This is a genomic window from Kitasatospora sp. NPDC056651 (genome assembly GCF_042792155.1).
Lineage (GTDB): Bacteria > Actinomycetota > Actinomycetes > Streptomycetales > Streptomycetaceae > Kitasatospora.
Genome location: NZ_JBHTWX010000026.1, coordinates 1 through 54912 on the forward strand (window position 1 = coordinate 1; position 54912 = coordinate 54912).

Annotated in this window: 52 protein-coding genes, 1 other RNA gene, 2 pseudogenes and 1 riboswitch (1 of these 56 only partly in view); of the genes and pseudogenes, 29 read left to right on the forward strand and 26 right to left on the reverse strand. The window is 74.5% G+C overall.

The features are described 5' to 3' along the window. Window positions 1-125 precede the first annotated feature (125 nt). Entirely contained in the window at window positions 126-1154 is a 1029-nt protein-coding gene (locus ACFRAR_RS13035) for an ATP-binding cassette domain-containing protein (RefSeq protein ID WP_380697787.1), read from the forward strand. Beyond that, entirely contained in the window at window positions 1151-1966 is an 816-nt protein-coding gene (locus tag ACFRAR_RS13040; RefSeq protein WP_380697789.1) for an ABC transporter permease, read from the forward strand. The genes ACFRAR_RS13035 and ACFRAR_RS13040 overlap by 4 nt, the downstream gene beginning before the upstream one ends. A 172-nt stretch (window positions 1967-2138) precedes the next feature. Here ACFRAR_RS13040 and ACFRAR_RS13045 read toward each other — a convergent pair whose 3' ends face one another. After that, the gene (locus tag ACFRAR_RS13045) at window positions 2139-5606 is read right to left on the reverse strand and encodes a BTAD domain-containing putative transcriptional regulator (protein WP_380697791.1); all 3468 of its coding nucleotides are present in this window, start codon (window positions 5604-5606) and stop codon (window positions 2139-2141) included. 179 nt (window positions 5607-5785) lie between these two features. Between ACFRAR_RS13045 and ACFRAR_RS13050 the strand changes: the two genes are divergently transcribed. Next, window positions 5786-6601, forward strand: coding sequence for a site-2 protease family protein (locus ACFRAR_RS13050; protein WP_380697793.1), 816 nt, complete (start codon window positions 5786-5788; stop codon window positions 6599-6601). An 18-nt stretch (window positions 6602-6619) separates the two neighbouring features. On the opposite strand, the gene ACFRAR_RS13055 is transcribed toward ACFRAR_RS13050, so the two are convergent. Continuing rightward, window positions 6620-6811, reverse strand: coding sequence for a hypothetical protein (locus ACFRAR_RS13055; RefSeq protein WP_380697795.1), 192 nt, complete (start codon window positions 6809-6811; stop codon window positions 6620-6622). Window positions 6812-6924: 113 nt separating this feature from the next. After that, window positions 6925-7617, reverse strand: coding sequence for an NADPH-dependent F420 reductase (gene npdG, locus ACFRAR_RS13060; RefSeq protein WP_380697797.1), 693 nt, complete (start codon window positions 7615-7617; stop codon window positions 6925-6927). 47 nt (window positions 7618-7664) lie between these two features. Here npdG and ACFRAR_RS13065 point away from each other — a divergent pair, with 47 nt between their 5' ends. Together ACFRAR_RS13065 and ACFRAR_RS13070 are read left to right on the forward strand one after the other, a co-directional pair. Further along, complete coding sequence (locus tag ACFRAR_RS13065) at window positions 7665-8294, forward strand: hypothetical protein (protein ID WP_380697799.1); 630 nt, start codon at window positions 7665-7667, stop codon at window positions 8292-8294. A gap of 97 nt (window positions 8295-8391) precedes the next feature. Further along, window positions 8392-9729, forward strand: a complete 1338-nt coding sequence (locus ACFRAR_RS13070) for an MFS transporter (RefSeq protein ID WP_380697801.1) — start codon at window positions 8392-8394, stop codon at window positions 9727-9729. Window positions 9730-9747: 18 nt separating this feature from the next. Here the strand turns inward: ACFRAR_RS13070 and ACFRAR_RS13075 are convergent, their stop codons facing one another. Beyond that, on the reverse strand, window positions 9748-9978 hold the full coding sequence (locus tag ACFRAR_RS13075) for a hypothetical protein (RefSeq protein ID WP_380697803.1): 231 nt from the start codon (window positions 9976-9978) through the stop codon (window positions 9748-9750). Between the two features lie 105 nt (window positions 9979-10083). Between ACFRAR_RS13075 and map the strand changes: the two genes are divergently transcribed. Beyond that, the gene (gene map, locus ACFRAR_RS13080; protein WP_380697805.1) at window positions 10084-10929 is read left to right on the forward strand and encodes a type I methionyl aminopeptidase; all 846 of its coding nucleotides are present in this window, start codon (window positions 10084-10086) and stop codon (window positions 10927-10929) included. Window positions 10930-11010: 81 nt separating this feature from the next. Here the strand turns inward: map and ACFRAR_RS13085 are convergent, their stop codons facing one another. After that, window positions 11011-11706: a bifunctional DNA primase/polymerase gene (locus tag ACFRAR_RS13085; protein WP_380697807.1), complete on the reverse strand. Its 696-nt coding sequence runs from the start codon at window positions 11704-11706 to the stop codon at window positions 11011-11013. Window positions 11707-12106: 400 nt separating this feature from the next. On the opposite strand from ACFRAR_RS13085, the gene ACFRAR_RS13090 reads away from it, so the two are divergent. Together ACFRAR_RS13090 and ACFRAR_RS13095 are read left to right on the forward strand one after the other, a co-directional pair. After that, window positions 12107-12325, forward strand: a complete 219-nt coding sequence (locus ACFRAR_RS13090; RefSeq protein ID WP_380697809.1) for a hypothetical protein — start codon at window positions 12107-12109, stop codon at window positions 12323-12325. A gap of 39 nt (window positions 12326-12364) precedes the next feature. After that, entirely contained in the window at window positions 12365-12562 is a 198-nt protein-coding gene (locus tag ACFRAR_RS13095; protein WP_380697811.1) for a hypothetical protein, read from the forward strand. Window positions 12563-12588: 26 nt separating this feature from the next. Here the strand turns inward: ACFRAR_RS13095 and ACFRAR_RS13100 are convergent, their stop codons facing one another. Continuing rightward, window positions 12589-13281, reverse strand: a complete 693-nt coding sequence (locus ACFRAR_RS13100) for a PadR family transcriptional regulator (protein WP_380697813.1) — start codon at window positions 13279-13281, stop codon at window positions 12589-12591. Window positions 13282-13442: 161 nt separating this feature from the next. On the opposite strand from ACFRAR_RS13100, the gene ACFRAR_RS13105 reads away from it, so the two are divergent. Together ACFRAR_RS13105 and ACFRAR_RS13110 are read left to right on the forward strand one after the other, a co-directional pair. Then, window positions 13443-13841, forward strand: a complete 399-nt coding sequence (locus ACFRAR_RS13105) for an ACT domain-containing protein (protein ID WP_380697815.1) — start codon at window positions 13443-13445, stop codon at window positions 13839-13841. A gap of 95 nt (window positions 13842-13936) precedes the next feature. After that, window positions 13937-14194, forward strand: coding sequence for a Prokaryotic metallothionein (locus tag ACFRAR_RS13110; RefSeq protein ID WP_380697817.1), 258 nt, complete (start codon window positions 13937-13939; stop codon window positions 14192-14194). A gap of 42 nt (window positions 14195-14236) precedes the next feature. Here ACFRAR_RS13110 and rnpB read toward each other — a convergent pair. Then, window positions 14237-14634: RNase P RNA component class A (gene rnpB / locus ACFRAR_RS13115), an RNA gene on the reverse strand. A gap of 13 nt (window positions 14635-14647) precedes the next feature. Next, on the reverse strand, window positions 14648-16132 hold the full coding sequence (locus ACFRAR_RS13120) for an MFS transporter (protein ID WP_380697819.1): 1485 nt from the start codon (window positions 16130-16132) through the stop codon (window positions 14648-14650). A 183-nt stretch (window positions 16133-16315) separates the two neighbouring features. Here ACFRAR_RS13120 and ACFRAR_RS13125 point away from each other — a divergent pair, with 183 nt between their 5' ends. Both ACFRAR_RS13125 and yaaA read left to right on the forward strand, forming a co-directional pair. Then, window positions 16316-16768 carry a DUF3995 domain-containing protein gene (locus tag ACFRAR_RS13125; protein ID WP_380697821.1) on the forward strand — a complete coding sequence of 151 codons (453 nt, stop codon included), beginning with the start codon at window positions 16316-16318 and terminating at the stop codon, window positions 16766-16768. Window positions 16769-16811: 43 nt separating this feature from the next. Beyond that, entirely contained in the window at window positions 16812-17597 is a 786-nt protein-coding gene (yaaA, locus tag ACFRAR_RS13130; protein ID WP_380697823.1) for a peroxide stress protein YaaA, read from the forward strand. Between the two features lie 54 nt (window positions 17598-17651). On the opposite strand, the gene ACFRAR_RS13135 is transcribed toward yaaA, so the two are convergent. Genes ACFRAR_RS13135 through ACFRAR_RS13145 form a run of 3 tightly spaced genes read right to left on the reverse strand, consistent with a single transcriptional unit; the run spans window position 17652 to window position 20402 of the window. Beyond that, window positions 17652-18794, reverse strand: a complete 1143-nt coding sequence (locus tag ACFRAR_RS13135) for a bifunctional RNase H/acid phosphatase (RefSeq protein WP_380697825.1) — start codon at window positions 18792-18794, stop codon at window positions 17652-17654. A gap of 4 nt (window positions 18795-18798) precedes the next feature. Further along, entirely contained in the window at window positions 18799-19542 is a 744-nt protein-coding gene (locus tag ACFRAR_RS13140; protein WP_380697827.1) for a zinc ribbon domain-containing protein, read from the reverse strand. A 23-nt stretch (window positions 19543-19565) separates the two neighbouring features. Continuing rightward, the gene (locus tag ACFRAR_RS13145; RefSeq protein WP_380697829.1) at window positions 19566-20402 is read right to left on the reverse strand and encodes a Nif3-like dinuclear metal center hexameric protein; all 837 of its coding nucleotides are present in this window, start codon (window positions 20400-20402) and stop codon (window positions 19566-19568) included. Between the two features lie 862 nt (window positions 20403-21264). Between ACFRAR_RS13145 and ACFRAR_RS13150 the strand changes: the two genes are divergently transcribed. Together ACFRAR_RS13150 and ACFRAR_RS13155 are read left to right on the forward strand one after the other, a co-directional pair. Continuing rightward, a complete protein-coding gene (locus ACFRAR_RS13150; protein ID WP_380697831.1) occupies window positions 21265-23259 on the forward strand; it encodes an alpha/beta hydrolase family protein in 1995 nt (664 codons plus the stop codon). A gap of 447 nt (window positions 23260-23706) precedes the next feature. Further along, entirely contained in the window at window positions 23707-23880 is a 174-nt protein-coding gene (locus ACFRAR_RS13155) for a hypothetical protein (RefSeq protein ID WP_380697833.1), read from the forward strand. Between the two features lie 112 nt (window positions 23881-23992). Here ACFRAR_RS13155 and ACFRAR_RS13160 read toward each other — a convergent pair whose 3' ends face one another. Continuing rightward, a complete protein-coding gene (locus ACFRAR_RS13160) occupies window positions 23993-25075 on the reverse strand; it encodes an alcohol dehydrogenase catalytic domain-containing protein (RefSeq protein WP_380697835.1) in 1083 nt (360 codons plus the stop codon). 196 nt (window positions 25076-25271) lie between these two features. Between ACFRAR_RS13160 and ACFRAR_RS13165 the strand changes: the two genes are divergently transcribed. From ACFRAR_RS13165 to ACFRAR_RS13180, 4 genes are all read left to right on the forward strand, one after another. Next, complete coding sequence (locus ACFRAR_RS13165) at window positions 25272-25928, forward strand: class I SAM-dependent methyltransferase (protein WP_380697837.1); 657 nt, start codon at window positions 25272-25274, stop codon at window positions 25926-25928. A gap of 132 nt (window positions 25929-26060) precedes the next feature. Beyond that, window positions 26061-27239: a hypothetical protein gene (locus ACFRAR_RS13170; RefSeq protein WP_380697839.1), complete on the forward strand. Its 1179-nt coding sequence runs from the start codon at window positions 26061-26063 to the stop codon at window positions 27237-27239. A 7-nt stretch (window positions 27240-27246) separates the two neighbouring features. Next, on the forward strand, window positions 27247-28290 hold the full coding sequence (locus tag ACFRAR_RS13175) for an N-acetylmuramoyl-L-alanine amidase (protein WP_380697841.1): 1044 nt from the start codon (window positions 27247-27249) through the stop codon (window positions 28288-28290). Between the two features lie 214 nt (window positions 28291-28504). Then, on the forward strand, window positions 28505-29395 hold the full coding sequence (locus ACFRAR_RS13180) for a hypothetical protein (RefSeq protein ID WP_380697843.1): 891 nt from the start codon (window positions 28505-28507) through the stop codon (window positions 29393-29395). An 85-nt stretch (window positions 29396-29480) separates the two neighbouring features. Here ACFRAR_RS13180 and ACFRAR_RS13185 read toward each other — a convergent pair whose 3' ends face one another. The 3 genes from ACFRAR_RS13185 to ACFRAR_RS13195 all read right to left on the reverse strand — a co-directional run bounded on the left by ACFRAR_RS13185 (window position 29481) and on the right by ACFRAR_RS13195 (window position 32660). Beyond that, window positions 29481-30542 carry a prenyltransferase gene (locus ACFRAR_RS13185; RefSeq protein WP_380697845.1) on the reverse strand — a complete coding sequence of 354 codons (1062 nt, stop codon included), beginning with the start codon at window positions 30540-30542 and terminating at the stop codon, window positions 29481-29483. After that, window positions 30539-31282: a class I SAM-dependent methyltransferase gene (locus ACFRAR_RS13190; protein WP_380697847.1), complete on the reverse strand. Its 744-nt coding sequence runs from the start codon at window positions 31280-31282 to the stop codon at window positions 30539-30541. Before ACFRAR_RS13190 ends, ACFRAR_RS13185 begins: the two co-directional genes overlap by 4 nt. Before the next feature lie 67 nt (window positions 31283-31349). Next, on the reverse strand, window positions 31350-32660 hold the full coding sequence (locus ACFRAR_RS13195; RefSeq protein WP_380697849.1) for a glycosyltransferase family 4 protein: 1311 nt from the start codon (window positions 32658-32660) through the stop codon (window positions 31350-31352). A 233-nt stretch (window positions 32661-32893) separates the two neighbouring features. Here ACFRAR_RS13195 and ACFRAR_RS13200 point away from each other — a divergent pair, with 233 nt between their 5' ends. The 6 genes from ACFRAR_RS13200 to ACFRAR_RS13225 all read left to right on the forward strand — a co-directional run bounded on the left by ACFRAR_RS13200 (window position 32894) and on the right by ACFRAR_RS13225 (window position 39492). After that, on the forward strand, window positions 32894-33526 hold the full coding sequence (locus ACFRAR_RS13200; RefSeq protein ID WP_380697851.1) for a TetR family transcriptional regulator: 633 nt from the start codon (window positions 32894-32896) through the stop codon (window positions 33524-33526). Between the two features lie 136 nt (window positions 33527-33662). Next, a riboswitch (cobalamin riboswitch) is annotated at window positions 33663-33746 on the forward strand. A 109-nt stretch (window positions 33747-33855) separates the two neighbouring features. Beyond that, complete coding sequence (locus ACFRAR_RS13205; protein ID WP_380697853.1) at window positions 33856-35091, forward strand: prenyltransferase/squalene oxidase repeat-containing protein; 1236 nt, start codon at window positions 33856-33858, stop codon at window positions 35089-35091. 158 nt (window positions 35092-35249) lie between these two features. Continuing rightward, window positions 35250-35891: an SCO2322 family protein gene (locus tag ACFRAR_RS13210; protein WP_380697855.1), complete on the forward strand. Its 642-nt coding sequence runs from the start codon at window positions 35250-35252 to the stop codon at window positions 35889-35891. A 60-nt stretch (window positions 35892-35951) separates the two neighbouring features. Further along, the gene (locus ACFRAR_RS13215) at window positions 35952-37061 is read left to right on the forward strand and encodes an energy-coupling factor transporter transmembrane protein EcfT (protein WP_380697857.1); all 1110 of its coding nucleotides are present in this window, start codon (window positions 35952-35954) and stop codon (window positions 37059-37061) included. Then, window positions 37058-38659, forward strand: a complete 1602-nt coding sequence (locus ACFRAR_RS13220) for an ABC transporter ATP-binding protein (protein ID WP_380697859.1) — start codon at window positions 37058-37060, stop codon at window positions 38657-38659. The genes ACFRAR_RS13215 and ACFRAR_RS13220 overlap by 4 nt, the downstream gene beginning before the upstream one ends. Further along, window positions 38656-39492, forward strand: coding sequence for an ECF transporter S component (locus ACFRAR_RS13225; protein WP_380697861.1), 837 nt, complete (start codon window positions 38656-38658; stop codon window positions 39490-39492). The genes ACFRAR_RS13220 and ACFRAR_RS13225 overlap by 4 nt, the downstream gene beginning before the upstream one ends. On the opposite strand, the gene ACFRAR_RS13230 is transcribed toward ACFRAR_RS13225, so the two are convergent. From ACFRAR_RS13230 to ACFRAR_RS13250, 5 genes are all read right to left on the reverse strand, one after another. After that, window positions 39467-41257, reverse strand: a complete 1791-nt coding sequence (locus ACFRAR_RS13230; protein ID WP_380697863.1) for an ABC transporter ATP-binding protein — start codon at window positions 41255-41257, stop codon at window positions 39467-39469. The genes ACFRAR_RS13225 and ACFRAR_RS13230 overlap by 26 nt on opposite strands. 144 nt (window positions 41258-41401) lie before the next feature. Continuing rightward, the gene (locus tag ACFRAR_RS13235; RefSeq protein ID WP_380697865.1) at window positions 41402-42565 is read right to left on the reverse strand and encodes a cupin domain-containing protein; all 1164 of its coding nucleotides are present in this window, start codon (window positions 42563-42565) and stop codon (window positions 41402-41404) included. Window positions 42566-42697: 132 nt separating this feature from the next. Next, window positions 42698-42856: a hypothetical protein gene (locus ACFRAR_RS13240; protein WP_380697867.1), complete on the reverse strand. Its 159-nt coding sequence runs from the start codon at window positions 42854-42856 to the stop codon at window positions 42698-42700. 204 nt (window positions 42857-43060) lie between these two features. After that, complete coding sequence (locus tag ACFRAR_RS13245; RefSeq protein WP_380697869.1) at window positions 43061-43969, reverse strand: hypothetical protein; 909 nt, start codon at window positions 43967-43969, stop codon at window positions 43061-43063. Between the two features lie 4 nt (window positions 43970-43973). After that, window positions 43974-44906 (reverse strand): ATP-binding cassette domain-containing protein, encoded by a 933-nt coding sequence (locus ACFRAR_RS13250; RefSeq protein ID WP_380697871.1) that lies wholly within the window; start codon window positions 44904-44906, stop codon window positions 43974-43976. Window positions 44907-45127: 221 nt separating this feature from the next. Between ACFRAR_RS13250 and ACFRAR_RS13255 the strand changes: the two genes are divergently transcribed. Beyond that, on the forward strand, window positions 45128-46240 hold the full coding sequence (locus ACFRAR_RS13255) for a helix-turn-helix domain-containing protein (protein ID WP_380697873.1): 1113 nt from the start codon (window positions 45128-45130) through the stop codon (window positions 46238-46240). Between the two features lie 49 nt (window positions 46241-46289). Here the strand turns inward: ACFRAR_RS13255 and ACFRAR_RS13260 are convergent, their stop codons facing one another. The 5 genes and pseudogenes from ACFRAR_RS13260 to ACFRAR_RS13280 all read right to left on the reverse strand — a co-directional run bounded on the left by ACFRAR_RS13260 (window position 46290) and on the right by ACFRAR_RS13280 (window position 51591). Then, entirely contained in the window at window positions 46290-47099 is an 810-nt protein-coding gene (locus ACFRAR_RS13260; protein ID WP_380697875.1) for a helix-turn-helix domain-containing protein, read from the reverse strand. 406 nt (window positions 47100-47505) lie between these two features. Then, a complete protein-coding gene (locus tag ACFRAR_RS13265; RefSeq protein ID WP_380697877.1) occupies window positions 47506-48720 on the reverse strand; it encodes a helix-turn-helix domain-containing protein in 1215 nt (404 codons plus the stop codon). A gap of 224 nt (window positions 48721-48944) precedes the next feature. Beyond that, window positions 48945-50002: pseudogene (locus ACFRAR_RS13270) on the reverse strand (glycosyltransferase). A 333-nt stretch (window positions 50003-50335) separates the two neighbouring features. Further along, window positions 50336-51424: a methyltransferase domain-containing protein gene (locus ACFRAR_RS13275; RefSeq protein ID WP_380697879.1), complete on the reverse strand. Its 1089-nt coding sequence runs from the start codon at window positions 51422-51424 to the stop codon at window positions 50336-50338. Window positions 51425-51438: 14 nt separating this feature from the next. Beyond that, on the reverse strand, window positions 51439-51591 hold the full coding sequence (locus ACFRAR_RS13280) for a hypothetical protein (RefSeq protein WP_380697881.1): 153 nt from the start codon (window positions 51589-51591) through the stop codon (window positions 51439-51441). A gap of 232 nt (window positions 51592-51823) precedes the next feature. On the opposite strand from ACFRAR_RS13280, the gene ACFRAR_RS13285 reads away from it, so the two are divergent. Then, window positions 51824-53137: an XRE family transcriptional regulator gene (locus ACFRAR_RS13285; RefSeq protein WP_380697883.1), complete on the forward strand. Its 1314-nt coding sequence runs from the start codon at window positions 51824-51826 to the stop codon at window positions 53135-53137. Window positions 53138-53279: 142 nt separating this feature from the next. Continuing rightward, window positions 53280-53714, forward strand: a complete 435-nt coding sequence (locus ACFRAR_RS13290; protein WP_380697885.1) for an NUDIX hydrolase — start codon at window positions 53280-53282, stop codon at window positions 53712-53714. On the opposite strand, the gene ACFRAR_RS13295 is transcribed toward ACFRAR_RS13290, so the two are convergent. After that, window positions 53711-54214, reverse strand: coding sequence for a hypothetical protein (locus ACFRAR_RS13295; protein ID WP_380697887.1), 504 nt, complete (start codon window positions 54212-54214; stop codon window positions 53711-53713). The two genes, ACFRAR_RS13290 and ACFRAR_RS13295, sit on opposite strands and share 4 nt — an antisense overlap. 87 nt (window positions 54215-54301) lie before the next feature. Here ACFRAR_RS13295 and ACFRAR_RS13300 point away from each other — a divergent pair. Continuing rightward, a pseudogene (locus ACFRAR_RS13300) lies at window positions 54302-54415 on the forward strand (RNA polymerase subunit sigma-24); the annotation flags it as partial. Between the two features lie 157 nt (window positions 54416-54572). Then, window positions 54573-54912, forward strand: the start of a protein-coding gene (locus ACFRAR_RS13305; RefSeq protein ID WP_380697889.1) for a LysR family transcriptional regulator. It continues 530 nt past the right edge of the window; the window shows 340 of its 870 coding nt (coding positions 1-340); its start codon is at window positions 54573-54575; its stop codon lies off the right edge, out of view.

Consider the following 54912-nt stretch of genomic DNA (forward strand, 5'->3'; position numbering starts at 1 on the left):
GGGAGCGGGGCCGCCGCCGTGTGTCCGGACGCCCCGGCCCGTGCTGACAGCCGGGTGACAGCGGGCTGACAGCGCACCGCCCCGGCCGACAGGGAGCTGACAGCCGGGGCGGGCAGCCTGGGGGCATGACAGGAATCGCGACGGCCCGGAACGACCGGGCGACCACCTCCGCGAACGCCGTGGAGGTCCAGGGGATCGTCAAGCACTTCGGCGAGACCAAGGCCCTCGACGGGGTCGACCTCACCGTCCGGGAAGGAACCGTCCTCGGTGTGCTCGGCCCCAACGGCGCCGGCAAGACCACCCTGGTGCGCATCCTCTCCACGCTGATCAAGCCGGACGCCGGCACCGCGTACGTCGGCGGCTACGACGTGCTGCGCCAGCCCAAGCAGCTGCGCCGCGTCATCGGCCTCACCGGCCAGTACGCCTCCGTCGACGCGCTGCTCTCCGGGTACGAGAACCTCTACCTGATCGGCCGGCTGCTCGACCTCTCCCGCCGGGACGCCAAGGCGCGGGCCACCGAGCTGCTGGAGCGCTTCTCGCTCACCGAGGCCGCCAAGCGCACCGCCCAGACCTACTCCGGCGGCATGCGCCGCCGCCTCGACCTGGCCGCCAGCATGATCGGCCGCCCCCGGGTGCTCTACCTGGACGAGCCCACCACCGGCCTGGACCCGCGCACCCGCAACGAGGTCTGGGACGAGGTGCAGCGGATGGTCGCCGAGGGCAGCACCGTGCTGCTGACCACCCAGTACATGGAGGAGGCGGAGCAGCTCGCGAACGAGCTGACCGTCATCGACCGCGGCCGGGTGATCGCCAACGGCGGCGTCGCCGAGCTCAAGGCGAGGGTCGGCGGCCAGACCCTCCAGGTGCGCCCGGCGAACCCGGCCGAGCTGCCGGACATGGCCCGCTGCCTGCGCGACATCGGCATCGCCAACGCCACCGTGTCGGCCGACACCGGACTGCTCGCGGTGCCGATCACCGACGACGGGCAGCTGACGGCGGTGATCGGGGTGCTCGGCACCCGAGGCTTCGCGATCGCCGGCATCGACACCAAGGTGCCCAGCCTGGACGAGGTCTTCCTCGCCATCACCGGCAAGCCCGCGGCCGCCGCGGACACCGCCCCCGCCGCCAGCCTCGCCAAGGAGCCCGTCGCATGACCACCGCCACGCTCGTCCCCGCCCGCGCGGAGGACAGCCGGATCGGCCTGGCCGGCACGATGCGCCACGTCGGCGCGCTGACCAGGCGCAACCTGATGCGGATCAAGGCCGACCCGGAGTCGATGTTCGACGCCGTGCTGATGCCGATCATCTTCACCGTGCTGTTCGTCTACGTCTTCGGCGGCGCCATGTTCGCCGGGGACCAGGACGCCTACAAGCAGTACATGATCCCCGGCCTGCTCGGGCAGACCGGCATGACGCTGGCGCTGGCCGTCGGCACCGGGCTGAACAGCGACTTCCAGACCGGGGTGATGGACCGCTTCCGCACCCTGCCGATCGGCCGGGCCTCGGTGCTGCTGTCCAAGATCGTCGCCGAGGCGCTGCGCGCGCTGATCTCCTCCGCGATCCTGCTGACCTTCGCCTTCCTGCTCGGCTTCGAGCTGAAGACCGGCGTGCCGGAGCTGCTGGCCGCGGTCGGCCTGTCGATGGTGTTCGGCATGTCGATCGTCTGGATCTCGATGCTGCTGGGCATGTCCCTGAAGAGCGCCCAGGCCGTGCAGGGCGTCTCCATGCTGGTCCTGATGCCGCTCCAGTTCGGCAGCTCGATCTTCGCGCCGACCGACACCATGCCTGGCTGGCTCCAGTCCTTCACCAAGGTCAACCCGCTGTCCGCGCTGGCCGACGCCTCCCGGGCGCTGCTCAACGGCCAGGGGGCGGTGGCCCACCCCGTGATGATCGTGCTGATCTGGTCGGCGGCCGCCACCGCGATCTTCGCCCCGCTGGCGGTGGCCCGCTTCCGCAAGCGGGTCTGAGCGAGCCGGGGCGTGGAACCGGCCGGCGCCCGGGGACAGGGCGCCGGCCGGTGGACGGGCGGTCGGCCGGGTGACCAGGGGACGGGGACCCGGCCGGCCGCTCGACCGATCGGGTCCGGCCGATGAAGTCCGGTCGATGGAGTCCGGTCGAGCGGGGCCGACCGATGGGGGCTCAGCCGAGCAGCCCGTCCAGCAGCCGCTGGGTCTGCTCCTGGGTCATCCCGTCACCGGTGCGGTACGCCGCCCCGTACCCGGCCTCGCCCAGCAGTCCGCGCAGCACGGCGGCCGACCGCTCGCGCTCGGTGCGGTCCAGGTAGCCGCCCTTCGGACCGTTCAGCCCGCCGTGCGCGCCGAGCAGCACGGCCGCCGTACGGGCCCGCTCCAGGTCCCCGTCCCGTTCGGCGAAGGCACGCAGCACCCCGGCCGCGGCGGGCACCACCATGATCGTCATCTGCTCGGCGAACCCGGACGCGGCCGTCACCGAGAGCAGCGTCCGCCGCCCCTCACGGAGCAGGGCGAGCCCCCGGTCCGGATCGCCGGACCGGGCGACGATCCAGCCCCGGGAGGCGGTGAGCATCCCGGAGACGATGCTCGGCGCGACGTTTCCCACGACGCCCGGCGCGACGCTTCCCGGCCTGCCCCGCTCCAGCAGGTCCAGTTCGGCCAGGGCCTGCGGGTACTCCTCGCGCTGGGCGTGCAGGCCGGCCAGCGTCAGCCGCCCGAACAGCACCGCACCGGACTCGGCGTGGTCCGCGACCACCGGCCCGAGGCCCTCCACCGTCTCCCGGATGAGCCGCTCCCCGCGATCCGTGTCCAGCTCCATCAGGGCGCTGCCGAGGTTCACCCGCAGGATCGGCACCTCCTGCGACGCCCCCAGCCGCTCGACCAGTTCGATCGCCCGCCGGTACGCGGCGACCGCGGCCTCGGCCTCGCCCCGGATGGCCAGCGACTCGCCGCGGGCCGACAGCGCCTGGGAGACGCCCCACAGGTTGCCGGCCTGCTCGAACAGCTCCAGGGAGCGTTCGCCGTCCCGCATGCCCTGTTCCCCGCCGCCCGGCCAGTCGTTCATCATCTTGGCCCGGATCTGCAGGATGAAGGCCAGGTCGTTCGCGCTGCCGTGCTCCTCGCAGCCGCGGACCGCGTCCTCCATCAGGTCGATCATCAGCTCCATGCGGCCGGTCAGGAAGGCGCCGAAGACCCGCATGATCGCCGGGAAGCGGTAGGACTGCGGCAGCTCGGGGGTGTAGACGTCCATCAGCCGCTGGGCGGTCTCGACCGCCTTCGGATCGCCGAGGACCTCCAGGTTCCCCTCGAACATCCCGATCAGCCGGTACATCGTGAGCAGCCGGCGGGCCTCCTCGACGACGCCCTCGGGCATCGGGACGCCGTACTCCAGCACGTCGCGCTCCAGCGGCACCGCCGGCGGGGCGCCCGGCGCGAACGCGTCCCGGCCCAGGGCCGCGACCGCGCTGTACCAGCCACGGGCCTCCAGGCCGTAGCCGCGCAGCGACCAGTACCAGCTCATGCCGGTGGTCAGCACCAGGCCCTGCTGCTCGTCCCCGAGGTCGATCGCCCGGCGCAGCGCGGCCCGGATGTTGTCCTGCTCGCGGTCCAGCACCGCCAGCCAGTGCAGCTGCCGGGGCCCGTGGACGTCCCGGCCGGCGGTGCCGACCATGGCGCGGAAGTGCGCCAGGTGGCGGGACTCCGTGCCGGCGCGGTCGGCGGCGGACTCGGCGAGGCGCTCGGTCGTGTACTCGTGGATGGTCTCCAGCATCCGGTAGCGCGGCAGGCTGGCCCCGTCCAGGTCGGCGACCAGCAGGGACTTGTCGACGAGCGACAGCAGCAGGTCGGCGACCTCGCCGGAGGCCACGTCGGTGCCGTCGGCGCAGACCGCCTCGGCGTCCTCCAGCTGCCAGCCGCCCGCGAACACCGACAGCCGGCGCAGCACCGCCCGCTCCCGCTTGCCCAGCAGGTCCCAGCTCCAGTCGACCACCGCGCGCAGGGTCTGCTGGCGCGGCAGCAGGGTGCGGCTGCCCGCCGTGAGCAGCGCGAACCGGCCGTCCAGCCGGTCGGCTATCTGGCGCGCGGTCATCACCCGCAGCCGGGCGGCGGCCAGTTCGATGGCCAGCGGCAGCCCGTCCAGCCGGCGGCAGATCTCGGCGCAGGCCTCCGGGTCGCCCTGCGGGTCGAAGCCCGGACGGGCGGTGGCGGCACGCTCGGCGAACAGCCGCAGCGCGACGGGGTCGGGCAGCGGCTCGACCGGCAGCACCGTCTCGCCGGGCACGCCCAGCGGCTCGCGGCTGGTGGCGAGCACGGTGAGCCCGGGGCACTCGGCGAGCAGGACGTCGGCGAGGTCGGCGGCGGCCTGGATCAGGTGCTCGCAGTTGTCCAGGACGAGCAGCATCCGGCGGTGGCCGCAGTGCTCGACCAGCCGGCGCACCGGGTCCTCGGCGCGCTTCTCGATCACCTCGGCGACCATGCTGTTGGTGTGCAGCACGATCTCGCGCAGGCCGAGCGCCGAGACCACGGCGGCGGGCACCGCGCCCGGACTCTCCAGTGGGGCGAGCTCGGCCACCCAGACGCCGTCCGGCCAGTTCCCGGCGGACTGCTCGGCGCGGCCGGCCTCGGTCGACAGACTGGTCTTGCCGGAGCCGCCGGGGCCGATGAGCGTCACCAGTCGACGATCCGTCAGCATTCCACGCAGGGTGGCGAGTTCGCCCTCCCGGCCGACGAAGCTGGTCAGCCGGCCGCGCACGTTGCCGCCGGGGCGCGGGGGCAGCGGCGCGTCCGGGGCGGGGGCGGCGGGGGCGGGCTCCGGCTTCGGCGCCGCCGGGGCGGTCAGGACTGTCGGGGCAGACAGGGCTTCCGGGACCGTCGGGGCGGTCAGGACCGTCGAGGCCGTCGAGGCCGCCGGGGCTTCCGGGGCCGTCGGGGCGAGCAGCTCGGCGTACAGGGACCGGAGTCGGTGGCCCGGGTCGACGCCGAGCTCCTCGGCCAGCGCGCGCCTGGTCCGCTCGTAGTGGCGCAGCGCCTCGGCCGTCCGGCCGCTCTCGTGCAGCGCCCTGAGCATCAGCAGCTGCAACGACTCGTCCAGCGGCTGCCGTTCGCACAGTTCGGCGAGCTCGGCGACCAGCTCGGCGGCCCGGCCGAGGCCGAGGTCGGCGGTGATCCGGTGGCGGCGGGCCTCCTCGCGCTGGGCCTCCAGCCGGGTGGCCGGGCCGGTGCGGTCCGGCAGGTCGGCCAGGGCGGGGCCGCGCCACAGCGCCAGGGCGGCGAGCAGCTTCTCGGCGGCGAGCGGGTGGTCCCCGGTGTCCAGGGCGCGACGGCCCTCGACGGCCAGCCGCTGGAAGTCGGCGAGGTCGCCGGACGGGCCGGTCAGCCAGTACCCGGCCGGGCCGGAGCCAACCTCGCCCCGGCCGATGGTGCGGCGCAGCCGGCCGACCAGGGTCTGGAGCGCGGCGGAGGAGTCCTGCGGCGGCTCGGCCTCCCACACCTCGGCCACCAGCACGTCGGCCGGCACCGGCCGGCCCTGCCGCAGGGCCAGTGCGGCGAGCAGGGCCCGCAGCCGGGCGCCGCCGATGGGCACCGGGGTGCCGTCGTCGTGGTGGGCCGTCGTCGTCCCGAGGATGCCGTAGTACACCGGACCATTCTGGTCGATCTCCGGGGCAAGGGCCTCACCTTTGTGCCGGGCCCCGGTCGGGGCGCGGAACGCGACCGCGCGCCCGGACGTTCACCGGGAGCGGCTTGTCCGGTCACCGGCCCGCCCGGCATGATCGGACCCCTGCCCGCCTTCCTCGGACCCCTCGGAGCTCTCCCGCCATGACCTTCGCCGCCACGCCGCGCTCCCGCAGCGAGGACCGCCGGATCAGCCCGGTGTTCTGGGTGCTCCTCGCCGCCCTCGGCACCTCCGGGTGGGCGCTCTACTCCGGCTACGGCAACATGCGGTTCGGGATCTTCCTCTTCGTGGTGACGGGCTGGATGGTCTCCCTCTGCCTCCACGAGTACGCCCACGCGCGCACCGCGCTGCACGGCGGCGACATCAGCGTCGGCGCCAAGGGCTACCTGACCCTCAACCCGCTGAAGTACGCGAACGCGCTGCTCAGCTTCGTGCTGCCGATCGTGTTCATGCTGCTCGGCGGCATCGGCCTGCCCGGCGGCGCGGTCTGGATCGAGCGGCACCGCATCCAGGGGCGGCTCAAGCACAGCCTGGTCTCGGCGGCCGGGCCGCTGGTGAACCTGGTCGCCGCGGTGTTGATCCTGGTGCCCGTCAGCGCGGGCTGGCTGGACGACCCCGAGGTGCACACGACCTGGAACGGCTACGAGCTCATGGTCTCGCCGCTCGCCCTGGCGCTGGGCTTCCTCGGCATGCTGCAGCTGAGCGCGGCCCTGCTGAACCTGCTGCCGGTGCCGGGCCTGGACGGCTACGGGATCGTCGAGCCCTGGCTGTCGCACAAGACCCGGCGCGCGGTCGAGCCGTTCGCGCCGTACGGGATGCTCGCGGTGTTCGCCCTGCTCTGGCAGCCCCAGGTGAACGGGCTGTTCTTCGACGCCGTCTACGGCCTGATGGAGCTGCTCGGCGTCGACCGGGTCTACGCCCAGATCGGCCACGAGCTGTTCAGGTTCTGGACGGGCTGACCCCGGCCCCCGGTCGGGTCAGCCCTGCTGGGCCGGCGCGGCGGCCTCGGCGATCTTCGCCCGGCGGCGGTTCATCCACAGCACGTTGCTGGCCACACCGGCCATCGGCAGCCAGATCAGGCCCAGCCAGAAGCCCTGGGTCAGCGAGAAGACGGCGGCGGCCAGCGCGAGGACGACGACGATCAGGGCGAGCACGGACGTGCGGGGCATGGCGGCGGACTCCTAGGACCGGGTACGGACGGCCGGGTTGCGGCCGGGACCCATTGTCGCCGACCTCACCTCCGGAGCGGGCCCAGGGGTGAGGTCGACACGGCGGCCGGTGCTCAGACGTCGGTGATCCGCAGGCCCGCGTGGGCCTTGTAGCGGCGGTTGACCGAGATCAGGTTCGCCACCAGCGCCTCCACCTGGTGGGCGTTGCGCAGCCTGCCCGCGAAGACGCCGCGCATCCCGGGGATGCGGCCGGCCAGGCCGCGCACGACGTCGGTGGCCTCCCGGTCGTCGCCGAGCACCATGACGTCGGTGTCGATGGTCTCCACCGACTCGTCCTGGAGCAGCACCGCCGAGAGGTGGTGGAAGGCGGCGGTGACCCGGGAGTCCGGCAGCAGCGCGGCGGCCTGCTCGGCGGCGCTGCCCTCCTCCGGCTTCAGCGCGTAGGCGCCCTGCTTGTCGAAGCCGAGCGGGTTGACGCAGTCCACGACGATCTTGCCGGCGAGGTCCTCGCGCAGCGCCGTCAGGGTCGCGGCATGGCCGTCCCACGGGACGGCGATGATCACCACGTCGCTCTCCCGGGCGACGGTGGCGTTGTCCGAGCCGCGCACGCCGAGGCCCAGGTCGGCGGCCGAGGCCTCGGCCCGGGCGGCGTCGCGGGAGCCGATGATCACCTGCTGGCCGGCCTTGGCCAGCCGCAGGGCCAGTCCCCGCCCCTGGTCGCCGGTGCCGCCGAGGACACCGACCACCAACTGCGAGACGTCCGGCACCGCGTGGGCCGGGTTTGTCGCTGAATCGAGGGAAGTCATGGGCCGATCTTGCCAAATCCCCGGCCCCGCGGGACATCCTGGCCCGCATGGACGCGCTGAGAGTTGCGGCACTCCGGGACCGGCTGACCGGAACGGGCTGGCTGGAGGCGGTCGGCGGCTTCGCCGGGGTGTTGCGCCACTCGGTGGAGCGGCGCCGGGCGAGCGGGCTGCTGCTGGTCGGCACCGAGGCGTACGAGCCCTGGCACCTGGCCGCCCACCTGGACGACGAGGCCGCCTGGTCGGACGTCCCCCGGCTGGCACCCACCCTGCTGCGGCACCAACCGTCGGCCGACGCCCCGGCCCACCTGACGCACGGCCTGGCCCGGCTCACCGAGGCCGGGCGCGGCGCCACCGTGCTGGTGGTGGCGCCGGTGGCGGCCGGCGCCCCGCTGCTGGAGCGGCTCCACGACGCCCGGCGGCAGGGCGCGACGGTGCTCGCCCTGGAGGGGGGCGGGGCCGCCGGCGCCACCGGTGCCACGGGCGCCGGCGACTTCGCCGAACTGCGCGGCCTCGCGCACGAGCTGCTGGCCGTCGGCACCGCCGACGAGGAGCCCTTCGACCTCGCCCAGCACCTGGTCAGTGTCGCCGCCGGGCAGCGGACCGGCCGCCGCTCCGTCCGGGACCGGCTCGCCGGACTCGCCGGGCGGCTCTCGGCGCCCACGATCAGCCGCTGGTGAGCCGGGCCCCGCCGCCCGCCGACCCCCGCCGCCCGGTTCACCGACCGGTCGAAAACCCGTTGCAGAACCGGCAGCCGCCCGTCGAGGATGACCGTTCGTGAACGTCGACGAACCACCGCATCCCCCCACGCCCGGCCGTGCCCGGAGGCTGCTGGGTTCGCTGACGCCCGACCTCTCCCCCTGGCGCGCCTCGCGCGACTTCCGCTACCTGTGGACCTCCGGCTGCGTCACCAGCTTCGGCGGCTTCCTGACCCTCGTCGCCGTGCCGATGCAGATCAAGGAGCTCACCGGTTCCTCCTTCGCGGTCGGCCTGGTCGGCGCCGTCGAACTCGTGCCGCTGATCGTCTTCGGCCTGTGGGGCGGCGCCCTCGCCGACGCCCTGGACCGCCGCAAGCTGGTGCTGCGGGCGGAGGTCGCGCTCGGGCTGCTGGCCGGGTTGCTGCTGCTCAACGCCCTGCTGCCGAACCCGCTGCTCTGGCCGATCTACCTGGTCGCCGCGCTGGTCGCGGCCGCCGACGGCATCCAGCGCCCGGCGCTGGACTCGTTGCTCCCCCGGCTCGTCCCGCACCAGCACCTGACCGCCGCGTTCGCCCTCAAGTCGCTGTACCGCAACGCCGCTTCGGTGGCCGGTCCGGCGCTGGCCGGTGTCGTGGTGGCCTTCGCCGGGGTGCAGACCGCGTACGCGCTGGACGTCCTCTCCTTCGCCTTCTCGCTGCTGCTGCTCGTCCGGATCAAGGCGGTGCCGCCGCCGACCGGCGCCGAACGGCCTTCGGTCCGGGCGGTGTTGACGGGTGTCCGGTACGCGTGGAGCCGCAAGGACCTGCTCGGCACCTACGCGATCGACATGTGCGCCATGCTGTTCGCCTATCCGGTGGCCGTCTTCCCCTTCCTGGCCTCGGAGTTGGGGGCGGACTGGGCGCTCGGACCGATGTACGCGGCCTCGGCCCTGGGCGCCCTGCTGGTCGGCGCGACCAGCGGCTGGACCTCCCGCGTCCACCGGCACGGGCGGCTGCTGGTGGTCGCCGCCGTCGCCTGGGGCGCGTCGATGGCTCTCGCCGGACTGACCGCGCACATCTGGGTGGTGCTGCTCGGCCTGGCGCTGGCCGGCGGCGCCGACGAGATCAGCGGGCTCGCCCGCTCGACCATGTGGAACCAGTCCATCCCGGACGAGGTCCGCGGCCGGATGGCCGGAGTCGAACTGCTCAGCTACTCCGTCGGCCCCCAGCTCGGCCAGGTCCGGGCCGGCACCATGGCCGGACTGGTCGGCGTGCGCGCCGCGGTCTGGGTCGGCGGCGCCGCCTGCGTGGTCGCCGTCCTCGCCGTCGCCGCCGCCCTGCCGAGGCTCCTCGCCTACGACGACCGCACCGACCCGCACGCCGCCGCCGTCCGCGCCGAACACGAACGCGCCACCCGGGAGGCCGCCCCGGCGGCCTGAAGGCCGCACCTGACGCGACTACTCGGCGCCCTCGTCCTTCGGCCGGTCGCTCCAGCGCGGGTCCTCGCGCCACTCCCGGTTGCGCTCGTCCGCGATCCGCAGGGCCTGGGCGGCCTCCTCGGGGGTGGCGTACGGGCCCAGGCGGTCCTTCGCCGGGCACTCCGGGCCCTCCTCGACCTTGTTGTGCTTGATGCAGTAGAACCACTCACCGGGCTTGCCGGCCGGCTTGCGGTTGAATCCGAAGGGCATGACGCTCTCCCGTTCCGAAGGATGGGTCGGTACCGATCATTCCCCGCCCGGTACGGGGCCGCACACCGCCCGGGGGCGGCGGGGGCCGGAGACTAGACTCGCGGCATGGCTCTCGTACCCGGCACCCAGTCCCCCACCCGCAAGGTCCCGGCGCACATCGCGCGCCCCGAGTACGTCGGCAAGCCCGCGCCGACGCCGTACACCGGGCCCGAGGTGCAGACCGCCGAGACGATCGAGAAGATGCGGATCGCCGGCGGAATCGCCGCCCGGGCGATGGAGGAGGCGGCCAAACTGATCGCCCCCGGCGTCACCACCGACACCCTGGACGCCGTCGCCCACGCGTACATGTGCGACCACGGCGCCTACCCGTCCGACCTCGGCTACCGGGGCTTCCCCAAGTCCGTCTGCACCTCGATCAACGAGGTGATCTGCCACGGCATCCCGGACTCGACCGTGCTCCAGGACGGCGACATCGTCAACATCGACGCCACCGCGTACATCCACGGGGTGCACGGCGACCTCAACGCCACCTACCTGGTCGGCGACGTGGACGAGGAGTCGCGGCTGCTGGTCGAGCGCACCCGGGAATCCCTCAACCGGGCGATCAAGGCGGTCAAGCCGGGCCGTCAGATCAACGTCATCGGGCGGGTCATCGAGTCCTACGCCAAGCGCTTCGACTACGGCGTGGTGCGGGACTTCACCGGCCACGGCATCAACACGTCGTTCCACTCCGGCCTGATCGTCCCGCACTACGACAGCGAGCGGGCCACCGAGGTGATCAAGCCCGGCATGACCTTCACCATCGAGCCGATGCTCACCCTGGGCACCTACGACTACGAGATCTGGCCGGACGGCTGGACGGTCGTCACCAAGGACCGCAAGCGCACCGCCCAGTTCGAGCACACCCTGGTGGTCACGGCGGACGGCGCGGAGATCCTCACGCTGCCGTAACGGCGTGACGGCGTGACGGCGTAATGACGTATCGCCGTCACGCCACCGCCCCGCAACGGTGTCGCCCCGAGGTGGGCGCCGTCAGCCGATCAGCCACTGCTCCTCGGCGACGGCGCCCACCTCGGTACAGGCGTCGGTGAGCACGTCGAGGACGCGCAGCGGGTCCGGCAGCGGCTGCTCGGGCCCGCGCAGCCACCGCACCCGGGAGCCGTCCGGCAGCGCGGCCGGCGGCAGCAGGGTGTACGAGCCGCGGCAGTGCCAGCGCAGGCCGGGGTGCTCGGACATGGTGTCCGGGGTGGAGTCGAGCGCGCTCGGCCACCACTCGTCCTCGTCCTGCGGGGTGCCGCGGGTGGCGGTGAAGAACAGGTAGCGGTCCTCGCCGACGGCGGCGACCGGGCCCTCGACGCCCAGCGCCGTCAGCCGTTCCAGCGCCAGCCGTCCGGCCTCCGCCGGGACGTCCAGCACGTCGTGCACCCGGCCGGTGGCGGTGACGAAGTTGGCCTCCGGGTCGCGGGCGAGCCAGCGGGAGAGCTGCTCGGTGTCGGTGGTGGCCTGGGTCTGCCAGGCGAAGGAGACCGGATGCTGGGCCGGGGCCGGGCAGGCCACCCGGTCACAGGAACACCGGTAGCCGGCCGGATGGGCGGCGGGCGCGAGCGGGAATCCGGCGCGCACCGCGCCGAGCAGCTGATCGAGTCCGGCGGCCGGACCGTCCGCGCCCCCCGCCCGCTGACGATCACGCTTCTGCCACCAGGTCGTCCACCTGCTGCCGGCTTCCATCGGGCCCCTTCCGCGCAACTGCCGTGCCTGGTGCGACACAGCGTTCGACGTACCACTCGACGCAACGCACGGCGCCCCCGACTGCTTCCCGGGGTGCTCGGCCCTGACGTCCGCGCCCTGTCGGCCGCGGCCCGGGGTCACCGGACGGCCGACGCCCGGGTCACGGTACGCAGTCGCGGCAGCACGCTGTCCGCGCCAAATCGGCCGGAGGGCGCGCGGATTCGCGCCTCGCCCGGCCCGTACGGGCCCGCTGACCCGGGTGGACCCCGAGGGCGTAACAGGAAGGATAAGGGTGCGGAGGGCCTGCGGATGACCGGGGGCGGTGCCTCTCCGGTCACACTCGCGGCGGCGGCCCCGGAGCCCGGTCCCGGGTCACCCGCGGAGGTGAGACCCTGGGGGGATGAAGAGCGCGGACACCGCATTCGTCGGCGGCCCCCTGGACGGACGGGTCCTCCCCATCCCGCTGGGCCCGATGCTCGGCGTGCCCAAGAAGTACAAGGTCCCGGTCCCCGCGCACGACGGGGTGCCCGCGCGCACACTGGTGTACGTCCGGAGCAAGCAGGTTCGGGGCCTGAGCTGGTTCTGGCGCTACGAGTACGACGAGGCGGCCTCCGGCTGACGGCCGCCGCCTCCCGCGAGCGCTCCCCGGGAGGTCGGCATGGCGAGGACGGTACGGCACCGGCGGAGCCACTCCGGGGCGGCCGCCCACCACAACCGGCAGGTCGCCGGGGTGACGGCGGCCCTGCTCGCGGTGGTCTGCGTCTACACGGTGGCGATCGGCCCGGACGCCTGGCTCTGGTTCGGCTGGGCGGTGCTGCTGCTGGTCTGCGTGGCGCTGTTCGCGGTCAGCCCCTGAGCACCGCCCGGCTCCCGGATCGGCGGTCAGTCGTCCTCGGCGAGGATCAGGTACAGCTTCTTGCGGGCCTCGGTCAGCACCGCCAGGCCCTTGGTGCGCTGCGCCGGGGTGCCGGTGGCCATGACCTGGCGGATCGCCTGGTCGACGGCACCGAGGGCCTGTCCGACCTCCTGGACGGCCTCCCAGTCGACCTCCTGGCCGGCCTCCGCCCACGGCTCGGCCGGTCCGGCGTCGGCCTCGGCCCGGCCCGCCTCGGTGAGCGAGACCAGCCGCTTGCCGCCGACCTCCTCCGCGGTGATCAGGCCCTCCTCCTCCAGCAGCTGGAGGTTGGGGTAGATCGACCCCGGGCTGGGCCGCCAGGCCCCGCCGGTCCGCTCGGCGATCTCGGCGATCATCTCGTAGCCGTGCATCGGCCGCTCCTTGAGCAGCGCCAGCAGCGAGGCCCGGACGTCACCGCGCCGGGCCCGGCCGCCGCGCCGCCCGTGCGGGCCGCCGCGCCGAGCGCCGTGCCCGCCGAAGCCGTGCCCGTACGGGCCACCCATCGGCCGGCCGGGCCCTCCGCCGCCGAACGGCGGCCCGAACCCGCCGAACGCCTCCCGGCCCTCGAAGCCCGCCCCGGGCATCCCCCGGAACTCCGGACCCGGGCCAGGGCCACGGCGCCGGCCTTCGCCGCGCGGGCCCTCCCAGCGGAATCGCCTGTCCTGACGTTCTGAGCGCATCGCGCCCACCTCCTGGAATCCATGAGGTTCATGCGGTTCGACGAAACAGTCGAGTCACTGTCTCGATAGCTCGACGATATATCGGTGACTGTCGCTCGTCAACGATTCCGACACGCCCGCGAACCGGCGCGATTCCCCGTCCAGCCGCTACGGTGGCGGGCATGGCCGCAGAACGAGACCTTGCGACGCTGCTGCGCGGGATGAGCCCGCAGCTCAACCCGGGGCGGTACGTCTACTGCACGCTCCCCGCGCGGGTGCCCGCCGGCATGCGGCCGGTGGTGACCGTCGCCGAGCCCGAGGGGGTGACGGTGGTGGTCACCCAGGAGGAGGCGGACGCGCTCGGCCTGCGCTACGAGTACGTCGCGGCCTGGATCACCCTGCGGATCCACTCGGCCCTGGAGGCCGTCGGCCTCACCGCCGCCGTCTCCGGCCGGCTCGCCGAGGAGGGCATCAGCTGCAACGTGGTGGCCGGCTTCCACCACGACCACCTGTTCGTCGCCGCCGACGACGCCGAGCGCGCCGTCCGGGCCCTGGAGGAACTCGCCGCACGCTCCGGCTGACGACGCCGAGTGGCCGTCTCCCCGGACGCCTCCAAAACTGGAAGCGACCGCGCGGCCACCCGGGCCGCCGGCCCCACCGGAAGGAGACGGCCGCCATGGCCATCTGCGTCACCTGCGGCAACGACTACTGGCTGGCCTTCGAGGTCAAGACGGTCACCGGCGACACCTACACCTTCGACAGCTTCGAGTGCGCGATGGAGAAGCTCGCCCCGCGCTGCGAGCAGTGCGACGTCCGGATCGTCGGGCACGGCGTCGAGGTGGCCGGCATGTTCTTCTGCTGCGCCAACTGCGCCCGCGTCAACGGCGGCCTCGGCGACCAGATCCGCGACGCCGTCGGCGCCCGCCCCGCGTAGCGCGGGCCGCCCCGCCCGGCCGGGCGGGGAAGGAGAAGGGGGCGGAAGAGTCGGCCTGTACGCCGGGTTCTGTCACCCGGGTTGCTTGCGCGGCCCGGGGAGACGGCCATCCATCTAGGGCTGCCGTTGCCGACAGCCTCGTGCGGTCCACCCGCGAGCTCGGGCGAGCAGCCCTCGAACACTCGCGCACGGTGCCCGAGGGCACCGATCTTGACCTTGCTCCAGGTGGGGTTTACCTAGCCGGCCGGGTCACCCCGGTCGCTGGTGGTCTCTTACACCACCGTTTCACCCTTACCCACCACGCGAAGCGGTGGGCGGTCTGTTTTCTGTGGCACTGTCCCGCGGGTCACCCCGGGTGGGCGTTACCCACCACCCTGCTCTGTGGAGCCCGGACGTTCCTCGGCGGGTCTGGGACCCGTCGCGACCGCCCGGCCGGCTCTTCCGCCGTAGTGGTCATCGTAGCCGCTCGGGCGGCGCCTCCCGTACACCGGACCGGGCGGGCTGCACCTCGGAGCCGAGGCGGGCGGCCACCCGGGCGGCCGACGCGCTCGCCCGGGCGGTGGTGGTGGCCAGGCCCAGGACCAGGACCGCGCCGCCGAGACCGGCCAGGATCCACCAGCCCGCGTGGCTGGCCGGGGCGAACCCGGTCACGACCGGACCGGCCACGGCCGAGGTGACGACCGTACCGATCACCGCCACGCCCAGCGACTGGCCGACCTGACGGCTGGTCGAGGCCACCGCGGCCGCCACACCCGCCTGGGCCCGCGGCATGCCGGACACCGCGGCGTTGGTGATCGGCGCGTTCACCATGCCGAAGCCGAAACCGAACAGCGCGTACGCGACCAGCAGCAGCGCCGCCGGGGAGTCGGCGGCGAGCCGGGTGAGCAGCAGCCCGCTGGCGGCGAGGCCGAGCCCGGCCGCCACCAGCGGCACCCGCGGGCCCCGGCTGCCGACGATCCGTCCGGACAGCGGCGCGCAGACCAGCATCATCCCGGCCATCGGCAGCGTCCACAGACCGGCCTCGACCGGGCCGTAGTGCCGGACGTCCTGGAGGTAGAGGGTGCTGAGGAAGAGGAAGCCGCCGAGCGCGGCGAAGGCGCAGACCGCGGTGACGGCGGCGCCGGTGAACGGGGCGCCGGCGAAGAACCGCGGGTCCACCAGCGGCTCGGCCACCCGCCGCTCCCAGAGCGGGAAGACGATCAGCGCGGCCACCGCGGTCGCGGCCAGGGCGAGGATCAGCGGGGAGGTCCAGCCGTTGCCCGGGCCCTCGATGATCGCGGCGGTGCCGCAGCCGAGCAGCACGATCATCAGCAGCTGCCCCACCGGGTCCAGCCGGCGCGGGCGGGGCGCGCGGGACTCCGGGACGTAGCGGGCGGTCAGCGCGATGGCGGCGAGCGCCACCGGGACGTTGATCAGGAAGATCGACGGCCAGCCGGCGCCGTCCACCAGGAAGCCGCCGAGCAGCGGGCCGAGCGCCATCGAGATGCCGACCACGCCGCCCCAGACGCCGATCGCCCGGGCCCGCTCCTTCGGGTCGGTGAAGGTGTTGGTGATGATCGACATCGCCACCGGGTTGAGCATCGAGCCGCCCACCGCCTGGAGCGCCCGGAACGCCACCAGCCACCCCAGGCTCGGCGCCTGGCTGCACAGCAGCGAGCCGAGCGCGAAGCAGACCAGGCCGGTCTGGAACACCCGGCGGCGGCCGAAGCGGTCGGCCACCGAGCCGAACAGCATCAGCAGCGAGGCCAGGACCAGGGTGTAGGCGTCGATGATCCACTGGAGTCCGGACGCCGGGGCGTCCAGGTCCCGCTGGATCACCGGCAGGGCGATGTTCACCACGGTGTTGTCGAGGCCGACGATGAACAGGCTCAGGCAGCAGATCGCGAGGACGAGCAGCCGGCGGCGCGGTCCGGGGGCGGACGACTGGGGATCGGGCACGGACCGATCCTCCCACCGCGGACCGGGCCGGGGCGGACGGACGGCCCGTCCGGGTGGCGGGCCGGTCGGCGGCCGACGGGCGCGGTCGGGGCGGTCGGGGGGCGGTCGGGGGGCGGTCGGGGGCGGTGTAAGGGCTCGTACGGTGGGGGGAGGAAGCGGGCGTGCACGAAGGGGGTTCGGGCGATGGGTGGTGCCGTGCGGGTGGCCGGGGGCGTGGTGGCGGGGGCGCTGGCGGCGACCGGGGTGCTGCACGCGGTGTGGGCGGTGACGCCGTGGCCGCTGCGGACGCCGGAGGAGTTCGCGGATGCCGTGGTGGGGGCGGGCGAGGGGGTGCCCCCGGCGAGGGCCTGCCTCGTGGTGGCGGGGGCGCTGGGGGCCGGGGCGTACCTGGTGGGGGCGGAGGCCGGGGTGCTGCCGGCGGTGGGGCCGGGGCGTCTGCGGCGGGCCGGGGTACGGACGGTGGCGGGGGTGCTGCTGGCGCGCGGGATGGCCGGGCCGGTGGTGTACGGGCGGGTGAGCGGGCGTTCGGAGCGCTTCCGGCGGCTGAACGTCCGGTACTACTCGCCGCTGTGCGTGGCGCTGGGGGCCGGGGCGGCGGCGGTCACGCGGGCGGGGTCGGGGCGGCGGCCGCAGTAGGGTGGCGGGGTTCGTCCGCCACAAACCGTCGAGGGAGTCCGCTGTGCTGGTGCTGTTGCCGCCGTCCGAGGGCAAGGCCGGGTCCGGGGACGGCGCGCCGGTGGCACTGGACGGACTGTCGCTGCCCGGGCTGACGGCGGCGCGCGGTGCGGTGCTGGACGCGCTGGTGGGCCTGTGCCGGGGCGACGAGGACACCGCCGCCGAGGTGCTCGGCCTCTCCCCCGGCCTGCGCGGCGAGATCGCCAAGAACGCCGGGCTGCCGACGGCCGGTGCCCGCCCGGCGGGCGAGGTGTACACCGGGGTGCTGTTCGACAACCTCGCTCTGGCCACCCTGGACGCCCCCGCGTACGACCGGGCCGAGCGTTCGCTGCTGGTCTTCTCCGGCCTCTGGGGCGCCGTACGGATCTCCGACCGGATTCCGTCCTACCGCTGCTCGATGGGCGTGAAGCTCCCCGGGCCGGGGGCGCTCGGGGCGTACTGGCGGAGCGCGATGGCCGCCGTGCTCCCGGAGGCCGCGGACGGGCTGGTGCTGGACCTGCGCAGCTCCGCCTACGCGGCGGCCTGGAAGCCGGCCGGCGAGGTGGCCTCGCGGACCGCGACCGTCCGGGTGCTCCAGGAGCGTGACGGCAGGCGCAGCGTGGTCAGCCACTTCAACAAGGCGACCAAGGGGCGGATCGTCCGGGACCTGCTGGTGGCCGGGGCCGAGCCGAAGACCCCCGGCGAGCTGATGGACGCGCTGCTGGAACTGGGCCACCGCGTCGAGCTCGCGGCGGAGGGCACCGCCCGCAAGCCGTGGCAGCTGGACGTGGTGGTCACCGAGGTGCACTGAAGCCGGGGTGTACCGGGGTCGGGGTGCACCGGGGCCGGTGCACCCCCGCGGGGATCAGCGCAGGTGCGAGGTGTCGTTGAGCAGCCGCACCGAGGCGTTGCCGTCCGCGTAGTACTGGACGGCGCAGATCGAGGCGGCGGACAGCTCCATCCGGTACATCGAGTCCGGCGGGGCGCCGAGCGCCAGCCGGACCAGGGTCTTGATCGGGCTGACGTGCGAGACCACCAGCACGGTCTTCCCCGCGTACCGGGCGAGGATCCTGTCCCGGGCGACGCCGGCCCGGTGGGTCAGCGTGGTGAAGCTCTCGCCGCTTCCGGTCGGCTTGGCCTTGGCGGAGCCGAGCCAGGCGGTCAGGTCCTCCGGGTGGCGCTCCCGCACCTCGGCGAAGGTCAGGCCCTCCCAGTCGCCGAAGTCGACCTCGCGCAGCCCGTCCTCGTACCGGACCTCCAGGCCGAGCCGGGCGGCGACGGTCTCGGCGGTCTGCCGGGTGCGGCGCATCGGGGAGGCGACGACCGCCTGGACGCTGCCGCGCGCGGCGAGGGCCTCCGCGGCCCGTTCGGCCTGCCAGCGGCCCTTGTCGGAGAGCTCCGGGTCGCTGCCGCCGCTGCCGGAGAAACGCTTCTCCGGGGTGAGCGGGGTCTCGCCGTGGCGCAGCAGGACGAAGGTGGTGGGGGTGCCGAGGTCCGCGGGCGCGGCCCAGCCGGCCTTGGGGGCGGCGGTCTCCAGCGGCGGTTCGTCGGCGACGGCGGCGGGGGGAGCGGCCTTGCGGGGCTCCCACTGGCGCCCGGCCTTGCCCGCGTCCATCGCCTCGTTGGCCAGCCGGTCGGCGTCCTTGTTCCGCTCGCGCGGGATCCAGGTGTACGCGACCCGCCCGCGCGGGAAGACGGTGCGCGCCTCGGCGGCGAGCGGCTGCATGTCGGGGTGCTTGATCTTCCAGCGCCCGGACATCTGCTCGACGACCAGCTTGGAGTCCATCCGGACGTCCACGGAGGCGTCCGGGTCCAGCTCGCGGGCGGCCTTCAGCCCGGCGATCAGGCCCTTGTACTCGGCCACGTTGTTGGTGGCGTGGCCGATGAACTCGGCGGCCTCGGCGATGATCTGCCCGGTGTCCCCGTCGCGGACCACCGCGCCGTAGCCGGCCGGCCCCGGGTTGCCCCGGGACCCGCCGTCGGCTTCGACGATGAAGCGCGCCGCCACCGGCTCAGGCGCCCGAGTCGGCGGTGCGGACCAGGATCCGCGAGCAGTTCTCGCAGCGGACCACCTTGTCGGCCGGCTCGGCCTTGATGGCGTTCAGCTCGGTGATCGAGAACTCGGTGCGGCAGCCCTCGCAGCGGCGCTGGTAGAGGCGGGCCGCGCCGACGCCGCCCTGGGTCTCGCGCAGCTTGGTGTAGACCTTCAGCAGGTCGGCCGGGATGACGGTGGCGACGGTCTCGCGGTCGCGCTTGACCTTGTCGGCCTCGGTGTCGATCTCGGCGAAGGAGGCGTCGCGGCGGCCCTCGGCCTCCTTGAGCACGACGGTGGAGTGCTCCAGGCGGGCGGACAGCTCCTCGACCCGGCTGACGGCGCTCTCCTGGCGCTCCATGATCTCCAGGACGACCTCCTCCAGGTCGGCCTGACGCTTGGCGAGCGAGCCGATCTCGTGCTGGAGGTTCTCCAGGTCCTTCGGCGAGGTGATCGCGCCGGAGTCCAGGCGCTGCTGGTTGCGGTCGGCACGGGTGCGGACCTGCTCGACGTCCTGCTCGGCCTTGGTCAGCTCGCGGGCGGTGTCGCCCTTCTGGGCCTCGGCGGCGACGACGAGGTCCTTGAGCGCGGTGTGGTCGGCGTTGGCCTTGTCGATCTCGGCGTGCTCGGGCAGGCTCCGGCGCCGGTGGGCCAGCTGGTCGAGCTTCGAGTCGATGGCCTGGAGGTCGAGCAGGCGGATCTGGTCGGCGGGCGCGGCGTTCAAGCGGAGAGCTCCTGTGAATCGGGTCAGGCGGTGAAGGACATGGGGGCGTGCGCGGTCCACGGGTCGGTGACCCGGTGGGAGACCTTGGTCTCCACGGCCCAGCCGCGCCCGTCGGCGGCGGCCAGCAGGGCCCGCTCGGCCAGGGCGAGCCAGGGCCACTCGGTGGCCCAGTGGGCGGCGTCGAGCAGCGCGACGGGCGCCGCCTCGGTGGCCTCGGAGGCCGGGTGGTGGCGCAGGTCGGCCGTCAGGTAGGCGTCCACGCCGGCCGCCCGGACGTCGGCGAGGAAACCGTCGCCCGAGCCGCCGCACACCGCGACCCGGCCGACCAGCCGGTCCGGATCGCCGGAGACGCGGACCCCGGCGGCGGTGGCGGGCAGGCCCTTCGCCACCTGGGCGGCGAAGGCGGCCAGGGTCAGCGGGGGCTCCAGCAGGCCGATCCGGCCGCTGCCGCGGCGGCCCAGCGGGTCGCTCGGGTCCGCCACCAGCGGGCCGGTGACCCGCAGGCCGACCGCCTCGGCGAGCGCGTCCGAGACGCCCGGGTCGGCGTGGTCGGCGTTGGTGTGGGCGACGTGCAGGGCGATGCCGTTGGTGATCAGCGTGTGCACCACCCGGCCCTTGAAGCCGGTGGCGGCGACGCTGGTGGTGCCGCGCAGGTAGAGGGGGTGGTGGGTGACCACGAGGTCGGCGCCCCACTCCACGGCCTCGTCGACGACCGCCTGGACGGGGTCGACGGCGAACAGCACGCGGCTGACCTCGGCCTGAGGGTCCCCGCAGACCAGGCCGACGGCGTCCCAGGACTCCGCCCACTGCGGCGGGTAGACCTCTTCGAGCGCGGTGATGACGTCGGACAGTTTCGGCACCTGTCGAGACTACCGTGCGCACGGGGGCGTCCGGGCCTCGGCCGTTCCACCGGCGGCCGGGTGATCGCGGCCGCCGCCGTTCGGACGCGGGTGTCGTGGGCGTACGGGTGCGCGTCAATCCACGGTGGGAGGCGCTCGGCCGGATCCGCGCGCTCCGCATGTACTCGCGCGCCGGGTATCCGTTACTCACAGCAGGGTTCTCGTACGAATTCGAAACCACACCTTGATCACCCTTACGAGTGAAGTGACCGGATCTCTGTTGAGCCGCCGGTTTTCCCGAAACTAACTTCACTCCTGCGAACGGGAGTTGCCCGGGGGCCCCGGGAGGAGGGCCGGGCGGGCGCCCCGCGGCGCGGGCCCGGCTCCATCGGTCGGCAGGCGTCGGTCGAGGACGCCGACCGGGGCGCCCCGGGCTCCGCCGGTCGAGAGGCCTCGCCCTCATCGCCCCGGGCGGAGCAGCCACCGGGGCGGCAACAGACGAAGGGATGTGAAGGCGCATGGGGTCGGACACATCGCTGCGCGCTGCTGCGGACGGGGCATCGACGGGGCGCGGACCGGATGCGGCCGGTTCGTGGCCCGGGGCGACGCGGGCGGCACCGGCCGGCGCCGGGCGCCCGGGAGGCCGCGGCGACGGGGAGGTCGCCGTCGGTGGCTTCCGGTGTCCGGCCGGGCCGTCCGCGTCCCCCTCACCGCCGGGCCGGGGGCCGGCGGCGCGCCCCCTCCGGCCGCCCGCGCGGACCGGCTCCGCCCCCCTGGCGCAGGAACGGATCACCGGACGGCCGTCGGTCGGCCGGACGGCCGGACGGCCGCGACACGACGGCGACCCCGGCGCCGGCCGGGCACGGGCCGGGGTGAGCGGATCATGAACGTGGCCACCCGGACCGCGACCCGGGCCCTGCGCCGGGCCGGCTTCACCTTCTCCGCCGACGGCGGCCACGCCGCCAGTCTGGCCTCCTGTGCCGACAGCGGCTGGTACGCCGAGAGCTGGCGGCTGCCGCGGGACGGCGGGCCGGCCGTCCCCACCGCGCTGCCGCTGTCCGGCAACCGCTCGGAGGACCCGCGCGCCCAGCTGGTCGCCCTGCCGGACGGCTCGGTGCTGATCTGCCGGCACGACGGCGAACGGCACGATCTGGTCCGCCTCTCCCCCGGCGGGAACGCCACCGTGGAGGAGCAGTTGGGGTCGGTGCGGATGACCGGGCTGCGCCTGCTGCCGCTCCCGGCGGCGTCCGCCGGCGACCCGCGGACACCGGTGGCGGTCGCGCTCGGCAGCGACACCCGCCCGGCGACCACCGCCTGGCTGGTGCGGACGGACGGCAGCGAGCCCGAACGGGTCGCCGAGATCCCGGGCCTGCACGGCGGCGGCACCTGGCTGGACCGCACCGGCACGCTGCTCGCGCTGGACCGGGTGAACGCGGGCCTGATCCGCAGCGTGGTGCTCGACCTGCGCGGCGGCGACCGCACCACCCCGCTGCTGGAGATCGGCCCGCGCAGCAACGACCGGCTGGTGCTGTTCGACCCGGACAGCCGGTTCGCCATGGTGCGCAGCGACGCGCCCGGCTCCGACCGGCTCGGCTGGGGCGTCCTCGGCACCGGGGAACCGCTGCGGTTCCCGGAATGCCTGCACGTCGCGGGCCTGCCGCTGCGACCGGTCGCGCTGCGCACCGGGGCGGACGGCCCCCGGGTCGCGGTGCAGATCGACCGTGGCGCGGGCTCCGCGCTCGCGCTGTGGCGGCCGTCGGCCGGGCGGCTGGACCCGCTGCCGGTGCCGCCCGGGCGGCTCGGCACGACCGGGCACTGGGGCGAGGCCGGGCTGCGGCTGCCGTACTCCGCACCCGACCACCCGGCGGCGCTCGCCACCCTGGACGTGGACGCGCTGCTGGCGCACGGCCCGCTCCCGCCCGACTCCGGCCCGGCGCCGCTCCCGCTCCAACTCGCCCCACTGGCATCGGGGTTGCCGGGCCCCCGGCAGAACGCCGGGCCGCCCTGGCAGCCCGGCGGGGTACGCCCGGTCAGCACCGAGCCGGCCGGCTGGCGGCTCGACGGCAGCCCCCCGCCCGGCGAGGGCGGCCGCTGGCAGCCCGCCCAGAGCCTCGAACTGGCGGGCCCGGCCGGACCGTTGGAGGCCGTGGTGTACGGCGGGGACGCCTGGCTGAGCAGCCCGCACCTGGTGCTGGCGCTGCACGGCGGACCGGCGGACGCCTGGCGGCTGGAGTTCGACCCGGCGCTCCAGCGGATGGCCGCCGAGGGCCTGGCGGTGGTCGCGCCGAACCAGCGCGGCTCCACCGGCTACGGCGTGGCGCACGCGCTGGCCATCCGGGGCGCCTGGGGCGGGCCCGACCTGGACGACGTGCTGCACCTGCTGGACGGAATCGCCGGCCAGCGCGCCGCGCTCGGACTGGAGCCGCCGGCCCTCTTCGGGGTCAGCTACGGCGCCTTCCTGGCGCTGCTGGCGGCCGCGCACGCGCCGGCCGAGCAGGTCTCCCGCTGCGCGGTGGTCGCGCCGTTCCTGTCCGGCGCCCGGCTGCTGGCCGAAGCGGCTCCGCCGGTCAGGGCGTTGACCACCCGGCTGGGCGGCGGCGAGCCGATCGCCGACGCCCGCGGACCGCGCGACCTCATGCAGCTGGCGCACCGGCTGAGCGCGCCGCTGCTGGTGGTGCACGGCAGCCGGGACGAGGTCGTGCCGGTGAGCCAGTCCCGCTCGCTGCGGCACGAGTTGCTGCGGATCGGCCGGGTCGAGGGCGAGGACTTCCGGTACGTCGAGGCGGCCGGCTCCGGGCACGAGGTGCTCGCGGACGAGGGCGCCGCCGTGCTGCACGAGCTGCTGGCCGCGTTCCTGCGGACCGGCCGCCCCTGCTGAGCCGCCCCTGCTGAGCCGTCCTTGCCGAGCCGCCCGGCCGTGCCCGCCCCGTGCCCGCCCCGGGCCCGTGCGGGGCAGCGGGTGCGCCCGACCCGCGGCCCGCTGGGCGATCCGGGTGAACTCGCCGTGGCCGGGCGCGGACCGGGTGCGGCCGCCGGCCGACCCCGTGGGTGACCGCCGGGCCGGCCCGGCGGTCGCCAAGTGCCGCCCCCGGCGCGCCGCGAGCCGGTCGGCCGCCGGCCCGTTCCGACGCCCCGGACCAGCACGGGACGCGCGTCAGGATCTCGCATAGGATCTCGTCCGTCCCGGCCGTTACGGTGGCCGGGGCGGGCCGCGATCACCGGCTACGGGCGCGTACCGAGCGCCCGATCGGGGACCGGGCCGTGCGCCACCCGCGCCGGCCGGGCGCCGATGACCTGCACCCTCCGCACGGAAAAGACGATTCTCATGTCCGACACCCTCACCGACACCACCGGACCCGCGGTTACCGGGACCGACGCCGACGAGAAGACGGCCAAGGACGCCGCCGCGCACGGCCGCCACCGCGGTGGCTCCGCCGCCGACGACAACCCGGAGACCGACCCGCACGGCCGCCACCGCGCGGCCGGGGCGCGGGGCTGACCACACCGGTACGACCCACGAGGGCCCGTGGGGAGAGCACCTCCTCTCCCCACGGGCCCTCGCCGTGTGTCCGTACGCCCCGCCGAGGCGCCTCAGCCCATCGTGAGGCGCCTCAGCCCATCGTCACGACCGTCCGCAGCGCCTCCCCGCCGCGCATCTGCGCGAGCGCCTCGTTGACCTCCGCGAGCCCCACCCGGTGGGTGACCATGCCGTCGAGGTCGATCCGCCCGGCCCGCCAGAGGTCCACGACCAGCCCGATGGTGCGCGCCACGGTCGCCCCGCCGTAGAGCGAGGGCAGCAGGCGCTTCTCGTTGAAGAACAGCTCGCCCATGGTGAAGTGCGCGAGGTCGTCCTGCGCGCCCGCGCCGATCACCACCACCGCGCCGCCGCGCCGGGCGGCCTCGTAGCCGGCCCGGACGGTGGCCGCGCGGCCGACCGCCTCGAAGACGTAGTCGAAGCCGCCGCCGGGCAGCTTCTTCGCCGCCGCCTTCAGCTCCTCGGGCGCGAGCGCCTCGGTGGCGCCGAAGGCCAGGGCGCGTTCGCGGCGCGAGGCCACCGGGTCGACCACGGTGATCCGTCCGGCGCCGCAGACCCGGGCGCCCTGCACGGTGGCCACGCCGACCCCGCCCGCCCCGATCACCGCGACCGAGGCGCCGGGCTCGACCCGGGCGGTGTTGACGGCGGCGCCGATGCCCGTGGTCACCCCGCAGCCGATCAGCGCGGCGGCCTCGTACGGGAGGTCGGCGGGCACCTTGATGGCGGCGTTCGCCGCGACCACGACCTCCTCGGCGAAGGCCCCGGTGCCGTAGAAGCCGGAGGCGCTCAGCCCGCCCTCCGCGATCCGGAAGCCCGGGGCGCCGAGGCCGCGCAGGCTGGCGACGCACAGGTGGCCGCGGTCGCGCAGGCAGTGGTCGCAGCGGCCGCACGGGGCCATCCAGCAGAGCACCACCCGGTCTCCGACGGCGAGGCCGGTGACGTCCTCGCCGACCTCCACCACGTCGCCGGCGCCCTCGTGCCCGGGGACGAACGGCGCGGGCTGGGGCAGCACACCGCTCATCGCGGAGAGGTCCGAGTGGCAGAGGCTGGCCGCGCGCATCCGGACCCGTACGGTGCCCGGTCCGAAGCCGATCGCCGTCACGTCCTCGCGGACGTCGAGGGTCTCCTGGCCGGTCTTGTGCAGGACGGCTGCGCGCATGGTGCTGCTCCCGGGGTGCCTGGTGTGCCTCGGATCGGCGGTCGCGCCGATTCTGGCACGGGCGGCGGCGCGCGACTAGAACGCGTTCCACCTCCGGCGGGCGGCGCGGACGCCCGCGGTCCCGGCGCGGCGGCACCCACTACCGTCGAGTAGGGTCCGTGCACGTCCGCCCACACCCCGTCCCGAGGAGCACCGCATGTCCGACCTGCTGGAGAAGGCCGCGGCCCCGGCACCCGAGGTGCTGGCGGCGTTCGAGTCGGCCACCGGTTTCATGCCGCTGGACGAGGGGCTCGCGCTGTACGCGGCGGCGCTGACGGCGGCCCGGACCACCGGGCTGCCGGTGCTGGAGATCGGCACCTACTGCGGCCGCTCGGCGATCCTGCTCGCGGCGGCGGCCCGGGAGGCCGGGACGGTCGCGCTGACCGTCGACCACCACCGCGGCTCGGAGGAGCAGCAGCCCGGCTGGGAGTACCACGACCCGAGCCTGGTCGACCCCGAGGTCGGGCTGATGGACACCCTGCCGCGCTTCCGCCGCACCCTGCGCGCCGCCGGGCTGGAGGAGCACGTGGTGGCGCTGGTCGGCCGCTCGCCGCGGATCGCCGCGCTCTGGGGGCGCCCGCTCGGCCTGGTCTTCATCGACGGCGGCCACACCGACGAGCACGCGAGCGGCGACTACGAGGGCTGGGTGCCGCACCTGGCGCCGGAGGGCCTGCTGGTGGTGCACGACGTCTTCCCGGACCCGGCGGACGGCGGCCAGGCTCCGTACCGGGTGTACCTGCGGGCGCTCGACGAGGGCTTCGAGGAGGTCGCGGTGACCGGCTCCCTGCGCGTCCTGCGCCGCGCCGCCCGGTAGGCCCCGGCCGCTCCCCACCGCCCCGCGCCGATGCCCTAACGTCGTGCCGGGGCTGTCGGGCTGGGGTTCGAACGGTACGGTGGCGCGCAGCACCAGGCAGAGCATCGGCGGACGGTGGGGGCCAGCAGCGACATGACGGACCAGCAGAACAGCGCTCCGGCGGTCTGGGACCCCACCGCGCGCGGCGGCGCCGGCGGCTGGGTGCGCGGCCCGCAGCGCCCTGCCGACGGCGGTCCCGGCCCGGAGGCGGCCGGGGCACCCGCCGCGCCGCAGCCGTTCGGGTCCCAGCCGTCGACGCCCCAGCCGTTCGGGTCCCAGCCGCCCGCGCCCGGCGCCGTCGGCGACCAGGGCCCGCCGCTGGGCGCCCGCCCCTACCTCTCCGACGCTCCCGACGACGATCCGCCGACCGCCCGGCTGTCCCCCGTCGCGCCCCCGCCGTCCCCGGCCGCCCCGCCGTTCCCCTCCCACCCGGGCCCGCCGACCCCCGGCTACGGCTACCCGCCGCAGCCGCCAGCCGCCCCGCCGCTGCCCCCGTACGGCGCCCGGCCCGACTACCCGACCGGCCCCGGGGAGGACGAGGAGCGCCCGGCCAACCGCCGGACCCCGCTGCTGATCGGCTTCGCCCTGCTCCTGGTGCTGGCGATCGGCGGCGGCCTGCTGTTCGCCGTCCGCGGCGACGGCGACAAGGACGCCCAGGCCGCGCCCGCCCCCGCCCCGGCGTCCGCCCCGGCGACGGGCTCGGAGAACCTGCCGCCCGTCCCCGCGCCCACCGGTACGGACGCCGCCCCGAGCGCGAGCGCCCCGGCCACGTCCGCCACCACCCCGGCCCCGAACGCGACCGCCGCCGGCCCCAACGCCAAGTCCCAGGCGCAGGCGCTGGACGGCCTGCTCACCGACGGCGAGAACGCCAGGGCCTCGATCAGCAACGCCGTCGCCAAGGTCAGCAGCTGCCCGTCGAAGACCGACATCGAGGCCGCGGCGCAGGTCTTCGACAGCGGCGCCTCCCAGCGCGACGGTCTGCTGACCAAGCTCGCCGCCCTGAGCGTCTCGGACCTGCCGGGTGGCGCGGACGCGGTGAACTCGCTCAAGTCCGCCTGGCAGCTGTCCGCGGACGTCGACCGGGCGTACGCCGCCTGGGCGCGCGCCGTCGCCACCCAGGGCTGCTCCGGCCGGGCGCCGTCCACCGCCGACAAGAAGCACGCGGACGAGCTCAACCCCCAGGCCACCCAGGCGAAGGCGGACTTCCTGAACAAGTGGAAGCCGATCGCGACCGCCTACGGCATCACCCCGCCCACCTCGGACAGGATCTGACCGCCCAGTGCCCGGTTCCGCCCCTCGCCCGCCCCGCCGCTCCGCCCTGCTGCGCGCCACCACCGCGGCGGCGGTGGCCGTTCCGCTCTGCACGGCGGGCTGGCTCGGCTGGCGGGCCCTCGACCACTCCGACCCGACGGGCGCCACGGCGGCCCCGGCCACCGCGACCGCGGGGCCGGCCCCGGCCGGGACCGCCTCCGACACACCCCTCACCCCTCCCGGCACACCACCGCCGACCACCGGGGCCGAACCCGGGACCCCCGCTCCGGCCGAGCCCCGGGCCGGGACTCCGACCGAGGACCAGGCCGAGACCCAGGGCGAGGCCCAGGCCACTCCGACCGCTCCCGCCGCCCCCGCCGCCCCCGCCGCCGGGCCGGCCGGCCTGGCCGGCCGCACCGTCCTGCTCGACCCCGGCCACAACCCCGGCAACTCCGCGCACACCGCCCAGATCAACCGTCAGGTGGACATCGGCAACGCCCGCAAGGAGTGCGACACCACCGGGACCGAGACCAACGCCGGCTACACCGAGGCCGAGTACACCCTGGACGTCTCCCGCCGGGCCCGCGCCATCCTGACCGCCCGGGGCGCCACCGTGGTGCTCACCCAGGACGGTGACCGCCCCTGGGGCCCGTGCATCGACGAACGCGCCCGCGCGGGCGCCGACGCGCGGGCCGACGCCGTGGTCTCGGTGCACGGGGACGGCGGCCCGGCGGGCGGCAGCGGGTTCCACGTCATCATGCCCGCCAGGGTGGTGGCCGGGAAGGCGGACAACGCGGCGATCGTCGAACCCTCGCACCGGCTCGGCCTCCTGCTGCGCGACCGGTTCCACACCGCGACCGGTGAGCCGTACGCGGACTACATCGCCAAGGACGGCCTGGACACCCGCTCCGACCTGGGCGGTCTCAACCTCTCCACCGCCCCCAAGGTGTTCATCGAGTGCGGTAACATGCGCAACCCGGCGGACGCGAAGCGGATGACGGACCCTCAGTGGCGCCAGCAGGCGGCCCAGGGGATCGCCGACGCGCTGACCGCGTTCCTGACGGCCCAGTAGAAGACCGAAGCGGGACACCGGAGTTGGGCCGCGCACCCGCGGTGGGCGGCGTTCCGCCCGGACCGCGTGGTTTGCAACGACTTCGCCCCATTCCCGAGCCCGCCGTGCACCGGTGGGACGGTTGGGCCTAGGCTTCTGGTCCGTTCGGGAGTTTCGGCCGGTCAGCCCGACCGCGCGAACCACCGACCACGACACGTCAACGAGGGGAACGTTAGTGAATCTGCGCGCTCTCACCAGGGGAGACGCCGCCGTCGCAGGCGGGGCCGTCCTGCTCTTCATCGCCTCCTTCCTGCCCTACTGGACCGTGGACTGCAGCGGCCGGTACTGCGGGAGCACCTCGCAGAACGCGTGGAGCACCGAACTCTTCCCCGTCCTGCCCTCGATCTACCTGCTGGGCATCGTCGCCGCCGTGCTGATCCTGGTGCAGCGCTTCCAGGGCCCGGCCGCCGCCACCCGCCAGGTGCTCGGCCTGCGGCTGGACCAGTGGGGCATCGCGTTCGCCGCCGCGGCGCTGTGGACCTCGGTCTGGTCGCTCGGCGGCGGCCCGTCCGCCGGCAGCTTCGGCCACGGCTTCGGCGCCTGGCTGGGTGTCATCGCCCTGGTCGTGATGGCCGGCGCGGCCGCCGCGAGCCCCCTGGTGCCCGCGCTGAAGGCCCCGCTGGTCACCGACCGCCCGGCGGCCGCCCCCGGCCAGTACGGCTACCCGGGCCAGCAGGGCGCGCCCGGCCAGTACGGTTACCCGACCCAGGTCCAGGACCCGGCGTTCGGCGGCCAGGGCGGCTACGGCTACCCGGGCGCCGGCCAGCCCCAGCCCGTCCCGCAGGGGGCGGCCGCCCAGCCGCACGACGCCGCCCCGGCCCCGCAGCCGGCCCAGGCCGCCCAGCCGGCGCCCGCCCCGGCGGCGGACTTCCAGCCGTTCTGGTTCGCCGTCCCGGCCCCGCGCCAGCTGGCCCCGAAGGACAACCCGGCCGGCGCCCCGGTCGGCGAGGTCGTGCCGGGCACCTGGTACCTGGCCGTCGAGCAGCGCGGCACCGCGCTGGTGGCGCAGCTGCCGGACGGCAGCCAGGGCGTGCTGGCCGACACCACGGGCATCCAGCGCGGCTGACGCCCTCGGGCGGACACGGAAGGGGCGGGACCGGTTCTCCGGTCCCGCCCCTTCGTCGTGCCCCGCCCCTTCGTCGTGCCCCGCCTCAGCAGCAGTCCTCGACCACCAGTCCGGCGGGCAGCTGCTCACCGCCGAAGACCGCGACCGTCGCCGGGTCCCCGCCGAGCGCGGCCACCGCGAGCAGCAGCGCCCCGGCCGTCCAGGTGGTGCGCTCCTCCGGCCAGATCGCGTCGTCCTCGAAGACGTACCCGGTCCAGTACGAGCCGTCCTCGTGCCGCAGGTGCTTCTGGATCCAGCGCAGGATGTCCACCGCGCGGTCGGACTGGCCGATCGCCCAGAGCGCGAGCGCCAGCTCGGCGCTCTCCCCGCCGGTCACCCACGGGCGGTCGCTGACGCAGCGCACGCCGAGGCCGGGGACGACGAAGCGCTCCCAGTCCCGCTCGATCCGCTCCAGCGCCGCCTCGCCGCGCAGGCCGGTGCCGAGCACCGGGTAGTACCAGTCCATCGAGTAGCGGCCCTTGTCCAGGAACCGCTCGGGGTGGTGCGCCACGGCGTGCCCCAGCCACCCGGCCGCGAGCTCCCAGTCGGGCTGCGGCTCCTCCAGGTAGTCGGCGATGGCCAGGCCGCAGCGCAGCGCGTGCAGGATGCTGGACGAGCCGGTGAGCAGCGCCTCGTCGGTGGCGGCGCCGTCCTCGTCCACCCGCCAGGCGATCGGGCCGCCGGGCAGCCGCAGCGCGACGATGAAGTCCAGCGCGCGCCGGACGACCGGCCAGATCCACTCCAGGAAGGTGTCGTCGCCGGTGCTGAGGTGGTGGTGCCAGACCCCGACCGCGATGTACGCGCAGAAGTTGCTCTCCTTGGCCCGGTCGGTGACCGCGCCGTCGGTGTAGGCGGCGTACCAGGAGCCGTCCGGGTTCTGGGCGGCGGCGAGCCAGCGGTAGGCGGCCTCGGCGGCGGCGTGCTCGCCTGCCGTGTCGAGGGCCATCGCGGCCTCGGTGTGGTCCCAGGGGTCGAGGTGGTGGCCGGCGAACCACGGCACGGCGCCGTCGGGGCGCTGCTCGGCCAGGATGCTGCGTACGGTGTCGGCGGCCTGCTCGGCGTCGAGCACCCCGTCGAGCAGCAGCACCTCGGGGACGGCGGCGTTCATGCCGACCCGCCCGGCGCGCGGTTGGGCTTGGCGGCGTACGCGACGAAGCTCTTGCCGATGACCGGGTTGAGGGCCCGCTCGGCGGCCTTGGTGAGGGTGCTGATCACCGGGGTGCCGACGATGTCCCAGACCAGCAGCTGGTGGTAGGCCTTGACCGGCAGCGCCTTGTCGTTGTCGACGCCGACCGCGCACTTGATCCACCAGTACGGCGAGTGCAGGGCGTGCGCGTGGTGGGTGCCGTACGGCTCCAGGCCGGCGTCCTTGAGCTTGCCGAGCAGCTCGTCGCCCCGGTAGATCCGGATGTGGCCGCCCTCGTTCGCGTGGTACTCGTCGGACAGCGTCCAGCAGATCTTCTCGGGCAGCCAGCGCGGCACGGTGACGGCGAGCAGGCCGCCGGGCTTGAGGACCCGGAACATCTCGTCGAGCACGCCCCTGTCGTCCGGGATGTGCTCCATCACCTCGGAGATGATGATCTTGTCGAAGTACTCGTCCTCGAACGGCAGCGCCAGCGCGTTGCCCTCCATCGCGACCGCCGACGCGCCCTCGGGGGCCTCACCGGCCTGCTCCATGGCCGCGAACCACTTCTTGACCTCGGCGATCTCCTCGGCGTTCTGGTCGAGGGCGATCACGTCGGCACCGCGGCGGTAGCACTCGAACGCGTGCCGGCCCCCGCCGCAGCCCAGGTCGAGCACCCGGTCGCCGGGGGCGAGCGGGAAGCGCGAGAAATCGACGGTCAGCACTACAGGACTCCCATTCCTTTTGCTACCAAGCGTTCTTGACGCTTCGTCACCTGCGCCGGGACGGCAACTAGGCGACGTACCGCCAGCCCGGCCCCGAGCGGGCCCGGGCGCCGGCGCCGGTGGCGATCGCCGCGCGGTACGCCTCGGCGGTCAGCTCGGCGGCCCGCTCCCAGGTGAACCGGGCCAGCACCCGCTCCCGCCCGGCCGTGCCGAGCGCGGCCCGCAGCTCCGGGTCGTCCAGCAGCCGGCCGAGCGCGCCGGCCAGCGCGTCCGCCTCCCCCGGCGGCACCGCGAGGCAGGTCTCCCCGTCCGGGCCGGCCACCTCGGGGATCGCCCCGCCGGTGGTGGCGACCAGCGGGGTGCCGGTGGCCATCGCCTCGGCGGCGGGCAGCGAGAAGCCCTCGTACAGCGAGGGGACGCAGGCCACCTCGGCCGAGCGGTAGAGGTCGACCAGCTCCCGGTCGGTCAGCCCGCTGCGGAACTCGATGTGCCCGGCCAGCCCGAAGCGGCGCACCGCCTCGGCCACCGGGCCGTCCTCCTTCTGCGGCTTGCCGACCACCACCAGGTGGGCGTCCCGCTCGGCGCGGACCTTGGCCAGCGCCTCGACCAGGAAGACCAGGCCCTTGAGCGGGACGTCCGCGCTGGAGGTGGTGACGATCCGGCCCGGGACCCGGGCCACCGCGTCGGACGGCGACCAGAGCCGGGTGTCGGCGCCGATCGGCACCACCGAGATCGCGTCCGGCGCCGCGCCCAGGTGCTCGGCGATCTCTCGCTGCGAGGTGCCGGAGACGGTGATCACGCGGTCCAGCCGGGCCGCGACCCGGCGCTGCATCCGGGTGAAGGCGTACCAGCGGCGCAGCGACAGCCGCTTTCCCCGGGTGGTGGCGGCGTCCAGCTCCAGCTGCCGGTCCACGGTGATCGGGTGGTGGATCGTGGTGACCAGCGGGAAGCCGTGCCGGGCCAGGCCCAGCAGGCCGTAGCCGAGGGTCTGGTTGTCGTGCACCACGTCGTAGCGGCCCTTGTGGGCGGCCAGGTGGCGGCGGGCGCGCAGCGAGAAGGTGAGCGGCTCGGGGAAGCCGCCGGTGCGCATGGTGGCGAACTCCAGCAGGTCCACCGGGCCGCGGAACTCGTCGCGGGCGGGGGTGCGGAAGGGGTCGTCGGCGCGGTAGAGGTCCAGGCTGGGCAGCTCGACCAGGCGCACCGAGCCGGGTCCTTCGACCGCGTCCAGCACCGGGTACGGCTGCGCGCCGATCACGTCCACGTGGTGGCCCAGCCTGGCCAGCTCGCGGGAGAGGTGCCGTACGTACACGCCCTGGCCGCCGCAGAAGGGATCCCCGCGGTACGAAAGCAGGGCAATCCGCAGCGGCTGCGCGGTCATCCTGGGCCCTCTTCTCTGGCTGCTGTCTGTGCTGCCGGACGCATCGTCCGGTCGCTAAAGTAGATCAGGTTCCAGTGGCTGGGGAACTCGTGATCGACCACGTGAACAATGAGAGACCTCGAAGATACCGGCCCGTAGCTTTTCCTCAGGAGGCAGGGCTGGTGATTCCCGCCACGCCGAATCCTGCCGACCATGTGGAGCACGCCGCCACTCTCGCCCGCCCGGGAGCACCCTTGCCGCCGCCCTCTCGTCCGATTCCGCCACCGGCCCCGCCGACCCTCCGGGCCGCGGGCGAGCCGCCGCTGACCGCGCGGCAGGCCGAACGGCGCCGGCGCATCCTGCGCGCCGCCACCGCGCTGGCGGTGCGGGGCGGGTACGAGGCGGTGCAGATGCGGGAGGTCGCGGAGAGCGCGCAGGTCGCCCTCGGCACGCTCTACCGCTACTTCCCCTCCAAGGTGCACCTGCTGGTCGCGGTGATGCTGGAGCAGTTGCAGGGCCTCCACGAGCACATCCGGCGGCACCCGCCGACCGACCCCGAACCGGCGCCGCGGGTCGCCGACACCCTCACCCGGGCCTTCCACGCGCTCCAGCGCGAACCGCTGCTCGCCGAGGCGATGGTCCGGGCGCTGTCCTTCGCGGACCGCTCGGTCGGGGCCGAGGTGGACCAGGTCAGCGCGGCCACCGGGCAGCTCATCCTGGACGCGATCGGCCAGTCCGGGCCGCCCACCGAGAGCCAGCGCGCGGCGGTGCGGGTGATCGAGCACACCTGGCACTCGGCGCTGGTCGCCTGGCTCTCCGGACGCGCCTCGATCGCCGAGGTACGGGCCGACCTGCACACCGCGGCCCGGCTGCTCACCCTGCCCTGAGCCGTCCGCCCGCCCTGCCGCGAGCCGTCCGCCCGCCCGGCCCGGACTGGAACCTGTTCCTGCCGCGGTCGGACCGCTCGTGCGCTCCGGCGGCTAGAGTCGACGGGCAGCACAACTCCATCCCGTTCCTCCCCCGGGGAAAGCCGGTGCGAATCCGGCGCCGACCCCGCAGCCGTGAGTCCGGCGCCGCGCTCGGCCGCCCGGACGAGTCGGAGCACCCGGGGAGGCACGAGCGGCCCGCCCGGACGCACTCCGTACGGCACCGTCGAGGACTACGGAACGGCCCCCGCCCGGGCCCACCACCGCTCACCGAAAGGCACACCCGCACCATGCTGACCGCCGCCCGCCTGGGCGCCGCCGCCCTGACCGCCGCACTGCTCACCGGCGTCGCCGCCGGACCGGCCCTGGCCGACGTCCCGTCCCCCGTCATCCCGGACGGCCTGTACGGCAAGAGCGACCCGACGTACGACGGCGTCTGGCGGCAGTCGCTGGCGCTCACCGCCCTGACGGCGGCCAAGGTCACCCCGGCCGACTCGGCGGTCGGCTGGCTCACCGGCCAGCAGTGCGAGGACGGCGGCTGGCTCTCCTACCGGGCGGCCGGCGCGGCCTGCGACACCACGTTCGAGGACAGCAACGCCACCGCCGCCGCCATCCAGGCCCTAATCGCCCTCGGCGGCCACCAGGACGCCGTCGACAAGGGCGTCGCCTGGCTCAAGGCCAACCAGAACGCCGACGGCAGCTGGGCCTTCAACCCGGGCAACCCGGGCGACGCCAACTCCACCGGGCTCGCCGTCAACGCGCTGTTCGCCGCCAAGGCGGACCCGGCGGGCGTCGCCAAGGCCGGCAAGTCCGCCTTCGACGGGCTCGCCCTGTTCCAGCTCGGCTGCGCGGCCCCCGCCGACCAGCGCGGCGCCTTCGCCTACCAGCCCGGCACGGCCGGCGCCCTCGACCCGAACGCCCTGGCCAGCGGTCAGGCCGCGCTCGCCGCCGTCGGCGGGCACCTGCCGGTCGCCTCCTCGGTGCGCGCCGACGCCGCGCCCAAGGCCCTCGTCTGCGCCTCCGACGCCCCGGCCGCGCCGGCCCCGGTCTCGCACGCGGACTCCGGCGAGGCCGTCGGCGCCTACCTCGCCGCCCGGCTCGCGGCGAACGGCGGCCACCTCGACCTCGTCACCCCGGGCGCCGAGCCGAAGCCCGACTACACCGCGACCGCCTGGGCCGCCCTCGCCCTCACCCAGAGCGGCCACCCCCAGCAGGCCGCCGGCACCGTCGACTGGCTCGCCAAGGAGGGCGCCACCTGGACCAAGGGCGGCACCGACGCCGGCGCCACCGCCACCCTGCTGCTGGTCTCCCAGGCCGCCCACCGCGACACCGCCGCCCTGACCGGGCAGCTCACCGCCCTCGGCCCGGCGCCCAAGGCCACCGACGCCTCCGCCACCGCGACCGCCCCCGCGAAGAAGAAGGACGGCGGCATCGGCCAGTACTGGCTGATCGGCGTCGGCCTGCTCATCGGCGTCGGCGGCGGCCTGCTCCTCAGCCTCCAGCGCAAGCGCAACGCCCACCTCTGATGCGCCGCGACTCCCGTCCCGCCCCCGCCTCCCGGGCCGTCTCGCCCCGGCCCACCTCGGCCCCGGGCCGGGGCACCGCGCTCCCGGGCCGGGCCGCCTCGGCCCCGGGTCGGGCCGCCGGGCCTCGCGGCCGGTGGCCCTCGACCGCCCTCGCCGCCGTGCTCCTCCCCCTCCTCGGGGCTGTGCTGCTGCTCGCCTCCGCCGCGCCGGCCCAGGCAGCCGGGTACCGGTACTGGGCGTTCTGGCGCGGCGTCGAGGGCGGCGGCTGGACGTTCCAGCAGCAGGGGCCCGCCGTCGCCGTGCCCCCGGACGGCGCGGTCGACGGGTGGCGGTTCACCCTGAGCCCGGACGGCGGGCAGGACACCGCGAAGCCGCGGACGGCCGGGAGCTTCGCCGACATCTGCGCGGCCACCCCCGCCCAGGAGGGCCACAAGCGGGTGGCCGTCGTGCTGGACTTCGGGACCGCCGAGGACGCCGGTTCGTCCGCCGCCGCGGTGCCCGAGCAGCGCACGGCCTGCGCCAGCGTCACGCCCCGGGCCAGCTCGGCCGAGGTGCTGGCCGCCGTCGCGCCGCCGCTGCGCTACGACACCAACGGTCTGCTGTGCGCCATCGCCGGCTACCCGAAGGCGGGCTGCGGCGAACAGGCCGGCGCGGCGGGCCCGGCCGCACCGGACAACGGAGCCACCCGGTCCGCCGACCACGGCAGCGGCCCGGACGTCGGCCTGATCGCCGGTGGCGCGCTGGTCGCCGTCCTCGTCGGCGGCGCCGTCTGGCAGGCGCGCCGCCGCCGTCGCCCCTGATCCCCCGCCCAGCGCCCACCCACCAGCCCCCACCCAGTCCCCACCTCTGGACGACCAACCGTGAGCAGCACCGCCGCCCGTAGCACCCGGCCGCCCACCGGCCCCCGCCAACTGCACCCCGGGGCCTGGTGGCTGTGGGCGCTCGGGCTGGGCGCTGCCGCCACCCGCACCACCAACCCGGCGATCCTGCTGCTGCTCGCCGCCGTCGCCGGGTACGTGGTCGCGGCCCGGCGCGGCGACGCTCCCTGGTCGCGGTCGTACGGGGCGTTCCTGCGCCTCGGCCTGCTGGTGCTCGGCATCCGGCTGGTGTTCGCGGTCTTCCTCGGCTCCCCGGTCCCCGGCACCCACGTGCTGTTCACCCTGCCCGAACTCCCGCTGCCCGCCTGGGCGCAGGGCGTGCGGATCGGCGGCCGGGTCACCGTGGAGGGGCTGCTCGCGGCGCTCTACGACGGGCTGCGGCTGGCCACCCTGCTGATCTGCGTCGGCGCCGCCAACTCGCTGGCCAGCCCGGCCCGCCTGCTGCGGGCGCTGCCCGGCGCGCTCTACGAGGCGGGCGTCGCCGTCGTGGTGGCGATGACCTTCGCCCCGAACCTGGTGGCGGACGTCCGCCGGCTGCGCGCCGCACGCCGCCTGCGCGGCCGCGGCGACAAGGGGATCGCCGCCGTGCTGAGCGTCGGACTCCCGGTGCTGGAGGGCGCGTTGGAGCGGTCCATCGCGCTGGCCGCCGCGATGGACACCCGGGGTTTCGGCCGCACCGCCGACGTCCCGCGCCGGCTCGCCCGGGCGACCGCCGCACTCACCCTGGCCGGCCTGCTCGGGGTCTGCCTGGCCGCGTACGGGCTGCTGACGGCCGACGGCGCGGGCTGGGCACTGCCGGTGCTGCTGATCGGCCTGGCCGCCGCCTCCGCCGGACTGCTGCTCGGCAACCGACGGTCCGTCAGATCCCGCTACCGGCCCGACCCCTGGGCGATCCCCGAGTGGCTGACCGCCGGCTCCGGCGCGGCCGTGGCCGCCCTCACCACCTACCTGGCCACCCGGGACCCGGCCGCCTTCGCCCCCACCGTCGTCCCGCCCACCCTCCCGGCGCTGCCACTGGCCGCCGTCCTGACCGCCCTGCTCGGCCTGATACCGGCGTTCGCCGCCCCGACCCCGCCCCGGAGGGCATCGTGATCACCTTCGAGCAGGTCTCCGTCCGGTACGCGGACTCCGCCGCACCCGCCCTCGACGGTGTCGACCTCACCGTCCCCGAGGGCGAACTCTGCCTGCTGGTGGGCCCGTCCGGCTCCGGCAAGTCCACCCTGCTGGGGACGGTCAGCGGCCTGGTGCCGCACTTCACCGGCGGGGTGCTGCACGGCCGGGTCACCGTCGGCGGCCGGGACACCCGCGAGCACCGGCCGCGTGACCTCGCCGACCTGGTCGGCACGGTGGGACAGGACCCGCCGGCGCACTTCGTCACCGACACGGTGGAGGACGAACTCGCCTACGGCATGGAGTCCCTGGGCCTGCCCGGCGACGTGATGCGCCGCCGGGTCGAGGAGACGCTCGACCTGCTCGGCCTCGCCGACCTGCGCGACCGCTCGCTGAACTCCCTCTCCGGCGGCCAGCAGCAGCGCGTCGCGATCGGCTCGGTGCTCACCGTGCACCCGCGCGTGCTGGTCCTGGACGAACCCACCTCGGCGCTCGACCCGGGCGCGGCCGAGGAGGTGCTGGCCGTCCTCCAGCGGCTGGTGCACGACCTCGGCACCACCGTGCTGCTGGCCGAGCACCGGCTCGAACGGGTCGTCCAGTACGCCGACCAGGTGCTGCTGCTCACCCCCGGCGCCCCGCCCGTCCTCGGCGAGCCGGCCGAGGTGATGGCGCACTCCCCGGTGCACCCGCCGGTGGTCGGCCTCGGCCGGCTCGCGGGCTGGCGGCCGCTGCCGCTCTCGGTCCGCGACGCGCGCCGCAAGGCCGCCCCGCTGCGCGCCGACCTCGACGGCCGGGCGCCGGCTCCGCTCGCTCCCCCCGCCGCCGAGCCGATCGCCACCACCGACCGCCTCGCCGTCCGCCGCGGCCCCGTCCCGGCCCTGCGCGGCGTGGACCTCTCCCTCCACCCCGGCGAGATCACCGCCCTGATGGGCCGCAACGGCGCCGGCAAGTCCACCCTGCTGGGCAGCCTGGTCGGCCTGCACACCCCGGCCTCCGGCAGCGTCCGGGTCGGCGGCCGCACCCCGCACCGCACCCGCCCCGCCGAGCTGATCCGCGAGGTCGGCCTCGTCCCCCAGGACCCGCGCGACCTGCTGTACGGCGAGTCGGTCGCCGCCGAGTGCGCCGCGGCGGACGCCGACGCGGGCGCCCCCGCGGACACCTGCCGCGCGCTCGTCGAGCGCCTGCTGCCCGGCATCGCCGACGGCACCCACCCGCGCGACCTCTCCGAGGGCCAGCGGCTCACCCTCGCCCTCGCCGTCGTGCTCACCGCCCGGCCCCCGCTGCTGCTCCTGGACGAGCCGACCCGCGGTCTCGACTACGCGGCCAAGGCCCGGCTGGTGGAGATCCTGCGCTCGCTGGCCGCCGAGGGCCACGCGGTGCTGCTCGCCACCCATGACGTCGAGCTGGCCGCCGAGCTCTCCCACCGCACGGTGATCCTGGCCGAGGGCGAGATCGTCGCGGACGGGCCGACCGCCGAGGTGGTGGTCTCCTCCCCCGCGTTCGCCCCGCAGGTCGCCAAGGTGCTGGCGCCCGGGCCGTGGCTCACCGTCGGACAGGTCGCGGAGGCGCTGAACGCATGAGCAGCCGTCCCGTCCCGCTCGGGCGCCGGTCCGTCGCGGCACTGCTGTCCGTCTCCTTCGTCGGCGTCGCCGCGTTCGGCTGGCCGCTGCTCGCCTCCACGAAGTCGGCGCTGGTCGGCCACTCGGCGGACGCGCCGTGGCTGTTCGCGCTGCTGCTCCCGCTGCTCCTCGCCGTCGTCATCGCGCAGATCTCCGAGGGCCGCTCGGCGGGCGGCGGCGCGCCCGGCCTGGACGCCAAGTCCGTGGCCCTGCTGGGGGTGCTGGCGGCGGCGGGCGCCGCGCTGCGGCCGCTCGGCGCGGGCACGGCGGGGCTGGAGCCGATGTTCTTCCTGATGGTGCTGTCCGGGCGGGTGCTCGGGCCCGGCTTCGGCTTCGTACTCGGCTCGCTGTCGATGTTCGCGTCCGCGCTGCTCACCGGCGGGGTCGGGCCGTGGCTGCCGTTCCAGATGCTCGCCATGGGGTGGGTCTGCCTGGGCGCCGGGCTGCTGCCGGGGGCCTCCTCGCTGCGCGGGCGCCGCGAACTCCTGCTGCTGGCGGGATACGGGGCCGTCGCGTCCCTGCTGTACGGCACGATCATGAACCTCCAGGGCTGGCCGTACATCGGCGGCCTGGCCGGCTCCGTCTCCTTCGTCCCCGGCGACCCGCTGCCCGCCAACCTGGTCCGCTTCGCCGCCTACTGCCTGACCACGTCCCTGGGCTGGGACCTCCCCCGGGCGGCGCTCACCGTGGTGCTGTGCCTCACCCTCGGCACCCCCGTGCTGCGCGCGCTGCGCCGGACCACCCGCCGCGCCGCCTTCGACGCCCCGGTCACCTTCCGGCCGCCGGAGCCGTGAGGCCCGGGCCGCCGACCCGGAGCAGGTGGGCGTACCGGCCGTCGTGGGCCAGGAGTTCGTCGTGGGTGCCGCGTTCGACGATCCGCCCGCGGTCGAGGACGACGATCTCGTCGGCGGACCGGATGGTCGACAGCCGGTGGGCGATGGTGATCGTCGTCCGGCCGGCCGACAGGGTGTCGAGGGCCTCCTGGACCGCGCGTTCGGTGTGGGTGTCCAGCGCGCTGGTCGCCTCGTCGAGGACCAGGACCGGCGGGTTGCGCAGCATCGCCCGCGCGATGGCCAGCCGCTGTTTCTCACCGCCGGAGAAGCGGTGGCCGCGCTCCCCGACGATGGTGTCGTAGCCCTCCGGCAGGCCGACGATGAGGTCGTGGATCTGGGCGGCCCGGGCGGCCGCCACGATCTCCTCGTCCGACGCCCCGACCTTGGCGAAGCGCAGGTTGTCGGTGACGGTCGTGTGGAAGAGGTGGGTGTCCTGGGACACGACGCAGACCTGGTCGGCGAGGTCGGCGAAGCCGAGGTCCCGGACGTCGACCCCGTCGATCGTGACGCGGCCGGCGGTGGCGTCGTAGAGGCGGGGCACCAGGTAGCCGAGCGTGGTCTTCCCGGCGCCGGTCGCGCCGACCACGGCGAGCCGGCCACCGGGGGGCAGGTCGAGGTCGATCCCGTGGAGGATCCGCTCCTCGCCGTAGGAGAAGTCGACGCCCTCGAAGCGGATGTGGCCGCGGACGGGCCCCGCCGTGACGGGGCGCGCGGGTTCGGCGACCTCGACCGGCAGGTCGAGGTACTCGAAGACCCGCTCGAACAGGGCGTAGGAACTCTGGAGGCTGATGCCGACCTGGAGGAGTGAGACGGTCGGCCCGAACAGTCCCTGCTGGACGGTCGTGAAGGCCACCAGGGTGCCGACGGAGAGCGCGGGCCGGCCCTGGTCGCCGGTGAGGCCGGCGGTCCAGTAGATGGCGACCGGCATGGCGGCCATGATGACCTGCACCGCGGACTGCCGCCACCGGCCGGACAGCGCGGACCTGACGGTCAGGTCCGCGAGGATCCGGGACTGGCCGGCGAACTCGTTGTTCAGCGTCGCGGTGCGCCCCATCACCCGGCCGAGCAGGAAGCCGTTGACCGAGAGCGACTCCTCGACGAGGGTGGCCATCGTCGCCAGCTGCTGCTGGCGTTCGAGCACCACGGCCCGGCGTTCCTCGCCGACCTTGCGGCTGATCCAGACGCACAGCGGAAGGATCAGCAGGGACACGATCGTCAGCTGCCAGTCCAGCGCGAGCATCGCGACGAGGCTGGCCACCAGGGTGGTCACGTTGCCGACGACGCCGGTGAGGATGTTGGTCACGCTCGATCCCATGCCGCCGATGTCGTTGGCGATCCGGGACTGCACCTCACCGTTGCGGGTTCGGGTGAAGAAGGCCAGCGACATCCGCTGGAGGTGGGTGTAGACGGCCTTGCGGAGGTCGTCCATCACGGCCTGGCTGACCGTCAGCGACAGGTAGGACTGGAGGACGCCGACCGCGCTGGACAGCAGGACCAGGCCGAGCATGGTGGCCGCCAGCCCGGTGAGCAGGCCGGTCCGGCCCTGCGGCAGTGCCGTGTCGAGGATCTGCCGGAGCAGGAAGGGCGGGGCGAGGGCCGCCAGCGAGGAGCCCAGGATCAGGGCGCAGACCAGGGCCATCCGGCCGCGGTAGGGCCGGAAGAGCCGGGCCACCCGCCGTAGCGACACGTCGGGGACTGTCGCCTTCGGCGTCTCGTTCGCGTCCAACGGGCTGTTCTCCTGGGTTCGATGCCGTCACGGGGCTCTTCCGGCGGGCCCGGGGCCGTGGTGACCGTCCCGGCCGGGGCCGTGGTGACGCGTCCCGTCCGGGGCCGGAGCCGGACGGGACGGGACGGGACGGACGTCGGACGGTCAGGCCAGCGTGAGGAAGCCTTCCCGCAGCAGGGTCCGCACCAGCACCAGGCGGCCCGGCCCGTCGAGGTCGCCGGGGATGCCGTCCGCGGTCAGGCCGGCACCGGCGTGCTCGGCGACGTACCGGACCTCGGCCGCCACGTGTGCGGGGAACCGGACGGTCTTGTTGTTGAAGTCCAGGCGCACCTGGCCCTCGTCCACCGTCAGGTTCCACCGCGTCCCCGGGCGGCTGGCCGTCCGGGTGCCGCCGTCGACCCCGTCCGCCCTCTCCAGTTCCAGGTCCACGAGGTGGTGGCGCAGCTGCGGGTGGCCGATGGAGGCGGCGCGCTTGAGCGATTCGGCGACCATGGTCTTGGCGGACAGCGAGTCGTGCAGCACGTCCACCAGTTCGGCGAAACGCTTCTCCACCTCCTGCGGCAGGGCGCCGTCCACCGCGAAGCCCAGCGGGAGCCCCTCGCGGAAGCGGGCGTCACCCTCGCACACGTCCCGGACCGCGTCGGCGATCATCTGGGACCAGATGACCGGGTGGACTCCCATCGTCACGTGGACCGAGGCGGTCTCGTTGGCGGTGGCCGAGTGGATGGTGCCGCGCGGCAGGTACAGGAGGTCGCCCGGGCGCAGTTCGATCTCCTCCACCGGCCCGTCGGGCCCGCTCCCGGAGCGGTCGAAGGGCTGGGTGCGCAGCGGCAGCGGGTACGGGGCTCCGTGCAGTCTCCAGGTCTTGGTGCCGTGCACCTGGGCGATGAAGACGTCGTGGGTGTCGTAGTGGGGCGTGAACCCCTGGTTGCCGGCGGGCGTGAGGTAGAGGTTCATCTGGAACCGGCAGTTCGTCTCCGCACCCAGCTGCGCGGCCAGCCGCGCCAGCGGCTCCCAGCGCCCTTCGAGGGCGTTGACGACGATCGTCGAACCGTTGCGGTACCGCTCGTAGAGCGCTTCCAGCGCGTTCGTGGTCCCGTTCCAGCCCTGCACCGCACCCAGCTCGGCGACCGGTGTCTCCTTGCCCTCGATCACCACCCGGACGCCTTCGAGGGTCACCCTGGACAGGGCCAGGATGTCGTCCACGTCGTCCAGTGTCGGGAGCCGGCGGTGGTACGCCGGATCGTCCCGCCGGATGAAGAGCGGCTTCTTCTCCCAGTAGTCCCGTTGGAATTCCTCCACGGTCACGGGGTGGATCAGATCGGAGAGATCAGAAAAAGGCCGCGCGCTGGACGCGGCCTTTCCCTGATCCGCAGGAGTCGTCATCGGGCGAGTCACCTCACGGATTTTCGAACTACGGTCGAACCGGCCGGACCTGGATCAGTCGCGGTCGTCGTACTGGCCGAACGGGTAGGAGTCCCAGCCGCCCGAGTTGTTGGTGTCGTTGTCGTCGCTGCCCCTGCTCGGGTCGTGCTTGGCGATCGGGGTGGCGACCGGGCGGACGACGGTGATGTCCGCCGGGTTGAGGGATGTCGACATCGGTGAGCCTCCTTCTGTTGGTGGGACGTGCTTCCGACCGTTCGTCCGGAGTCTTTCGCGGCGGTGGTGGCGTGACCAGGAGATCTCTCCGGCAGACTCGGCGGCAGACTTCCGGCGGAGGGTGCCGGTCCTCCGGCCCGTACACCGGCTTCCGGCCCGTACACCGGCCTCCGGTCCGCAGGTCGACCTCCGGTCCCGGTCGGGTCAGACGTCCCTGCGGTGGGCCGACACCGCCGCCGCGGCGAGCAGGACGAGCGGGGTGACCAGCAGGACGGCCCAGGCCGCCGGGGTGGACGGCCCGTGGCGGTCCGGCTGGCTGACGATGAGGTGGCGCAGTGCGCTGTCCATCAGCGCCTGGTGGACCCGCAGGGGCCAACCGCGGTCGCCGTGCAGGAAGAGCGGCGCCAGGAAGAGGAACCCGAAGCAGGCGGTGACGGCCCCCGCGCCGTGCCGCAGCAGGCCGGCCAGGGCCAGTCCGACCAGGGCGACCCCGGCGAGGTGGAGCGAGCTCGCGGCGATCGCGCGCAGGGCGCCCGGGGCGGTGACGGAGAGGCCGAAGTGCTTCTCCGAGAACATGGCCTGGCTGATGGTGAACGCCGTCAGGGAGGCGGCGGCGCCGACCCCCGCCGTGAGGCAGCCGACCACGGCGGCCTTGGCCGCGAGGACGGCGCGGCGGCCCGGTGCGGCGGTGAAGGTCGTCCTGATCAGCCCGCTGGAGTACTCCCTGCCCAGGGTGAGGGATCCGACCGCCATCATGGCGAGCTGGAGCAGCGCGAAGCCGCCGAAGGAGGCGGCCAGCGGGTCGAAGGCGGCTCGCTCGGCGGGCTCGTAGTGGTCCCACTTGTCCACCGTGGTGTTGTCGAGCAGGAGCGTGGTCCCGATGGATCCCAACAGCCCCAGGGCGATGATCACCCAGGTCGACCGGACCGCGGCCAGCTTGATCCATTCGGCGGCGAGCAGGTCGGCGGCGCGCTTGAAGCGGTTGTCGCCGGTGGCGGCGGGGGCGATGCTGTCGGCGGGGGCGGTGGTGTCGGCGGCGGGGGCGGTGCTGTCGGCGCGGTCCCGGACCGCGCGGCTGTCCGTTCGGCTGTCCGTTCGGCTGTCCGTGGTCATGGTCTCAGCCCTCCGCTCGTGCGCCGGTGGCGGGGCGGCCGGTGTGCTCGGCCGCGTCCGAGGCGAGGTCCATGAACGCCTCCTCCAGGCTGGCCGAACGCGGGGTGAGTTCGTGGACCGCGATTCCCCGGGCGAGGGCGAGGTCCCCGATCTGCGGGGCCGTCAGTCCGGTCACCTCGATCGCCCCGTCCGCACGGCCTTGGGTGCGGGCGCCGGCCTCGGCGAGGGCCCGTTCGAGATCGGCCCCGTGCGGGGTCCGGACCGTGACCGAGCTCCCGGCGGAGCCCCGGTCGATGAACTCCGCCATGCCGGTGTCGGCGATCAGACGACCCCGGCCTATGACGATCAGATGATCGGCGGTGTTCTCCATCTCGCTCATCACATGACTGGAGACGAGCACGGTCCGCCCCTCGGCGGCGAGTCGGCGGAACAGCAGCCTGATCCAGCGGATGCCTTCCGGGTCGAGGCCGTTGACCGGCTCGTCGAAGATGAGCACGGGCGGATCCCCGAGCAGGGCGGCGGCGATGCCGAGCCGCTGCTTCATGCCCAGGGAGTAGCCGGCGGTCCGCTTGCGGGCGGCCGCGGACAGGCCGACCTCTTCGAGGACCTCCCACACGCGCGAGCGGCCGATGCCGTTGCCGCGCGCGAGCGCCGACAGGTGGTGGTAGCCGCTCAGGGCTCCGGGGACGGCCCCGGCGTCGAGCAGGGCTCCGACCTGGTGCAGTGGGCGGCGCAGCGCACGGTAGGGACGGCCGCCGATGACGGCCGATCCGGAGGTGGCCGTGTCGAGGCCGAGGACCAGCCGCAGCGTGGTCGACTTGCCCGCCCCGTTCGGCCCCAGGAAGCCGGTCACCCGGCCGGGCCTCACCTCCACCGAGAGCCGGTCGAGCGCGAGGGACTTTCCGTAACGTTTCGTCAGCTCGGTTGTGGTGATCATCCATTCCTCGTTTCGGGTCATCGCGTCCGGTACGTCGAGCAGCCTGCCTCAGACGGCCTCGCGATGACGAACCTGGCTGTTCACCGCCAATTCGACGGACTCGTGAGCTAGCTTTAGCGCGAACGATTTGCAAGATCACCCGACGGGGGGCCGCCGGGGGCGGGGCCGGCGAGCGGGTCGCCGGGCCAGGTGGGACGTGTATCGATCGTGGGGGAATCGCGATGTCCGGCGGAGCTGGGGCACTCATCCGACACTGGCGCCTGCGCGCCGGGCTCACCCAGGAGGACCTGGCCACCCGGTCCGACCTGAGCGTGCGCACCATCAGGGACATCGAGACGGGCCGGAGCCGACAGCCGTACCGGAGATCGCTGGAACAGATCGCGGCGGCGCTGGAACTGAACGCGGCGACGGTCTCCGCCCTGACGCACCGGAGAGCGGGGCGCGAGGTCACCAGCGAGCCGCCGGCCGGTGAGCCGCCGGCCGCCTACGCGATGACGGCCCTGCCGAGGCCGGCACAACTTCCGTCGGCGATCGCGCACTTCACCGGACGGGACGACGTCCTGCGGCAGTGCGACGGCGAGCTCCTGCTGTCGCCGCGCCACCGGATGGGCCGCGGGAAGGTCGTCCAGCTGTTCGGCGCCGCGGGGATCGGGACGTCCGCCCTCGCGGTGCACTGGGCCCATCGGGTGGCCGACCGCTTCCCGGACGGACAGCTCTACGTGGACCTCCACGGGCACGACGCCGCCGGACCGCTCGCACCGTCCACCGTCCTGCGGGGCTTCCTCCGCGCACTCGGCATCCACCAGTCCTCCCTGCCGGAGTCCTGTGCCGAGCTCGCGGCGCTCTACCGGTCGACCGTGGCCGGCCGGAGCATCCTCATCGTCCTCGACAACGCCCGGTGCGCGGACCAGATCCGACCCCTCCTGCCGAACTCGCCGTCCTGCGCGGTCGTGGTGACCGCCCGGACGCACCTGGCCGGACTCACCGTCAAGGACGGCGCACACCCGATCGAGCTCGGCCGGCTGCCCGACCACGACGCCGTCCGGCTGCTCACCTCGATCATCGGCGCCGCACGCGGCTCCGCCACCCCCGAGGCCCTCGTCGAGCTCGTCGAGCGGTGCGCGGGGATCCCCCTCGCCATCCGGATCGTCGGGGAGCGCCTGGCGGTGCGCCCGGCAACCGTCCCCGCGCAGCCGACCGAAGCGGCATGGACCGAAGCGGCGTGGGCCGACCTGCTCCTGATGCTCGACCCCGGCGACCCGACGGCCGGACCTCCCCGTCCCGCTCGTACCGTGACTTGCCCAAGCACCCCGCTCGCCTGTTCCGGCTGCTGAACCCCGGCTGCTGAACCCGGCTCCGGGAGGCCGGTACGCCCACGGCCGTTCAGACCGCCGTCGCCGCGCAGCCGCCGCACAGCCGCCCAGCCCCGGTGACGGGCCGCCCGCACATCCCGGCCCGCCCGGGGCACTCGTGCCGGCGCGGCCCGTCGCTGTTCTGCCGGGGTGCGGGAACAGGCGGCACCTTGGCGATCCGCGCTGCCACGATCGCCCCGACGCTGCGGGTGATCGTGCCCGGCAGAGGTGCCGACAGAATCCCGGTCAACGCCTCCCGCGTCCACCCGCCCGCCAGCAACCCCTCCACCCGCGCGGCCTGGTCGCACAGCGGCTTCCCGGCCAGAGCCATCTTCGGTTCCCGGCGCCCGAGTTCGAGCAGCAGTGCCATGCCGGCCGTCAACTTCTCGGAGGGACGGACGGAAGGTTCTTCCACGTCCTTGGCCTTCAGTTCCTTGGAGGGGCTTCCCGCCTTTCCGCCGCCTGGCACCCCTGGAGCTGGGACACCGGCGGCCGGGGGTGCGGGAAGCGGCGGCACCGTGTGCACCGCCTTGCCGGTTGTCACCGGCGCCTCGTGCACCGAGACGACCGTCCGCACCTGCCCGGTCAGCGGGTCCCGCTGCGTCCGACGCACGTAGTGCCCGGCCGCCTCAAGCTCCCTGAGTGCACGGGCGACGGTCGTCCGACCCTCCACGCTCTTGGCGGCGAGCGTGCGAACGTCCTCGCGCGCCCCGTCCGGCAGGCTGAGCAGGTAGCCCAGCAGCCCGCGCGCGGCCCAACTCAGCTCGTGCTTGCGGACGACGTGGCCGTTGTCGAGGATCGTGTACCCGGGGGCATGCTGAGGGATACGATGAATCTGCATCGTGGAGTCCATCTCTCCTGGTGCCGAACCCCGGGGTGTTGGCGCACCGCCGGGGTAACTCTTTTCCCACGCACCGGACGCCCCTTCGGACGGTCGGCATCGCAATAGTCACCGTAATGCCGTAACGACCCATCAAATTCACACCCACATCACCCATTCGGGCGGCGCGAACGCGCACTCCCCCGGCGCTCCATCAAGCTCGCGAGCCGGCTGGTCCGGCAACTACCTTTCCGCAGATCGCGCCGAGCACCTGGACCAAGCCGGATCGCTGCCACGACAGCCGTTCGAGACCGGCCGGGCACTGCTCAACGAGATGTTCCACCCGCCGACGCCGGAAGCCGTCTGCACTGGTGTTCGATGCCCGGTGCTGATCGTCCAGAGTTCCTGTCTCCAGTTCCGGTTGCCGCTACGCCGCCATCCCGATGGAGTCGGCCAAACGTCGCCCGGCCTCCCGGAGCGGAGATCGGGCGCCGGCCAGCCCTCGGACCATGGCCCGGGCCTCCTCGTTCCACCGCACTGTCTCGGGCGCGACAGCGACGGCATCCGTGAGCAGTCCGACGACGGAGTCCGCCTCACCACGGAGCGCGTGCGCCCGCGCGACCTCGATCAAGTGGCGGCCACGGCGGGGAACCGCCGTGACATCGGCCGCCGGAAGCCGCCGGGCACAGCGCAGCGCCGTACCGGTCTGACGCAGCTCGACCGCCACGGTCACCGAGTGCAGTCCGACAGCCTGACGGGACCCTGACGTGGGAGCACTCCAGAAGGCCGCCGGAAGGCACTCGGCGACGGCTGCCGCGCGGTCGATCCAGCCCCATGCCTCACCGGCTTCGCCGGCCACGGCATACGTGACGGCAGCGTGAAAGGCCATGTCCGCCCAGGCGGAGGCCAGTTCCGGTGTGTTCGCTCGAATCGGGTCGAGCAGCCGCAGTGCGTCCTCGGTCAGCAACTGGGCACTGTCCCACTGGCCTGACTTCCGGAACGCCTCCACCAAGAACCAGCATGCCTGCCCGATCGCCAGCGGATCTCCCGACGCCCGCGCGGTCGCCAAAGCCCGCTCGGCCACCCGCCAGACCAGATTGCCGTCCCCTTGGAACGCGGTGTACATCTGCGTCAGGTTCAGCGCGCTGGCGTACATCACCTCCGCCCGGCGCCGGTCGGCGCAGTCCGGATGTGAAACCGCTGAAGACGCGGCCGACACGAGCGACGGCAACAGTTCGGCCAGAGCGGTCCGATGATCGCCCCGGGTCATCCTGGTCCGCCAGGCATTCGCCAGTTGCACCGCGAGGTGGTCCAGGTTCGGCGCCGGCCCGTCGACCAACCCCAGTGGCATGCCGTCAACCGCCCGCCGAACAGCGTCCAGGGCTCCATGCTCCACACCGGAATACAGCGCCGTCGGCATACTCGCCTCCCCTGTCAGCAAGGAAAGGTCATCGATCCCCAGGTGCTGGGCGATACGCACGAGCATCGGCAGGCGCGGCGGCAGCAACGCCCCGCTCTCCACCTGCTTCAGCCAACTCGGTGACCGCCCCAACAGGGCGGCCAACACCGGACGGGACTTCCCGGCACGCTCCCGGTAGTACTGGATGCGCCGGCCAACGGGCAGTGCGGGATCCAAGGCCATACCGACAGCCTATGGCTCCGTGGCCGGCTCCGGCAGCTGGAGAATCCGGGACCTCATCGAGGAACCTGGAATCTTGGGACTCAACAGCGCTCGAAGTGCACTCAGCCGGTGGCGAAGTCCGACAGCCACAATCCTGCACAATCCTGCCTCGGATCCGGACCGTACCAAATCTGCATGGACACCATCCAGGCCGGCGCCGTCCGACACCTGCTGGACCTGGAGGACTAGCGGTCCACGACCGACAGCAGCACGTCCACGAGACGGTCGGCGGCGTCCGGCCGACCGTGCTCGGCGGCCCGTCCGAGCAGGGCCACCGCCGCGCCGGCGTCCGCCAGGTGACGGGCGTTGTGCTCCTGCTCGTTACCGGCCGACGTCGCCAGCGGGATGAACACCGCCGCCCGCCCCAACGCGGTCAGCTCGGCCAGCGTCCCCGCACCGCTGCGGGAGACGACCACGTCCGCGAGGGCGAGCACGTCCGGCAGCTCCGGGCCGACGAATCCGGTCACCAGGTACCGGGAGCGCAACTGCTCCGGAAGAGCCGCCGCCCGCTCCCGCAGCCGCCCTTCGTGGCTGGGCCCGCACTGGTGGACCACGTTCGCGTGGCCGAGCAGCCACGGCAGGATCTCGCTCACCAGCTCGTGATCTGCTGCGAGCCCTGCGCACCGCCGGTGACGTACACGGTCGGCAGGGAACGGTCGAAGCCCCACAGCCCGAGCGCCTGGATCGCCTTGTCACCCTGCCCGGTCAGCACCTCCGGGCGTACCGGGTTTCCGGTCACCACGGCGGTGGCGCGCGCGGCCTCGGGCAGGAACTTCAGCGTCGACTCGGAGGAGACCGCGACCCGGGCCGCCATCCGCGCCAGGGCCCGGTTGCCCAGACCGAGCCGGACGGTCTGCTCGTGAACCACCAACGGCCGGTGACACATCCGGGCGGCCATCCCGACCGGCACCGCGACGTAGCCGCCCGTGCCGAGCACCACGTCCGGTCCGAACTCGGCCACCGCGGAGCGGGCCTGCGCGACGCCCAGGGGAACGCGGCCCATGTCCTTGACGTTGGCGGGCGACACCAGCTTGAGCGGATTGGCGGAGCGCCGGATCTTCCCGGTAGCGACGGTCCTGAACGGGATGCCCTCGGCGGCGGTCACCCTGGCCTCAAGGCCGGCGGCGGTGCCGATCCACAGCACGTCCAGCGCGCCGTCGACCTCGGCGAGACGCGAGCGCAGGGCGCGGATCGCGGTGAGCGCCGGGTAGGTGTGGCCGCCCGTTCCGCCGCCGGTGACGATCAGTCGAAAAGGACGGCCAAGGCGGGAGACGAGATCGCCGGTGTCGCGGTTCACGCCTGGAACATACCAGCGCCGCCGGGGCCCTCGCCCGCCTCGCCTGACGACCGGCACGGGACGGGTGCGCCCGCAGCCCTTCGGCGGGGCGGTTCGGTTCGGGCCCGGAGAACGCGCCCAACGACGAGCCGTCAACCGCCCGCCGGACGGAGTCCAGGGCCGCATGCTTCAGGCCGGAGTACAGCGGCATCGGGATACACCAATTCGGGCGGCTCAAGCGCGCGCGGTACGGCGGGTCCCGGGCCTGCAAGCCTGGGGCCCGCTTCACACCGCTCCCTGTCAACCGACCACCCGGTCCGGCTCGTCCAGCCACACCCGGTGCTCGCCCGCGACGGTGACCGTCAGGCCGAACCGGTCGAGGCCCGGCTCGCCCTGGCACTGCCACCAGGCGTGGACGGCGCTCACCTCGTCCCACAGGTCGCGGGGGCCGGACTGCGCGACGGCATGCCTGGCGTCCCAGTCGGCGAGGCGGCAGTGGGAGTACGAGATTCCGTCCCAGATCTCCAACCGGCCGGTGCCGAAGTGGTCGTAGCCCGCCCACACCTGCTGCCGGAACAGGCCCGGCAGCCGCAGGCCGATCGCGAAGGCGGCGGCGGTGTGCTCGGCCACGGCAGCGGGATCGAGTTCGGACGGACCGTGCCGGACGTCCTCGATCTCGAACTCGCCGCTCCCGGGGCGCTGGCCACGCACCCACATGAACGCCACGTCCTCGACGAACGGCCCGCTCGCGGATCGGCCGTCGGCGGCGACGGTGAGCCTCAGCAACCCGCCGTTGCAGAACGCCGTGCCGTACGGGAGGACGATGACGCCGCCGGGCACCGTCTGCTCGATCAGAGCCCCGGGAACGCGCCGTACGGCCGCGGTGACGTGCACCCGGTCGTACGGCGCGCCTGCCGGGTGGCCGAGCGTTCCGTCGCCGACGACGGTCCGGACCGGCAGGCGATGCGCCACCAGGCGGTGCCGCGCACCCTCGGAGAGCCCACGGTCCACCTCGACGGTGACGACGTTCGCCGCACCGAGCCGAGCCGCCAGCAACCCGGCCGTCCAGCCCGTGCCGGTGCCGACGTCCAACACTCGCATGCCGTCCGAGACTTGGAGATGTCGCAGCATCTGGGCCACCACGGTGGGCATCGAGCTGGACGAGGACGGCGCACGGCCGTCCTCGTCCAGCCGGGTCACGAGCGGAATGTCCGAACCGACCAACTCCTCCCACTGGCCCGGGTGTTCCGCCCGGTCGATCCACTCACCCCCGTGGTGGATCCGATCCGGAACGAACGGCCGACGCGGCACGGCCCGGAACACCGTGTCCCAGTCGGCCGACAGCGCACCGGACTTCCGGAGGGCGTCAGCGAGCGCGTCCCAGTCCATGCGGTGCTCCTCCCTCAAGGCTTCGCCGGCTTGGGCAGGTTGGTGGGCGGCGCGTCCCGCTTGCCGTCGCACGGTGCCGTGTCCGGCTTCCCGGAGTGGCTGCCGCCCTTGCCGCCACCCGCCTGGCCGGGCCCGTCGGTGCCGGGCCCTCCGCCGTGCTTGCCCATGTTTCTCTCCCTCTCAAGGCGTCGAAGACCGTGCCCACCGGTTCGCCGCGTCGGCAACCGCCCCGCGACGTTTCACGGTCGGACTTCGTCCGCTTCGTGCGGGAACCCGGTCGGCGCGAGTCCAGTACAGCCCGACTCGCGCTCTCCCAGAAGCCATTGCCCGTAGTCCCGGGGTTGTCCCGCCCTCGCCCGCAGTAGGCTTCCGGTCGCTGTCGATGATGGGATTGGCCCCGTGGACGACCCGATCCGTCACCCCCTCGCCTACGCGCGCGAACTGCGCGGCTGGTCGCAGCGCGACCTGGTCGTGGAGCTGAACAAGGCGGCCCGCCGACAGGGGCTGCTCTCCGGTGCCGACAAGACGGCTGTCAGCCGGTGGGAGCACTGGCGCAAGACGCCGAACGCCGACTCCCAACTCCTCATCGCCGAAGCCTTCGGCGTCCCGGTCTCGGACATGGACGCGTACGGCTGGCCCTCGTGGCTGCCCGGGCGTGACGAGCCGCTGCCCTTGGGGGCCACCCACACCGTCCAAGCACTTCACGACGCACAGAGGGCCGCCATGGACCGCCGTAGTTTCATGACCTTCAGCACGATCTCACTGGGCGGCCTGGCCGCCCAGTGGGCCGCCGCCGAGCCCGAGCGCCTCGCCTCGGGCATGAACGGCAAACGCGTGGACGGCGAACTCGTGGACTGGCTGGAGGAGACCAGCAGGCGACTGACCGCCCTGCCCACCGAACAGCGCCAGCACACGGCCGGCCTGACGGACGCCCACCTGGCCACCGTCACGGACCTGATCAAGGCGGGCCGCTACGGCGAGACGGTCGGCCGCCGTCTCCACCGGCTGGCCGCCTCGCTCGCCACCACCTGCGGCTGGCACCGCTTCGACCAGGGCCGGCACTGGGCGGCCGGAAAGCTCTGGGAGGCCGCGCTCCAGTCCGCGCACGCCGCCGGCGACCGCGACCACGGCGCCGGGGTGCTGTCCGACTTCGCCTACCAGGCCAACTGGCTCGGCCAGGCGAAAGTCTCCGTCGACCAGCTCGGACACGCCCTGTCCGGCATCGGGCACCCGACCGCCCGGTCCCTGCTGCTCCTGCGCAGGGCCAGGGCCCACGCGGTCCTCGGCGACCGCTCCGCCTGCTACCGGGACCTGGCCGGTGCCGAATCCGCCCTCGCCATGGAGACCGCCGACCCCGCACCCGGCTGGTGCGCCTGGATGAGCCCGGCCGATCTCGCCGTGGACTCCGGCCAGTGCCTCCTGGACCTCGGCCGAACGGGCGAGGCCCATGCCCTGATCGCGGAGGGGATGGCGCTACTGCCCCGGGCGAGGGACAAGACTCGCGGCATCTTCCTGACCTACCAGGCCCGAGGCCACCTCCAGGCCGGGGACGTCGAGCAGGCCCTGGCCGTCACCGGGGAGGCGCTCGACCTGGCCACCCGCATCGGCGCGCCCCGTTGTGTCGCCCTCGTCCGCGAGCTCGCGCCGTCCTTCCGGCCCTACCGCCGGATCGACGGCGTCCCGGAGTTCCTGGACCGGCTGCGGGTGGGTTGAACGCGCCCGGGACCGCCGGTCCCGGGGCGCGACGTTCCGCCGACGCGACCCGGCGCGGCCCGGCGCTTCCGCCCCGGGGCGCGTCCGCTCCGGCACCATCGGAGGAGGGACACTCCCCTTCGAGGACTCCAGGAGCAGCGCGATGACCGAGCAGGACCCCGGGCAGGACCCCGGGCAGGACCCCGGGCAGCGGCTCCCCGCCGTCGCGATCGTCGTCAAGGACGGCCGGGTGCTGATGGTTCGGCGGCGGATCGCCGAGGGCGAACTGTCCTGGCAGTTCCCGGCCGGGGAGGTGGAGCCCGGGGAGTCGCCCGAGGCGGCGGCCGTCCGCGAGACCGCCGAGGAGACCGGGCTCCGGGTGGCCGCCGCCAGACTCCTCGGCGAGCGGGTGCATCCGCAGAACGGGCGACGGATGTCGTACACGGCCTGCGAGGTGGTCGGCGGCACCGCCGTGGTGGCGGACTCCGACGAGCTGGACCGGGTGGTCTGGGCCTCCCGCGCCGAGCTGGCCGCGTACGTGCCGTTCCCGATGTTCCCGCCGGTGCGGGAGTACCTGGACGGCATGCTCGCCGGTTAGGGCAGGTCCGAAGGGTGCCCGCAGGTCGCGCAGCCCGCCCGGTGGTCGGCGAGCGTCGCCTCGAACCGCGCCTTCAGCTCCTCCAGCCGGGCGGCGGTGCCCCGGGTCGAGTAGCCGGCGAGGGCGCGCAGGACGATCTTCCGGGCCTTGTGCGGCCGGCCCTTGTGCACCTTGACCGCCAGCGCGGTCGACAGGCTGCCGACGGAACCGGCGTCGGCGAGCTCGACCGACTCGATGTCACACCAGGCGGCCCGGTGGGTCCACTCCATCGTGCGGCTGGTGATCCCGGCGGCGTCGATGACCAGCGACATCCGCAGGATCCGGTAGAGCATCACCGCCGAGACGACGCCCAGCGCCGCGCCGAAGACCTTGGAGGCCCCGGGCGCCGTCGCGGCCATGGAGATCGCGACGAGCAGTGTGACCGTGAAGGTCGCGGCCATGAAGACGCGCTGCCACGGGCTCAGGCGGATGCGGTGCGGGAGGGCGAAGGCTTCGGTCACGGCGCGATGGTGGCACCGGGGCCGTCGGCCGTCAACACTTCACCACCACCCTGACCAGGGCTGTCGGGGTCCGGCGCTCGACCGGCGGCGCTCGACCGGCCGCGTACGATCGGCCGGCGCCGGGAGCCGTACGTCGGCCCGTGGCCGCCCGAGCCGCCGCTCACCTCGCCGGACGTGGCCGGGCAGGTCGAGCCGGCGGACGGCGGACGACGGACAGCGTCCCGATGGCGATGACGATGGTCCCGAGGCCCTCGCGCCCACCGAGCGGGAGGCGCCGTTGTCCCTCTGAGGCCCTTCCGCACCTCGGCCCCCGTACGCTGTCCCGCAGCACCGGGAACGCAGGCGTTCGGGGGAGCCAGTGGAACTACGTCAGTTGCGCGTCTTCGAGGCCGTCGTCACCCACCGCACCGTCACCGGCGCGGCCGTGGCGCTCGGGCTCACCCCGTCCTCGGTGTCCGAGCAGGTCCGCACCCTCGAACTCAGCCTCGGCACCGACCTGTTCGAGCGGACCAGGCCCGGTCTGACCCTCACCCCGGCCGGGGAGCGGCTGCTCCCGTGGTCCCACCGGCTCCTCGGCCAGGCCGAACAGGCCCGCCGCGAGGTCGCCGGCCCCCGGACCCGGCTGCGCCTCGGCGTCCTGGAGGCCGTCGCCGCCACCCATGCCCCGGCCGTCCGCTCCCAACTCACCGACCGTCAGC

What these genes read in the sequence shown, in the direction of transcription:
- ACFRAR_RS13035 (WP_380697787.1), top strand. Translation starts at nt 126, where the DNA reads ATGACAGGAATCGCGACGGCCCGGAACGACCGGGCGACCACCTCCGCG.
- ACFRAR_RS13040 (WP_380697789.1), top strand. Translation starts at nt 1,151, where the DNA reads ATGACCACCGCCACGCTCGTCCCCGCCCGCGCGGAGGACAGCCGGATC.
- ACFRAR_RS13050 (WP_380697793.1), top strand. Translation starts at nt 5,786, where the DNA reads ATGACCTTCGCCGCCACGCCGCGCTCCCGCAGCGAGGACCGCCGGATC.
- ACFRAR_RS13055 (WP_380697795.1), bottom strand. Translation starts at nt 6,811, where the DNA reads ATGCCCCGCACGTCCGTGCTCGCCCTGATCGTCGTCGTCCTCGCGCTG.
- npdG (WP_380697797.1), bottom strand. Translation starts at nt 7,617, where the DNA reads ATGACTTCCCTCGATTCAGCGACAAACCCGGCCCACGCGGTGCCGGAC.
- ACFRAR_RS13065 (WP_380697799.1), top strand. Translation starts at nt 7,665, where the DNA reads ATGGACGCGCTGAGAGTTGCGGCACTCCGGGACCGGCTGACCGGAACG.
- ACFRAR_RS13075 (WP_380697803.1), bottom strand. Translation starts at nt 9,978, where the DNA reads ATGCCCTTCGGATTCAACCGCAAGCCGGCCGGCAAGCCCGGTGAGTGG.
- map (WP_380697805.1), top strand. Translation starts at nt 10,084, where the DNA reads ATGGCTCTCGTACCCGGCACCCAGTCCCCCACCCGCAAGGTCCCGGCG.
- ACFRAR_RS13085 (WP_380697807.1), bottom strand. Translation starts at nt 11,706, where the DNA reads ATGGAAGCCGGCAGCAGGTGGACGACCTGGTGGCAGAAGCGTGATCGT.
- ACFRAR_RS13090 (WP_380697809.1), top strand. Translation starts at nt 12,107, where the DNA reads ATGAAGAGCGCGGACACCGCATTCGTCGGCGGCCCCCTGGACGGACGG.
- ACFRAR_RS13095 (WP_380697811.1), top strand. Translation starts at nt 12,365, where the DNA reads ATGGCGAGGACGGTACGGCACCGGCGGAGCCACTCCGGGGCGGCCGCC.
- ACFRAR_RS13100 (WP_380697813.1), bottom strand. Translation starts at nt 13,281, where the DNA reads ATGCGCTCAGAACGTCAGGACAGGCGATTCCGCTGGGAGGGCCCGCGC.
- ACFRAR_RS13105 (WP_380697815.1), top strand. Translation starts at nt 13,443, where the DNA reads ATGGCCGCAGAACGAGACCTTGCGACGCTGCTGCGCGGGATGAGCCCG.
- ACFRAR_RS13110 (WP_380697817.1), top strand. Translation starts at nt 13,937, where the DNA reads ATGGCCATCTGCGTCACCTGCGGCAACGACTACTGGCTGGCCTTCGAG.
- ACFRAR_RS13125 (WP_380697821.1), top strand. Translation starts at nt 16,316, where the DNA reads ATGGGTGGTGCCGTGCGGGTGGCCGGGGGCGTGGTGGCGGGGGCGCTG.
- ACFRAR_RS13150 (WP_380697831.1), top strand. Translation starts at nt 21,265, where the DNA reads ATGAACGTGGCCACCCGGACCGCGACCCGGGCCCTGCGCCGGGCCGGC.
- ACFRAR_RS13155 (WP_380697833.1), top strand. Translation starts at nt 23,707, where the DNA reads ATGTCCGACACCCTCACCGACACCACCGGACCCGCGGTTACCGGGACC.
- ACFRAR_RS13160 (WP_380697835.1), bottom strand. Translation starts at nt 25,075, where the DNA reads ATGCGCGCAGCCGTCCTGCACAAGACCGGCCAGGAGACCCTCGACGTC.
- ACFRAR_RS13165 (WP_380697837.1), top strand. Translation starts at nt 25,272, where the DNA reads ATGTCCGACCTGCTGGAGAAGGCCGCGGCCCCGGCACCCGAGGTGCTG.
- ACFRAR_RS13170 (WP_380697839.1), top strand. Translation starts at nt 26,061, where the DNA reads ATGACGGACCAGCAGAACAGCGCTCCGGCGGTCTGGGACCCCACCGCG.
- ACFRAR_RS13185 (WP_380697845.1), bottom strand. Translation starts at nt 30,542, where the DNA reads ATGAACGCCGCCGTCCCCGAGGTGCTGCTGCTCGACGGGGTGCTCGAC.
- ACFRAR_RS13195 (WP_380697849.1), bottom strand. Translation starts at nt 32,660, where the DNA reads ATGACCGCGCAGCCGCTGCGGATTGCCCTGCTTTCGTACCGCGGGGAT.
- ACFRAR_RS13205 (WP_380697853.1), top strand. Translation starts at nt 33,856, where the DNA reads ATGCTGACCGCCGCCCGCCTGGGCGCCGCCGCCCTGACCGCCGCACTG.
- ACFRAR_RS13225 (WP_380697861.1), top strand. Translation starts at nt 38,656, where the DNA reads ATGAGCAGCCGTCCCGTCCCGCTCGGGCGCCGGTCCGTCGCGGCACTG.
- ACFRAR_RS13240 (WP_380697867.1), bottom strand. Translation starts at nt 42,856, where the DNA reads ATGTCGACATCCCTCAACCCGGCGGACATCACCGTCGTCCGCCCGGTC.
- ACFRAR_RS13245 (WP_380697869.1), bottom strand. Translation starts at nt 43,969, where the DNA reads ATGACCACGGACAGCCGAACGGACAGCCGAACGGACAGCCGCGCGGTC.
- ACFRAR_RS13250 (WP_380697871.1), bottom strand. Translation starts at nt 44,906, where the DNA reads ATGATCACCACAACCGAGCTGACGAAACGTTACGGAAAGTCCCTCGCG.
- ACFRAR_RS13255 (WP_380697873.1), top strand. Translation starts at nt 45,128, where the DNA reads ATGTCCGGCGGAGCTGGGGCACTCATCCGACACTGGCGCCTGCGCGCC.
- ACFRAR_RS13260 (WP_380697875.1), bottom strand. Translation starts at nt 47,099, where the DNA reads ATGCAGATTCATCGTATCCCTCAGCATGCCCCCGGGTACACGATCCTC.
- ACFRAR_RS13265 (WP_380697877.1), bottom strand. Translation starts at nt 48,720, where the DNA reads ATGGCCTTGGATCCCGCACTGCCCGTTGGCCGGCGCATCCAGTACTAC.
- ACFRAR_RS13275 (WP_380697879.1), bottom strand. Translation starts at nt 51,424, where the DNA reads ATGGACTGGGACGCGCTCGCTGACGCCCTCCGGAAGTCCGGTGCGCTG.
- ACFRAR_RS13280 (WP_380697881.1), bottom strand. Translation starts at nt 51,591, where the DNA reads ATGGGCAAGCACGGCGGAGGGCCCGGCACCGACGGGCCCGGCCAGGCG.
- ACFRAR_RS13290 (WP_380697885.1), top strand. Translation starts at nt 53,280, where the DNA reads ATGACCGAGCAGGACCCCGGGCAGGACCCCGGGCAGGACCCCGGGCAG.